Source organism: Saccharopolyspora dendranthemae, from assembly GCF_007829955.1.
Taxonomy (GTDB): Bacteria; Actinomycetota; Actinomycetes; order Mycobacteriales; family Pseudonocardiaceae; genus Saccharopolyspora; species Saccharopolyspora dendranthemae.
In genome coordinates, this window is the sequence record NZ_VIWX01000002.1 from 1137601 (window position 1) to 1194484 (window position 56884).

53 protein-coding genes and 1 pseudogene (2 of these 54 running past the window's edge) are annotated in these 56884 nt (G+C 69.9%); 21 read left to right on the plus strand and 33 right to left on the minus strand.

The genetic code is table 11. From position 1 onward, the window contains the following. From FHU35_RS14040 to FHU35_RS14050, 4 genes are all read right to left on the minus strand, one after another. A protein-coding gene (locus tag FHU35_RS14040) for an AEC family transporter (protein WP_145739384.1) crosses the window boundary here: on the minus strand, nucleotides 1–228 show its start. 693 nt of this gene lie to the left of the window's left edge; only the first 228 of its 921 coding nucleotides appear in the window; it begins with the start codon at nucleotides 226–228; its stop codon lies off the left edge, out of view. Nucleotides 229–412: 184 nt separating this feature from the next. Then, complete coding sequence (locus FHU35_RS14045) at nucleotides 413–3568, minus strand: arabinosyltransferase domain-containing protein (protein ID WP_145739386.1); 3156 nt, start codon at nucleotides 3566–3568, stop codon at nucleotides 413–415. Nucleotides 3569–3795: 227 nt separating this feature from the next. Further along, entirely contained in the window at nucleotides 3796–3921 is a 126-nt protein-coding gene (locus FHU35_RS30190; RefSeq protein WP_281290238.1) for a hypothetical protein, read from the minus strand. Between the two features lie 397 nt (nucleotides 3922–4318). Further along, the gene (locus FHU35_RS14050; protein ID WP_145739388.1) at nucleotides 4319–4849 is read right to left on the minus strand and encodes a hypothetical protein; all 531 of its coding nucleotides are present in this window, start codon (nucleotides 4847–4849) and stop codon (nucleotides 4319–4321) included. A 126-nt stretch (nucleotides 4850–4975) separates the two neighbouring features. Between FHU35_RS14050 and FHU35_RS14055 the strand changes: the two genes are divergently transcribed. Further along, a complete protein-coding gene (locus FHU35_RS14055; protein WP_145739390.1) occupies nucleotides 4976–5527 on the plus strand; it encodes a heme-binding beta-barrel domain-containing protein in 552 nt (183 codons plus the stop codon). 129 nt (nucleotides 5528–5656) lie between these two features. On the opposite strand, the gene FHU35_RS14060 is transcribed toward FHU35_RS14055, so the two are convergent. Next, nucleotides 5657–5860, minus strand: a complete 204-nt coding sequence (locus tag FHU35_RS14060; protein ID WP_125088080.1) for a cold-shock protein — start codon at nucleotides 5858–5860, stop codon at nucleotides 5657–5659. Between the two features lie 350 nt (nucleotides 5861–6210). On the opposite strand from FHU35_RS14060, the gene FHU35_RS14065 reads away from it, so the two are divergent. Then, nucleotides 6211–7323 carry an LLM class flavin-dependent oxidoreductase gene (locus tag FHU35_RS14065; RefSeq protein ID WP_145739392.1) on the plus strand — a complete coding sequence of 371 codons (1113 nt, stop codon included), beginning with the start codon at nucleotides 6211–6213 and terminating at the stop codon, nucleotides 7321–7323. Here FHU35_RS14065 and FHU35_RS14070 read toward each other — a convergent pair whose 3' ends face one another. Continuing rightward, nucleotides 7324–7944 (minus strand): L-threonylcarbamoyladenylate synthase, encoded by a 621-nt coding sequence (locus FHU35_RS14070; protein WP_145739394.1) that lies wholly within the window; start codon nucleotides 7942–7944, stop codon nucleotides 7324–7326. Between the two features lie 153 nt (nucleotides 7945–8097). Between FHU35_RS14070 and FHU35_RS14075 the strand changes: the two genes are divergently transcribed. Together FHU35_RS14075 and FHU35_RS14080 are read left to right on the plus strand one after the other, a co-directional pair. Further along, on the plus strand, nucleotides 8098–10158 hold the full coding sequence (locus FHU35_RS14075; RefSeq protein ID WP_145739396.1) for a TRAP transporter permease: 2061 nt from the start codon (nucleotides 8098–8100) through the stop codon (nucleotides 10156–10158). Then, entirely contained in the window at nucleotides 10148–11128 is a 981-nt protein-coding gene (locus tag FHU35_RS14080) for a TAXI family TRAP transporter solute-binding subunit (RefSeq protein WP_145739398.1), read from the plus strand. The genes FHU35_RS14075 and FHU35_RS14080 overlap by 11 nt, the downstream gene beginning before the upstream one ends. A gap of 122 nt (nucleotides 11129–11250) precedes the next feature. On the opposite strand, the gene FHU35_RS14085 is transcribed toward FHU35_RS14080, so the two are convergent. Together FHU35_RS14085 and FHU35_RS14090 are read right to left on the minus strand one after the other, a co-directional pair. Continuing rightward, a complete protein-coding gene (locus tag FHU35_RS14085; protein ID WP_145740048.1) occupies nucleotides 11251–11874 on the minus strand; it encodes an HNH endonuclease family protein in 624 nt (207 codons plus the stop codon). Nucleotides 11875–11990: 116 nt separating this feature from the next. Continuing rightward, nucleotides 11991–13202, minus strand: a complete 1212-nt coding sequence (locus FHU35_RS14090; RefSeq protein ID WP_222429366.1) for an MFS transporter — start codon at nucleotides 13200–13202, stop codon at nucleotides 11991–11993. A gap of 245 nt (nucleotides 13203–13447) precedes the next feature. On the opposite strand from FHU35_RS14090, the gene FHU35_RS14095 reads away from it, so the two are divergent. The 5 genes from FHU35_RS14095 (at nucleotide 13448) to FHU35_RS14115 (ending at nucleotide 17920) form a co-directional block, all read left to right on the plus strand. Then, nucleotides 13448–14980 (plus strand): long-chain-fatty-acid--CoA ligase, encoded by a 1533-nt coding sequence (locus FHU35_RS14095; RefSeq protein WP_145739400.1) that lies wholly within the window; start codon nucleotides 13448–13450, stop codon nucleotides 14978–14980. A gap of 24 nt (nucleotides 14981–15004) precedes the next feature. Next, nucleotides 15005–15781: an SDR family NAD(P)-dependent oxidoreductase gene (locus FHU35_RS14100; protein ID WP_145739403.1), complete on the plus strand. Its 777-nt coding sequence runs from the start codon at nucleotides 15005–15007 to the stop codon at nucleotides 15779–15781. 198 nt (nucleotides 15782–15979) lie between these two features. Further along, complete coding sequence (locus FHU35_RS14105) at nucleotides 15980–16954, plus strand: NAD(P)H-dependent flavin oxidoreductase (protein ID WP_145740052.1); 975 nt, start codon at nucleotides 15980–15982, stop codon at nucleotides 16952–16954. A gap of 13 nt (nucleotides 16955–16967) precedes the next feature. Next, complete coding sequence (locus tag FHU35_RS14110) at nucleotides 16968–17507, plus strand: PadR family transcriptional regulator (RefSeq protein WP_145739405.1); 540 nt, start codon at nucleotides 16968–16970, stop codon at nucleotides 17505–17507. Beyond that, the gene (locus FHU35_RS14115; protein ID WP_145739407.1) at nucleotides 17504–17920 is read left to right on the plus strand and encodes a nuclear transport factor 2 family protein; all 417 of its coding nucleotides are present in this window, start codon (nucleotides 17504–17506) and stop codon (nucleotides 17918–17920) included. The genes FHU35_RS14110 and FHU35_RS14115 overlap by 4 nt, the downstream gene beginning before the upstream one ends. 196 nt (nucleotides 17921–18116) lie before the next feature. Here FHU35_RS14115 and FHU35_RS14120 read toward each other — a convergent pair whose 3' ends face one another. The 12 genes and pseudogenes from FHU35_RS14120 to FHU35_RS14175 all read right to left on the minus strand — a co-directional run bounded on the left by FHU35_RS14120 (nucleotide 18117) and on the right by FHU35_RS14175 (nucleotide 31264). Then, nucleotides 18117–18905 (minus strand): endonuclease I family protein, encoded by a 789-nt coding sequence (locus FHU35_RS14120; RefSeq protein ID WP_145739409.1) that lies wholly within the window; start codon nucleotides 18903–18905, stop codon nucleotides 18117–18119. A 134-nt stretch (nucleotides 18906–19039) separates the two neighbouring features. Continuing rightward, on the minus strand, nucleotides 19040–20164 hold the full coding sequence (locus tag FHU35_RS14125; RefSeq protein WP_145739412.1) for an MFS transporter: 1125 nt from the start codon (nucleotides 20162–20164) through the stop codon (nucleotides 19040–19042). A 224-nt stretch (nucleotides 20165–20388) separates the two neighbouring features. Continuing rightward, nucleotides 20389–21171, minus strand: coding sequence for a DeoR/GlpR family DNA-binding transcription regulator (locus FHU35_RS14130; RefSeq protein WP_145739415.1), 783 nt, complete (start codon nucleotides 21169–21171; stop codon nucleotides 20389–20391). A 23-nt stretch (nucleotides 21172–21194) separates the two neighbouring features. Then, nucleotides 21195–22187, minus strand: coding sequence for a 4-hydroxythreonine-4-phosphate dehydrogenase PdxA (gene pdxA, locus FHU35_RS14135; RefSeq protein WP_246110290.1), 993 nt, complete (start codon nucleotides 22185–22187; stop codon nucleotides 21195–21197). After that, nucleotides 22184–23380 (minus strand): four-carbon acid sugar kinase family protein, encoded by a 1197-nt coding sequence (locus FHU35_RS14140; protein WP_145739418.1) that lies wholly within the window; start codon nucleotides 23378–23380, stop codon nucleotides 22184–22186. The genes pdxA and FHU35_RS14140 overlap by 4 nt, the downstream gene beginning before the upstream one ends. Nucleotides 23381–23531: 151 nt before the next feature. Next, nucleotides 23532–26579, minus strand: a pseudogene (locus FHU35_RS14145) (HAMP domain-containing protein); the annotation flags it as partial. A 108-nt stretch (nucleotides 26580–26687) separates the two neighbouring features. Beyond that, nucleotides 26688–27344 (minus strand): response regulator, encoded by a 657-nt coding sequence (locus tag FHU35_RS14150; protein ID WP_145739422.1) that lies wholly within the window; start codon nucleotides 27342–27344, stop codon nucleotides 26688–26690. A 1-nt stretch (nucleotide 27345) separates the two neighbouring features. After that, the gene (locus tag FHU35_RS14155) at nucleotides 27346–27765 is read right to left on the minus strand and encodes a CBS domain-containing protein (RefSeq protein ID WP_145739425.1); all 420 of its coding nucleotides are present in this window, start codon (nucleotides 27763–27765) and stop codon (nucleotides 27346–27348) included. Between the two features lie 111 nt (nucleotides 27766–27876). Further along, nucleotides 27877–28113, minus strand: coding sequence for a hypothetical protein (locus tag FHU35_RS14160; protein ID WP_246110291.1), 237 nt, complete (start codon nucleotides 28111–28113; stop codon nucleotides 27877–27879). Nucleotides 28114–28203: 90 nt separating this feature from the next. Then, the gene (locus tag FHU35_RS14165) at nucleotides 28204–30432 is read right to left on the minus strand and encodes a heavy metal translocating P-type ATPase (protein ID WP_145739429.1); all 2229 of its coding nucleotides are present in this window, start codon (nucleotides 30430–30432) and stop codon (nucleotides 28204–28206) included. 29 nt (nucleotides 30433–30461) lie between these two features. Beyond that, nucleotides 30462–30662: a heavy-metal-associated domain-containing protein gene (locus FHU35_RS14170; protein ID WP_145739431.1), complete on the minus strand. Its 201-nt coding sequence runs from the start codon at nucleotides 30660–30662 to the stop codon at nucleotides 30462–30464. Between the two features lie 173 nt (nucleotides 30663–30835). Continuing rightward, nucleotides 30836–31264, minus strand: coding sequence for a Rieske (2Fe-2S) protein (locus tag FHU35_RS14175; protein ID WP_145739433.1), 429 nt, complete (start codon nucleotides 31262–31264; stop codon nucleotides 30836–30838). Nucleotides 31265–31384: 120 nt separating this feature from the next. Between FHU35_RS14175 and FHU35_RS14180 the strand changes: the two genes are divergently transcribed. From FHU35_RS14180 to FHU35_RS14190, 3 genes are read left to right on the plus strand one after another with little or no spacing between them, the layout of a single operon-like run. After that, nucleotides 31385–31759, plus strand: a complete 375-nt coding sequence (locus tag FHU35_RS14180; protein ID WP_145739435.1) for a hypothetical protein — start codon at nucleotides 31385–31387, stop codon at nucleotides 31757–31759. Between the two features lie 23 nt (nucleotides 31760–31782). Continuing rightward, on the plus strand, nucleotides 31783–32268 hold the full coding sequence (locus FHU35_RS14185; RefSeq protein WP_246110323.1) for a sigma-70 family RNA polymerase sigma factor: 486 nt from the start codon (nucleotides 31783–31785) through the stop codon (nucleotides 32266–32268). Further along, nucleotides 32265–32915 carry an anti-sigma factor family protein gene (locus tag FHU35_RS14190; protein WP_145739439.1) on the plus strand — a complete coding sequence of 217 codons (651 nt, stop codon included), beginning with the start codon at nucleotides 32265–32267 and terminating at the stop codon, nucleotides 32913–32915. The genes FHU35_RS14185 and FHU35_RS14190 overlap by 4 nt, the downstream gene beginning before the upstream one ends. On the opposite strand, the gene FHU35_RS14195 is transcribed toward FHU35_RS14190, so the two are convergent. Next, nucleotides 32905–33657, minus strand: a complete 753-nt coding sequence (locus FHU35_RS14195) for a lipoate--protein ligase family protein (protein WP_145739441.1) — start codon at nucleotides 33655–33657, stop codon at nucleotides 32905–32907. The two genes, FHU35_RS14190 and FHU35_RS14195, sit on opposite strands and share 11 nt — an antisense overlap. A 106-nt stretch (nucleotides 33658–33763) precedes the next feature. Beyond that, nucleotides 33764–34282, minus strand: a complete 519-nt coding sequence (locus tag FHU35_RS14200) for a VOC family protein (RefSeq protein ID WP_145739443.1) — start codon at nucleotides 34280–34282, stop codon at nucleotides 33764–33766. Between the two features lie 190 nt (nucleotides 34283–34472). Here FHU35_RS14200 and ligD point away from each other — a divergent pair, with 190 nt between their 5' ends. Next, nucleotides 34473–36035 carry a non-homologous end-joining DNA ligase gene (ligD, locus tag FHU35_RS14205; RefSeq protein WP_145739445.1) on the plus strand — a complete coding sequence of 521 codons (1563 nt, stop codon included), beginning with the start codon at nucleotides 34473–34475 and terminating at the stop codon, nucleotides 36033–36035. 182 nt (nucleotides 36036–36217) lie between these two features. On the opposite strand, the gene FHU35_RS14210 is transcribed toward ligD, so the two are convergent. The 6 genes from FHU35_RS14210 to FHU35_RS14235 all read right to left on the minus strand — a co-directional run bounded on the left by FHU35_RS14210 (nucleotide 36218) and on the right by FHU35_RS14235 (nucleotide 41335). Next, the gene (locus FHU35_RS14210; RefSeq protein ID WP_246110309.1) at nucleotides 36218–37429 is read right to left on the minus strand and encodes an IS256 family transposase; all 1212 of its coding nucleotides are present in this window, start codon (nucleotides 37427–37429) and stop codon (nucleotides 36218–36220) included. A gap of 311 nt (nucleotides 37430–37740) precedes the next feature. After that, nucleotides 37741–38418 (minus strand): iron-sulfur cluster assembly protein, encoded by a 678-nt coding sequence (locus tag FHU35_RS14215; RefSeq protein ID WP_145739448.1) that lies wholly within the window; start codon nucleotides 38416–38418, stop codon nucleotides 37741–37743. Continuing rightward, nucleotides 38415–39419 (minus strand): amidohydrolase family protein, encoded by a 1005-nt coding sequence (locus FHU35_RS14220; RefSeq protein ID WP_145739450.1) that lies wholly within the window; start codon nucleotides 39417–39419, stop codon nucleotides 38415–38417. The genes FHU35_RS14215 and FHU35_RS14220 overlap by 4 nt, the downstream gene beginning before the upstream one ends. 14 nt (nucleotides 39420–39433) lie before the next feature. Next, complete coding sequence (locus FHU35_RS14225; RefSeq protein ID WP_145739452.1) at nucleotides 39434–40462, minus strand: NAD(P)-dependent alcohol dehydrogenase; 1029 nt, start codon at nucleotides 40460–40462, stop codon at nucleotides 39434–39436. Between the two features lie 181 nt (nucleotides 40463–40643). Then, nucleotides 40644–41033 (minus strand): cold-shock protein, encoded by a 390-nt coding sequence (locus FHU35_RS14230; RefSeq protein ID WP_145739455.1) that lies wholly within the window; start codon nucleotides 41031–41033, stop codon nucleotides 40644–40646. A 101-nt stretch (nucleotides 41034–41134) separates the two neighbouring features. Continuing rightward, entirely contained in the window at nucleotides 41135–41335 is a 201-nt protein-coding gene (locus tag FHU35_RS14235; protein ID WP_145739457.1) for a hypothetical protein, read from the minus strand. 214 nt (nucleotides 41336–41549) lie between these two features. On the opposite strand from FHU35_RS14235, the gene FHU35_RS14240 reads away from it, so the two are divergent. Beyond that, nucleotides 41550–42305, plus strand: coding sequence for an enoyl-CoA hydratase/isomerase family protein (locus tag FHU35_RS14240; RefSeq protein WP_145739459.1), 756 nt, complete (start codon nucleotides 41550–41552; stop codon nucleotides 42303–42305). Between the two features lie 187 nt (nucleotides 42306–42492). After that, the gene (locus tag FHU35_RS14245) at nucleotides 42493–43635 is read left to right on the plus strand and encodes an alkaline phosphatase PhoX (protein ID WP_145739462.1); all 1143 of its coding nucleotides are present in this window, start codon (nucleotides 42493–42495) and stop codon (nucleotides 43633–43635) included. Here the strand turns inward: FHU35_RS14245 and FHU35_RS14250 are convergent, their stop codons facing one another. Further along, a complete protein-coding gene (locus FHU35_RS14250; RefSeq protein ID WP_145739464.1) occupies nucleotides 43636–44097 on the minus strand; it encodes a MarR family winged helix-turn-helix transcriptional regulator in 462 nt (153 codons plus the stop codon). It abuts the gene before it with no gap. Between the two features lie 58 nt (nucleotides 44098–44155). Here FHU35_RS14250 and FHU35_RS14255 point away from each other — a divergent pair, with 58 nt between their 5' ends. From FHU35_RS14255 to FHU35_RS14265, 3 genes are all read left to right on the plus strand, one after another. After that, complete coding sequence (locus tag FHU35_RS14255; protein ID WP_246110292.1) at nucleotides 44156–44560, plus strand: DUF5313 family protein; 405 nt, start codon at nucleotides 44156–44158, stop codon at nucleotides 44558–44560. A gap of 42 nt (nucleotides 44561–44602) precedes the next feature. Beyond that, complete coding sequence (locus tag FHU35_RS14260) at nucleotides 44603–45205, plus strand: helix-turn-helix domain-containing protein (protein WP_145739471.1); 603 nt, start codon at nucleotides 44603–44605, stop codon at nucleotides 45203–45205. A gap of 82 nt (nucleotides 45206–45287) precedes the next feature. Then, a complete protein-coding gene (locus FHU35_RS14265; RefSeq protein WP_145739473.1) occupies nucleotides 45288–46028 on the plus strand; it encodes an SDR family NAD(P)-dependent oxidoreductase in 741 nt (246 codons plus the stop codon). Nucleotides 46029–46059: 31 nt separating this feature from the next. Here FHU35_RS14265 and FHU35_RS14270 read toward each other — a convergent pair whose 3' ends face one another. Continuing rightward, entirely contained in the window at nucleotides 46060–47013 is a 954-nt protein-coding gene (locus FHU35_RS14270; protein WP_145739475.1) for a threonine/serine dehydratase family protein, read from the minus strand. A gap of 266 nt (nucleotides 47014–47279) precedes the next feature. On the opposite strand from FHU35_RS14270, the gene FHU35_RS14275 reads away from it, so the two are divergent. From FHU35_RS14275 to fxsT, 3 genes are read left to right on the plus strand one after another with little or no spacing between them, the layout of a single operon-like run. After that, nucleotides 47280–48701, plus strand: a complete 1422-nt coding sequence (locus FHU35_RS14275; protein WP_246110325.1) for a VMAP-C domain-containing protein — start codon at nucleotides 47280–47282, stop codon at nucleotides 48699–48701. 10 nt (nucleotides 48702–48711) lie between these two features. Further along, the gene (locus FHU35_RS14280) at nucleotides 48712–49752 is read left to right on the plus strand and encodes an AAA family ATPase (protein ID WP_425474140.1); all 1041 of its coding nucleotides are present in this window, start codon (nucleotides 48712–48714) and stop codon (nucleotides 49750–49752) included. Beyond that, on the plus strand, nucleotides 49749–54047 hold the full coding sequence (gene fxsT / locus FHU35_RS14285) for an FxSxx-COOH system tetratricopeptide repeat protein (protein ID WP_145739481.1): 4299 nt from the start codon (nucleotides 49749–49751) through the stop codon (nucleotides 54045–54047). The genes FHU35_RS14280 and fxsT overlap by 4 nt, the downstream gene beginning before the upstream one ends. Here fxsT and FHU35_RS14290 read toward each other — a convergent pair. The 3 genes from FHU35_RS14290 to FHU35_RS14295 all read right to left on the minus strand — a co-directional run. Next, on the minus strand, nucleotides 54044–55852 hold the full coding sequence (locus tag FHU35_RS14290; RefSeq protein ID WP_145739483.1) for an HEXXH motif domain-containing protein: 1809 nt from the start codon (nucleotides 55850–55852) through the stop codon (nucleotides 54044–54046). The two genes, fxsT and FHU35_RS14290, sit on opposite strands and share 4 nt — an antisense overlap. Next, on the minus strand, nucleotides 55827–55991 hold the full coding sequence (locus FHU35_RS29295) for a hypothetical protein (RefSeq protein ID WP_186459415.1): 165 nt from the start codon (nucleotides 55989–55991) through the stop codon (nucleotides 55827–55829). The genes FHU35_RS14290 and FHU35_RS29295 overlap by 26 nt, the downstream gene beginning before the upstream one ends. A gap of 159 nt (nucleotides 55992–56150) precedes the next feature. Beyond that, nucleotides 56151–56884, minus strand: partial view of an effector-associated domain 2-containing protein gene (locus FHU35_RS14295; RefSeq protein ID WP_145739485.1) — the 3' portion only. Its footprint extends 103 nt past the window's final position; only the last 734 of its 837 coding nucleotides appear in the window; the start codon falls outside the window, past its right edge; it ends in the stop codon at nucleotides 56151–56153.

Genomic DNA, 56884 nt, shown 5'->3' on the forward strand with positions numbered 1-56884 from the left:
GGCCGCCGCGACCGTGCTCAGCGCGGTGACCAGCAGCGGAGTGGAGAACAGCACGCGCACGTCGGATTCCGAGAGCATCTGCAGCAGCAGCGCCGGGGTGCCGACGTAGAAGGAGATCTTCGTCAGGACGTCGCGCCCGCTCTCACCGAGCACCTCGGTGCGCCCGAGCACGTAGCCGATCAGAACGATGGCGCCGATGACGCCGAAGCCCTGGATCACACCCGACACGACGCCTCCCCACGGGCACGCGGTCCACTGTGGAATCGCGCGCGAAGCCTCTGCGGTTCCTCAACGCGGCTTTCGACGCTCACCGCAGCCCCATCGCGCGGGCGCCGACACGTTAGCGACCCTAATCGATCACCCTCGCGAGCACGGTGCCCGAATGGCCACTCTCACACCGTGCGCAGCACCGTCAGCTCTCGTTGCCGACGATCGCCGGCTCCACCGTTCGCACGTCGGTCCTGCCGTCGGAGGTGGGGACCCCGCCCGGCAGCTTCACCGCATCGGTGAGCGGACCCGGGCTCCAGTCACCCCAGTGGGTCTCGCGCCGCACCTGCACCGCGGCCTCGGCGCCGACGGCGTCGGGGTTGTACGGGTCGACGACGTAGATCGCGCCCCAGTCCCGGTTCGGCGAACCGTGCAGGTAGGCGGGCATCTGGCGCACGCTGGCACCCACGTTGAGCCAGCCGAACGGCCCGCCGCCCGCGGGTGCCGACCAGCTCTGCCCCATGTCGCGCATGATCCCGCCGCCGGCGACCCGGAAGCGCGGCATCTCGAAGACGCCGTTCTCGATCTTCGCCGGCTGCAGGCACGGATGCACCAGCGCGGCCGGCCACTCGACGAAAGCGGGCTGGCTGCCGATCAGGTTCGTCATCGTGGTCAGCACCGGCGCGCGGGGCGCGCTGAAGGCGAGCCAGCCGCCCTCGTCGGTGCTCTGGTCCGCCGCCACGACCCGGACCTTCTGCGCCCCGCGCACGTCGACCCTCGCGTCCTGCCAGGAACCGCTGTCGAGCTTCAGGTCGCGGTGGCCGCTGATCTGGAATCCCCCGGGCAGGTCGCGACCCCACTCCACCCGCACGGCGTTCGCGCCGGTGGACGAGCCGGCGAACGCCATCACCACGGGAGTGGTGCCGTCGGCGGCCTGCGGAGGAACGTCGTACCAGGGGGTCCGGATCTCGCCCGTACCTGTCGCGTCCGCGTCGAAGCTCCCCCAGATCGGCGCGTCGTCACCGCCGTAACCGAACGGCGGGGCGAACTCCGCCCTGTCGGGATAGCCGAAGCGGTGGAATCCCTGCTGCTCGTCGTGCAGGTAGTCGGGCGGCTGGGCGGCATCGCTGGACACGCGCGGCTGCGCGGCGGAGGGGGTGAGGATTCCCTTGCGCGGGTCGGCTTCGACGTCGATGTAGTCCGACAGCCCGCAGCTGCGGCCCGCGATCTGCTTGATGTTGTCCAGGCCGAGGCTGTAGCTGTCGCGCTGCTTCTCGATGCCGACGGTGAACAGCCCGACCTCGACGATCAGGCACAACGCGCAGGTGATGGTCAGCGGCGCCGCACCCAAGCTCAGCACCCGCTTGCGGGCGGTCGGCGTGAGCACCGGTGGCTCGTCGTGGCGCACGTGCTCGATGAAGGCCACGACCAGCCCGAGGAAGCCGATCGCCAGGAACGCGGTGCTGGCGCTGCGCCCGTCGAGGCTCGGCGCCTTGTCGAACCACGGCACGCCCCAACCGGAGACGTACCACCAGGAGTTGGTCCCGGTGACCGACAGCGCGCACACGACCATCAGCCCGGCGAAGAACCCGGCCCGGTTGCGCCGCGAGCGCAGCACGGCGGCGCTGGTGGCCAGCGCGGTGAGCGCCGCCAGCACCGCGCCGATGGCGGCGAACACGCCGAAGTGGTGGGTGTGCTTGGTCGGAGTGGCCGCCAGAACGGCGAAGCTCAGCACCGCGATGGCCAGCATGCGGCGGCTCGGCCCGAGCGCAGCGCCGCGGATCTTGCCGCGCCGCAGGAAGACCACACCGCTGGCGGCGATGCACAGCATCAACAGCAGCACCGGGAAACGCCTGGTCAACGATCCGTCGGGCCACTTGTCGAACAACTTCTCGTAGCGCCCGAGCTCTTCGTACCAGGAGTCGTTCGGGCCGAACTCGGTCTTGAGCTCGACGGAGTCCAGCACGGACTGCAGGGTCTGGTCGAAGAACACCCCGACCAGGATCACCAGACCGGCCGCGGCGATCGGGGCGAGCACCGGCAGCGCGCCGACCTCTCGGATGCGCCGCGACAGCAGGCGCAGCAGCGGCTTGGAGGCTGCGAGGAACGGCAGCGCCGCGACCATGCCGTGGGGGTTGGCGCCCAGCCCCAGCGCCGCGGCCAGCAGGCCGAGGGCTGCCGGGGTCAACCGGCCGGTGGCCACCGCGCGCTCCACCGCGCACACCGACAGCAGGAAGAACACCACCACGACCGGTTCCGGGCGGAGTCCGTTGTTGTAGGGGAGCCAGAAGGCGAGGAAGACGGCGGCGGCGGCCCAGCCCGCGGACTCGCTGCGCCGGACCTGCTGGCCCAGGCGGGGAAGCACGCCGCGGCTGAGCAGCAGCCAGCTGACGACGCCGAGGAACAGCGCGGGCAACCGCACCCACGGGGTGGCTGCGGAGATCTGCACCCACACCGCGTAGATCTCGTAGAACCAGCCGAACGGCGATTCCGGGTTGCCGAACCAGCGGAAGTAGTTGGTGACGTACCCGGCGTCCGGCGCTGCCCGCAGCATGGTCAGGATGTAGCCGTCATCGGCGGTCATGGCGCCGATCAACCACCACACGGCCAGGGCCGCGAACACCACGAGGTCGCGCACGCCCAGGCGCCACCACCCGACCGGCAGGCGACGCACGGGGTTGCGGACCTCGAGCTTGCGCAGCGCGAGCACCGCGCCGAGGAAGCTCAGCACGGCCAGCACCATCGCGGTGGTCTTCAGCAGCGTGGGAGTGGTGGAGAAGCGGGTGTCGACCCCGGCCTGGAAGTCCAGTCCGCGCACGTCGTCGCGCTGCTCGTCCAGCTGCGAGTAGATGCCGGTGAGCTGCGGGCGCTGGTCACCCCCGACCGAACCGATCGGAACGCCGGCGACGTCGGCCTTGGTCTGCCCCGCATCGGAGCTGATGGTGATCGCGCAATCGCCTGCAGGCAGGGCGGTCGAGCCGACCTGGTGACCGCGGGAGAAGAAGTTGACCTGGCCGTTGTCGACCTGGAGCGTCAGGCCGGTGGTGCCGCCGTAGGTGCCCGAGGGCGCGTTGGTGGCCAGCAGCTCGCCGGCCCCGTTGATCCGGGCGTCGAGGTCGCGGGCGGACGCGCAGGGCACGGTGGCGTTGAGCCAGAGCGGCGCGTGGCTGACCAGCGGCGCGGACACCGAGCGGGTGCCCTCGGCGGTCGGCCAGCGCAGGGTCGTGGTGTCGTGGTTGACGGGCAGCAGCGGCACGGCCACCGCCAGCAGCGCCGACAGCAACCCGAGGACCGCGGCCGCGACACGCGCACGTCGCCGCGCCGGGTCACGACGCGTGAACCGCGTCGAACGCTGCCTCACGCGCTCGCCACCTAACCTCGCAGGACTTGCTCCTCGCAGAGCTTAAACGGTGACGTCGGACCGTCTGTCCCTGGCGGGGCGACAACGATGGAGCGAGGCCTCGTCAGGTGGGCACCGGGACAGCGTTGCGCACCCCGGCCGGTTGATCGGCACCCGCTGCGGTGTGTCGAACCGGAGTCCGGGATCCCGCCACTCGCACCGCTGCGCGGTCAGACCGCGGACGAGGATCAGGCCGCCAACGCCGGCTCCAGGTCTCCGGTCATCGGGTTTCGGCGGGCGTCGAACAAGTACCCGACCCAGAAACCGATGACTCCCGCACCAACGACAGCCAACGTTCCGACAGCACGCACCATGGGAGCTTTCCTCTTCTCAGCGGCGCCCGATCCACTGGACCCGACCTTTCGCTTTCAAGGGGAATGCTCAACCCGCCGGGTAGCAGCGCCGTATCACGAACGATAACCGGCCGTAAATTGACCGACCACGCCACCCCTCGGAAATATCCCATCACGGACCGTCATTCCGGTCACCCGCTAATGGAGTAGTCCGAGCTCGTTGGTGTCCGCCACCAGGGCCTTCGTGAGCTGCCCGCATCCGATGCGTCGGAGCGCGCGCCCGAATCGCCACCCGCTCGTAGTCGTCGCGATGACGCGGATCACTTTCTTCCGGTTGTCCTATGTCACTCTCCCGGGCGCGCATTGCGAAACCGGCCCGGAATTGCCGGTCGCCCCGAGCCCCGGAAAGGCGTCGAGATCAAATGTTGATCTGCGCCAGACCGCGTTCGTCACGGGCCACCTCGGGCCACGGCTCGCGGGCCGCGGCGAGGATCTTCGCCGCGGCTTCGGCGATCTCCTCGGCAGCCGCGGCCATCGCGGCCACGTCGCCGGCGTGCTCCTCGGGTTCCAGCCCCGCCCGGCGCAGCAGCGGGGTGAGATCCCCGAGCGCACGGGTCATCCAGCCGATCGGGTCGGCGGACAGTTCGGCGTCGAAGACGCGGTCGCCGGGCTCGCCGTCGGACATCTCCGGGTGCCAGTGAATCCGGTCGGCCGCGCGCGGGGCGGATTCCAGCAGGTCGAAGCGGCAGATCCCGCGGCTGAGCCACGCCGCCCTGGAGGAGTAGATCGAGCCGGCCTCGGCCGATTCCGACAGGCCGCGCAGCTCGAGGCGGACCCCGCGCTCGCGAACGCCCGGTTCACCGGCGCGCGCGGGGTCGGCGAAGTCGACGCCCTCCACGGTCACCGCGAGCTTCTGGAAGCAGTAGATCCGATACACACCGGAAGACAAGCACAGCACCGCACGCGGCGACAAGGATGATCACCGGTCGCACCCTGGGTCCACAGTGGATTTCCCAGATGCCGGTACGGGCGTGCCGATGCGATCGGTGCCCGCTGCGGCTTCTAGGCTGCCGGGGTGAGCACCCCCGAGGAATTCGCGCGCCAGCCGATCCCCGCCGACACCGCCGACCTGCGCGACGGGCCGCCGCTGAACGACGCGTGCGCGCCGCTGCGGGATCTGATCGGGGTGTGGCAGGGCGAGGGCGAGGTGAACTACCCGACCATCGACGGCCCGTTCCGCTTCGGCCAGCAGGTGACGATCTCGCACGACGGCCGCCCCTTCCTCCGCCACCAGGCCCGCGCCTGGCTGCTCGACGCCGACGGGAACGTGCTGCGCCCGGCGGCCTGGGAGACGGGCTGGTGGCGCCCCGGCGCCGAGGGGCGTCTGGAGCTGCTGCTGACCCACGCCACCGGACTGCTCGAGATCTTCTACGGCAGCGCGGAGACCGGGCGCTGGGACCTGGAGACCGAGACGGTCCTCGGGACGGCGACCGCCAAGGACGTCCGGGCTGCGCAGCGCTCGTACGTGCTGCGCGGCGACGTCCTCGACTACGCCGAGAGCCGGGAGATGGTCGGCGAACCGATGACCCCGCACGTCTCCGCCGCGCTCCACCGCGCGACCCGCTGAACCGCAAGAAGCCCCGCACTCGAGAAGGAGTGCGGGGCTTCTTGTCTGCGGGCCGTGTGACCGGCTCTGTGAAGTGGAAGGGCCTACCTCACGAGGCGGGCCTTTCCGGTATTACGTGAGACGCCGTGCTCAGATGACGCGGACGTCGGCCGCCTGCGGGCCCTTCGGACCCTGGCTGACCTCGTAGCTCACCTTCTGGTCCTCATCGAGGCTGCGGAAGCCGCGGGCGTCGATGGCCGAGTAGTGGACGAACACGTCCGGGCCACCGTCGTCCGGGGCGATGAAGCCGAAGCCCTTTTCCGAGTTGAACCACTTCACGGTTCCCTGTGCCATGCTTGCTCTCTCCTTCTGGGAGCCGGTACTACAACAGCCCGTCACACTGCGTGACGACCTGGGTCGCTGATCGAACGGCGACTTGTCCAGCTACAACCAGAAAGCAGCACGCTCGCATCACCATCCTGCGAGTGTGCGCGAACACGACCCCAGAAAAATACGACCGCCACGGAGACTACACGGTCCCTCGTGGACACGTCTGCCTCTATCGCCCGGGCGTGTTGTGACCGGCCCCACATTTCGACCGGCCGTCGCGAGTGCGTTCCCAGTCCGATTCCGTGAAGAAGAGGATCTTGCCCGGTCCCTTTGATTCGAGGTGAAATCGATTCACAATCGAATGAGGAGGGCGGATGTCCGGCACGTTGCTCACCAGCCGGGAGTTCAAGCTCGGCTTGTTCTCCCCGAACTGCTCCGGCGGTCTCGCGATCACCACCATCGCCGACAGGTGGGGCGCCGGCTGGGCCGACAACCTCGCGCTCGCCCGGCTCGCCGACGACGCCGGGATCGACTTCATCCTGCCCATCGCCCGCTTCATCGGCTATCCCGGGAGCTCCGGGTTCCACGAGAGCGTCCTCGAACCCGTCCCGTGGGCCGCGGGACTGCTCGCCGCGACCCGGCGGATCACGATCTTCGCGACCGTGCACACCGCCTTCAACCACCCCGTGGTCAGCGCGAAGCAGCTGGCGACGCTCGACCACGTCGGCGAGGGCAGGGCCGGGCTCAACGTGGTGGCGGGCTGGAACGAACCCGAGTACCGGGCGATGGGCCTGGAACTCCCGGAGTCCCACGACGACCGGTACGCCCTGGCGCAGGAGTGGTGGGACCACGTTCGCGCGCTGTGGATCCGCGAGGGCACGTTCGACCTCTCCGGCAGGTTCTTCGATCTCGAGGGTGTCAGGGCCGCCCCCAAACCGGTCAACGGGACGCTGCCGATGATCAACGCCGGCTCCAGCCCGCAGGGGCGTGCGTTCGCCGCGCGCAACGCCGACTTCGTGTTCACCGCGATCGACGGCCCGGACCACGCCGCCGAGGTCGTCGTCGAGCTGCGGCAGGACGCGCGCACCCGGCACGGTCGCGACGTCGGCGTGATGGCACCGGCGTTCGTGGTGTGCCGCAAGACCCGGGCCGAAGCTGAGGAGTTCCTGCGGCACTACGCGGAGGAGAGCGCGGACTGGGAGGCCGTCGACGAGCTGATGCGGCTGCAGGGGATGTACGCGCAGTCCTTCGCCACCGACATCATGGACACCCTGCGCACCCGCTTCGCCGCCGGGCACGGGACGTGCCCGCTGATCGGCACCCCGCAGGAGGTCGCCGACGAGATCGCCCGCTACGCCGAAGCGGGACTCTCGGGAATGGCGCTGGCGTTCCTGGACTACATCGACGAGCTCGAGTACTTCGTCTCCGAGGTGCTGCCGCGCCTGGAGGCCAGGGGAATCAGGATTCCGGCGACCGAGCGCGCCTGATCACTCGAACCGCGACGGGTCGCCCGCACCGACCCGCACCACCTCGGGCTCGTCGGTGGAGAAGTCGACGACCGTGGTGGGTTCGACGCCGCAGTCACCGGAGTCGATGACGGCGTCGAGCACGTGGTCCAGCTCGTCCTTGATCTGCCAGCCCTGCGTCAGCGGCTCCTCCTCGCCCGGCAGCAGCAAGGTGCTCGAGAGCATCGGCTCCCCCAGCTCCGCCAGCAGCGCCTGAGCGGCGACGTGGTTCGGGATGCGCACGCCGACGGTCTTCTTCTTCGGGTGCAGCAGCCGGCGCGGGACTTCCTTGGTGGCGGGCAGGATGAAGGTGTAGCTGCCCGGCGTGGACGCCTTGATCGCGCGGAAGACCGCGTTGTTGATGATCACGAACTGGCCGAGCTGCGCGAAGTTCTGGCACACCAGCGTGAAGTGGTGCCGGTCGTCGAGGTTGCGGATGGAGCGGATCCGGTCCATGCCCTCCTTGTTCCCGAGCTGGGCGCCGAGTGCGAAGCAGGAGTCCGTGGGGTAGGCGATCAGTCCGTCGCCCCGCAGGATGTCCACCACCTGGCCGATCGAGCGAGGCTGCGGGTTGTCCGGGTGCACGTCGAAGTACTTCGCCATGCGGACAAGCATAGGAGCCGTGTCACGGTTGCGTACCGCAGCCGCACCCGGCGAGTCGATCTCTGGACATCCCCCGTTCGCCCACGCATCCTGTTGCCCCGGGAAGTGACCTCGGTTACATCCCGGCCGGAAAACGGGCCGAAGGGGCGAAGCATGAGCCGGGCGACGCGGCCTGAGCGCGAACGACTTCCCGAGGACTCCACCGACACCGGCGGGATCGCCGCGAGCCACGATGAGGAGAAACCGGCCCGCCGGCTCTCCCGCCGGCCGGAACTGCTGGTGTACCTGACGGCCCTGGCGGTCGCGCTGCTGGTGCTGCGGCAGGTTTTCTTCCCGCTGACCAAGGGCAACCAGTTCTACCTGGTCATCTTCCTGGGATGCACGCTGCCGCTGGTGTTCCTGTCCTACCGCCCCGGCGGCAGGCGGGGATCCGCCGATCGCGACGACCCGAGCTGGTACGACTGGGCGCTGTCCGCGCTCGCGCTGCTCGTGGGCTTCTACCCGGTGCTGCCGTTCGCTTCCGGGGGCTTCGACGAGTTCCTCGACCGGCAGGGCAGCTTGTCCACCTTGGACGTGCTGGCCGGTTCCCTGTTGCTGCTGCTGGTCCTGGAGGCGACCCGGCGCACCACGGGCTGGATCCTCCCGGTGATCTGCACCGCCTTCGTCGGTTTCGCCTACTACGGCGGATTCCTCCCGCAGAACTGGGGAATCGCGCACGCGGGAGTCGACTTCGGGCAGATCATCAACGCGCTCTACAACGACGCGAGCGGGTTCTACGGCACTCCCCTGGACGTCGCGGCCAGCTACATCGTGCTGTTCACGCTCTACGGCGCGGTGTTGTCGGCGTCCGGGGCCGGGCAATTCTTCGTCGACTTCTCCTTCGCCGCGTTCAAGCGCTCGCGCACCGCTCCCGGCCGGACCGCTGTGCTGTCGGGCTTCCTGCTGGGCACCGTGTCCGGATCCGGAACCGCCACGGCGGTCAGCCTGGGATCGATCACCTGGCCGATCCTGCGCCGAGCCGGGTACCCGCAGGAGAACGCCGGTGGACTGCTGGCGGCGTCGGGCATCGGGGCGATCCTCTCGCCTCCCACTCTCGGGGCGGCCGCGTTCATCATCGCCGAGTACCTGCAGACCTCGTACCTGACCGTGCTGATCTGGGCGTGCGTCCCGACGCTGCTGTACTACCTGGGCATCGTGTTCTCGGTGGAGGCCGACGCACGCCGGTTCGGAGCCAAGAGCGTGGACACCGAGCACGGCAGCCCGTGGAAGCTGCTGCTGCGCGGCGGTTACCACTTCCTGTCGCTGGCGATCATCGTGGTGTTCCTGGCGATGAACATCCCGCCGTTCGCCGCCGTCGTCTACGCCACCGGTGTCGCCGCGCTGTTCGCGCTGGCCTCCCACCTGGTGCGCGGCACCGACGGTCCGGGACGGGCGGTGCTGAGCTGGGCCCGGAGCATCGTCGACGCGCTGTCGATCGGCGTGCGCGGTGCGCTTCCGGTGGTGGCGGTGTGCGCGGCGGCCGGGGTCATCACCTCCACGATCACCAAGACGGGCCTCGGTCAGGAGCTCGCCGACGCGCTGGTGCAGGCCGCGCACGCGCTCTCGGCGGATCCGACGGTGATCCTGGTGCTGACCGTGGTGTTCTCGGCGCTGGCGGTCGGGGTGCTGGGCCTGGCGGTGCCCGTGACGGCGTCGTTCATCATCGCCTGGGTGGTCATCGGTCCCGCGCTGGGCGAACTGGGCGTGGCCGACGCCGAGCGGGCGATGTTCATCTTCTACTACGCGGTCCTGTCAGAGGTCACGCCGCCGACCGCGCTGGCTGCGGTGGCCGCTGCGGCGATCACCGGTGGTCGCGTGATCCCCACGATGATGCAGGCCTGGAAGTACACGCTTCCCGCGTTCCTGGTGCCGATCGCGTTCGTGCTCACCGACAACGGCTCGGCGCTGCTGCTGCAGACCGACCCGGTGACGGTGCTGTGGGTGCTGGCCGCCTCGGTGGTGGCGGTGGGCGCGTTGAGCGTGGTCACCGGCGGCTGGTTGTTCGGCCCGGTGTCGCCGCTGGTGCGCGTGCTGTTCGCGCCGGGCGCGCTGTGCCTGCTCTACCTCGAACCCCCGGTGGTGGCCGCGGGTCTCGGTTTCTGCGTGCTGGGCGCGCTCGCTCAGCTGGTGTTGCGCCGCAAGGCGACGTCCGAGGAGGAACTCGATGCGGATTAGGGCATTGCTGGCGACGACTGCCGCGGCGGCGCTGGTGCTCACCGGCTGCGGCGGCAAGCAGGTGCAGGAGGCGCCCGTCGGTCAGGCGGCGTCCTGCGAGGCCGGGGACGGGCGGTTGACCCTCGCCACCGGCAACACCGGCGGCGTGTACTACGTGCTCGGCGGCGGGCTCGCGCAGGTGATCAACCAGAACACGGCGCTGCGCACCACCGCGGCCGAAACCGGCGCGTCGGTGCAGAACATCCAGCAGCTGACCGCGGGCGATTACGACATCGCCTTCACCCTGGCCGACACCGCTGCCGACGCGGTCGCGGGCAAGGACGCCTTCGACGGGAAGCCGCAGGCGATCCAGGCGCTGAGCAGGATCTACCCGAACTCCACGCACGTGGTGGTCAAGGCGGACTCCGGCATCAACAGCATCGCGGACATGCGCGGCAAGCGGATCTCGACCGGGTCGCCGAAGTCGGGCACCGAGGTCATCGCCAACCGGCTGCTGCAGTCGGCGGGCCTGAACCCGAGCGCCGACGTCCAGGCCCAGCGGCTGGCGCTGGGCAAGTCGGTGGACGGCATGAAGTCGGGCACGATCGACGGGCTGTTCTGGTCGGGCGGGCTGCCGACCCCGGAGATCACCGACCTGACCACGACGCTGGGCGGTGCGGTGAAGTTCGTCGACATCACTCCGCAGCTGCCCGCGCTGAACCAGATCAGCCCGGTCTACGAGCAGGGCACGATCCCGGCCGCGACCTACGGCTTGCCCGCCGACGTGCCGACGGTGGAGGTGCCGAACCTGCTGGTGGTCCGGGACGACTTCCCCGCCGGCAACGCCTGTGCGCTGACGAGGCTGCTGTTCGACAAGAAGGCCGAGCTGGAGGCCGTGCACCCGGCGGCGAAGCAGATCAACCGCGACGAAGCGACCAAGACGGACCCGGTCCCCCTCCACCCGGGCGCGAAGCAGGCTTTGGGCGGCTGAGCGCGGAGCAGCCCAGTTTTAGTCCAAACTGAGCCGACATTTCGGACATGATCATGGCTCGGTTTGGACTAAAACTGGGAGCTGCCGACCACGGGCGACGGCGCACGCCTCGCCCGAGGTGCTCACTTGCAGGTCGCGAGCATGTCCGTCAGGGACTTCTTCTCGGCGTCGGTGACCGTCAGCTCGTAGGTCTTCTTCACCGTGATCCAGTCCGTGGCGTAGACGCACCACTGGCCCTGGGCGGTCGGCTTCCAGGTCGACGGGTCCTGGTCGCCCTTGCTGCGGTTGGAGCTCGAGTCGACCGCGACCAGCTGCGGGATACTCATGTCGTTGGCGAACTTCTGGCGCTTGGCGTCGTCCCACTTGTTCGCGCCGCTGCGCCACGCGTTGGCCAGCGGAACCATGTGGTCGATGTCGATGCCCTTGGCACCGCTGACCTTGTCGCCGGTGTAGAGGCTGGTCCACGACCCGGAGGTGACCTCGCAGGCGCTGTTGGACTTGATGCTCTCACCGTCGCGGGCCAGGACCGCTTCGCGCGTGTTGCAGTTCTTCCCGGCGTCCGGTTGCGGGATCCAGTGCTTGAACTTCTCCCGCGAGTACCCCGTCATCGAGCCCGCCGCGGCGACGTCGAGCTCGGCGAGCTGCTCGCTCGCGGGGCCGGTGGCCGCGCTGACCTTCGAGTCCAGCAGGCCGGATTCGAAGACGAGCCACATCGCTCCGAGCAGCACCGCCGCCACGACCGACATCCAGACCGGTTTCTTGCTAGCCGACACCTGACTCCCCCTTCTCGGAAAGGTGTTCGACCAATCTGATCATCCGGGGCGCCCAGCGATCACTCCACCACGTGGGTTGTGTGTCTCAGCTAACGCTCAGCCGTGAGAGCGGGCCGCTTCGGCACGTACCGCGGCGTGTAGCGCAGCAGCAGGCCCGCTCCGAGGAACCCGAGGACGCCCATTCCGACGCCTGCGACGGCGACACCGGCGACGGCGGTGAGCCCGGAGATGATCAGCGGCCCCGCGGCCTGGCCGAAGTCGCCGGTGAAGCGCCAGGCGCCGAGGAACTGGGCGGGTCCGGGATGCGGCGCGAGGTCGGCGCCGAGGGTCATGATGATGCCGCTGCTGGTGCCGTTGGCCAGTCCCAGCAGGATCGCGATCGCCGCGAAGGTGGGCACGTCGGAGACGACGAACAGCAGCACGTGGCCGATGGCCAGACCGGTCATCGATGGCGCGGCCGCCCACAACCGGCCCCAGCGGTCCATGATCTGCCCGGAGGAGTAGGACAGCGCGAAGTCGACGCCCCCGGCGATGCCGATGATCAGCGCCGTGGCCGACGGCGGCAGTCCCGCGGCGACCGCGACCACCGGCAGCACCACGTTGCGGGAGGCGCGCAGTCCGCCGAGCAGCGCGGCGCAGGTGCCCATCCGCAGGAGCACGCCCCGGTGGCGCGTCATGGTGGAGAGCAGTCCGTCGTGGGTCTGGCGGTCTCCGGCGTCATCGGCGCCGGAGAGGTCGCCGGTGCACAGCAGGAGCAGCAGCGTCGCCACCGCGAACCCGATGTGCACCAGGAACACCACGCGCTTGTCCGGGCTGATCGCCAGCACCAGCGAGGACACGAACGGGCCGATGAAGTAGCCGGCGCGGAACAGGCCGCCGAGCACGCTGAGCGCTCGGGCACGGAAGCGGAGCGGGACGCTGGTGGTGATGAACGCGTGCCTGGCCAGCGCGAACACCGCGGTGGCCAGTCCGACGAGGAAGACGCTGGCGCCGAGCGCCCACGGGTTGGTGGAGAAGTAGCAGCCGAGCAGTCCGGCGATGGACACCAGCGAGGCGAGGATCATCGCGGTCCGCTCGCCGAGCCGGTGCACCAGCGCTCCGCTGGGAAGATCGCCCACGAGCTCGCCCACCATGATCATGGCGGCGATCAGGCCGAGAGCGCCGAGACCGGCGCCCTGGTCGGCGGCCACCAGCGGGATCATCGGCAGGATCGCGCCCTCGCCGGTCGCGAACAGCAGCGTCGGCCCGAAGGCCGCGAGCGCAACGGTTTTCAGCTCGAACGGTTGCTTCCCCTCGGTCACGCTGCGTTGACACCCCACCACGAGATTGGCTCGACCACCGGCTCTCCGATCACCCTTGCACGCCAGGACCAGGGCCGGAACACGCGCGCCCCGCGAAACCCCTTCGCACGAGGTGAAGTTCGTTACCCCGGAGCGGACCCGGCGGGCGGTCGCCGCCTTGACCGCCCCCATTCCGCACCGCACGATGAGTGCACCCATCACCCCTCAACGGCGAGGTGACGATGCCCGGACAGCCCGGTCAAGGAATGACGACCAGCGACCAGCTCGCACGCCACGCGCGCAAGATCCCCGACGAGGTCGCGCTGCGGCACGGCGCGGTCTCGCGCAGCTACGCCGAGTTCGACGAGCGGGTCACGCGCCTGGCCAACGCGCTGCGCGACCGCGGCCTGGGTGCGGGCGACCGGTTCGCGGTGGCGACCGCGAACCACCTGGAGACCATCGAGGCCTTCATCGCCGCGTCGCGGATCGGGGCGATCTGCGTGCCGGTCAACTTCCGGCTGGTGGCCGACGAGATCGCCTACGCGCTCACCGACAGCGGTGCGCGCGCCGTGGTCACCGACTCGTCGCTCGCCGAGACCGTGGCCAAGGCCCGCCGTCAGGCGCCGGAGACCCGCTTCGCGCTGGTCATCGGCGGTGGCGACGCGGGCGCGGAGTCGGTCGAGTTCGAGCAGGCGCTCGCGGAGGCCTCGCCGGAGCACGACGAGGTGGACGTGGACCTGCACTCCCCCGCGTTCATCATGTACACCTCGGGCACCACCGGACGCCCCAAGGGCGCGGTGCTGTCCCACTACAACCTCCTGATGCACACCTGCGCCCTGCTGATCCACAACGGGACCTCGGACGACGACCGCGTGTACCTGGTCGGCGTGCCGTTGTTCCACATCGCCGGGGTTTCCGGACTGATGGGCCCGCTGCTGCGCGGTGGCCGCATCGTGCTGTCGTCGTCCCGGCAGTTCGACCCGCAGGAGACGGTCGCGATGCTCGAGCGGGAGCGGATCTCGGGCTGCTTCTTCGTGCCGGCCCAGTGGCAGGCGATCTGCTCGCTCCCGGACATCGGCGAGCACGACCTCTCGGCGCTGCGGCGGATCAGCTGGGGCGCCGCCCCGGCGTCGACGACGTTGCTGCGCCAGATCATGGAGACGTTCCCGCAGGCGGAGTTGAGCACCGTGTTCGGGCAGACCGAGTGCAGTCCGGTGACCACGGCACTGCGGGCCGAGGACGCGCTGCGCAAGATCGGCTCGGTGGGGACGCCGCTGCTCAACGTCGAGGTGCGCATCGTCGACGACGAGATGAACGACGTCCCCCGTGGCGAGGTCGGCGAGATCATCTACCGGGGTCCGACGGTGATGCGCGAGTACTGGAACAAGCCGGAGGAGACCGCGGAGGCCTTCCGAGGCGGCTGGTTCCACTCCGGAGACCTGGTGCGCCAGGACGCCGACGGCTACCTCTACGTGGTCGACCGGAAGAAGGACATGATCATCTCCGGCGGCGAGAACATCTACTGCGCCGAGGTCGAGGAGGCGCTGTCCGGGCACCCCAAGGTCGCCGAGGTGGCGCTCATCGGGGTTCCGGACGAGCGCTGGGGTGAGACTCCGCTGGCGGTCATCGCCCCGCGCGATCCGGCCGATCCGCCTACCGACGAGGACATCGAGACCTGGTGCCGTGCCCGCCTGGCCGGCTACAAGCGGCCCCGCCAGGTCCGCCTGGTCGAGCAGCTCCCGCGCAACCCCAGCGGCAAGGTCCTGAAGACGGCGCTGCGAACCAAGTACCGCGAATAGCAGGAAGAGGGAGGCTGGGCTCACGTGAGCGACAAGACCCATCCGTTCGACCTGACCGGGCACGTCTCGCTGGTCACCGGCGGCAATTCCGGCATCGGCCTGGCGATGGCCGACGCGCTCGCGGCCGCGGGTGCCTCGGTGTGCGTCTGGGGCACCAACGCCGAGCGCAACGAGACCGCGGTCCACCAGCTGGAAGCCCACGGTGCCAACGCCCTGGCAGTGCGCTGCGACGTCGGCGACGAGGACCAGGTCGAGCGGGCGATGGCCGAGACCGTCGAGCACTTCGGGCGGCTGGACTCCTGCTTCGCCAACGCCGGGATCGGCGGCGCGGGAAGTCGATTCGTCGACACGGAGCTCAGCGAGTTCCGCCGGGTCACGCGAGTGGACCTGGACGGGGCATTCCTGACCCTGCGCGCGGCGGCGCGGCAGATGCTGGCCCAGGGAGAGGGCGGCAGCCTGGTGGGCACTTCCAGCCTGGCGGCCCGGCAGGGCCAGCCGCGCGGCCAGGCCTACGCGGCGAGCAAGGGCGCGCTGGTGTCGATGATCAAGTCGATCGCGATCGAGCTGGGGCGCCACGGCATCCGCGCGAACGCGGTGCTGCCGGGATGGGTGAGCACACCCCTGGCCGATCCGATGCTCGACTCGGAGGCGTTCCACCGCAAGGTCCTGCCGAGGGTGCCCGCAGGCCGATGGGGCACACCGGACGACTTCGGTTCGCTGGCGGTCTACCTGGCCAGCCCTGCCAGCGCGTACCACACGGCGGACGCCCTCACCGTCGACGGCGGGTACGTCAACTTCTAGCTGCCCGCACTCATCACCGCAGTTCGCCGCGATCCGGGGCTTCTCGCGTCGCCCTATGCAACTCGTTGCATTGCAACTTGATGCATAGTAACGTCCGCGCTCACCGGAGCGGTTCGACCTCGTCGCCGACGTGCGCGCTCGACGCGTCGAATCCTGCGGTTCCAGCAGGCAGAAGACTTCAGAAGGGCAGTGAGCAGCGTGCTGCGGACCAAGTTCACCGAGGAGTTCGGCGTCGAGCACCCGATCGTGCAAGGCGGCATGCAGTGGGTCGGCAGGGCCGAGCTGGTGGCCGCCGTCGCCAACTCGGGCGCGCTCGGCATGATCACCGCGCTGACCCAGCCGACGCCCGAGGACCTGGTCAAGGAGATCGCGCGCTGCCGCGAGCTCACCGACAAGCCCTTCGGCGTCAACCTCACGATCCTGCCCTCGATCACGCCGCCGCCCTACGCCGAGTACCGGCAGGCGATCATCGAGTCGGGCATCACGATCGTCGAGACCGCCGGTTCCAACCCCGCCGATCAGGTCGCCGCGTTCCAGCCCTCCGGGGTGAAGGTCCTGCACAAGTGCACCAGCGTGCGGCACGCGCTCAAGGCCCAGCAGCTGGGCGTGGACGGCGTGAGCATCGACGGGTTCGAGTGCGCCGGGCACCCCGGCGAGGACGACATCCCGGGCCTGGTCCTCATCCCGCGGGCCGCCGACGAGCTGACCATCCCGATCATCGCCTCGGGCGGCATCGCCGACGCCCGCGGTCTGGTCGCCGCGCTGGCGCTCGGCGCCGACGGGGTGAACATGGGCACCCGTTTCATGTGCACCCAGGAATCCCCGATCCACGACGAGGTCAAGAAGCGGATCACCGAGGCCGGCGAGCGCGACACCGAGCTGATCTTCCGGCCGCTGCGCAACACCGCGCGGGTGGCCAGCAACTCGGTCAGCCGCGAGGTCGTCGCCAAGCTCGACGACGGCGCGGAGTTCGAGGACATCCGCGAGCTGGTCGCGGGCGCCCGGGGCCGCAAGGTCTACGAGGACGGCGACACCGAGCTCGGCGTCTGGAGCGTCGGTATGGTCCAGGGGTTGATCAACGACGTGCCCACCGTCGGCGACCTGGTCGACCGCATCGTGGCCGAGGCCGGCGACCTCGTCCGCAAGCGGCTCGGGAACCTCGTCGCGGGCTGAGAGGAGACCCGGGGTGTCCCTGGAGTACGCGATCCTGGTGTCGCTGCGGGAGCGCGCGGGTTCGGGTTACGAGCTGGCGCGACGATTCGACAAGTCGATCGGGTACTTCTGGGCGGCCAGCCACCAGCAGATCTACCGCAGCCTCAAGCGCATGGTCGAACTCGGCTGGGTCGACTGCGACGAGGTCGCGCAGCAGAAGCGGCCGAACAAGAAGGTGTACCGGGTCAGCGAGCCCGGCGCGCAGGAGCTCGCGCGCTGGATCGCCGAGCCCGCAGCCACCCGAAACGACCTGACGGTGAAGCTGCGCGGGGCGTCGTTCGGCGACGCCTCGCAGGTGCGGGACGAGTTCACCCGGCAGCGCGATCTGCACGTCCAACGGCTCTCGCTCTACCGCGAGATCGAGCGGCGCGACTTCCCCGACACCGCGCAGCTGCAAGGTCAGGCCTTGCACCAGCACCTGGTGCTGCGCGGCGGGATCCGCACCGAACAAGCACTTCTGGAGTGGTGCGAGGAAGCCATCCGAGCACTCGACGACGAGGAACGAGGACGATGAACGCCGCAGAACGCTTCCGCCGGGCCATCGAGGCGGGCGACTTCGACGCGGCGGTGGACGAGTTCACCGCCGACATCCGCTTCTACAGCCCGGTGAAGTTCACGCCGTTCGAGGGCATCGACACCGTGCGCGCCCTGTTCCGCGTGCTGCAGCGGACTTTCGAGGACTTCCGCTACGTCGGTGACTTCCCCGGCCGCGGCCAGACTCCGGAAGGCGAGGACGCCGATGCCCACGTCCTGCACTTCCGCACGGTCGTGGACGGCAAGCAGGTCGAGGGCATCGACCTCATCCACCTCGACGACGAAGACCGGATCAGCACCTTCACGGTGATGATCCGGCCCATGTCCTCGCTCCAGGTCGTCAGCGAAGCCATCTACAAGGGTCTGGTCGCGGACGGAGTCGTTCCGGGCTGACCAGCCAGTTCTCGAGGTCACACCCCGTGCGGCGGAGCTGGTTTCCCGCCACGCGGGCCGAAACCACCGGCACCGCCACGGGATCTGAGGCGGTTCCCCTGCGCGAGCGTCCCGAGACCGCGCATCGGCCGGGGCGCCCGGCAGCAGGAGGACCGCCTCAGGTTCGGCTATCCGCGTCCGCGGGCAGAACGACCCGTCACCAGATCTCCTCGACCCACTCCGGGTGGTCGATGAACGGGTTCCTGTTGTGCTGGATGTCGGTGAAGATGACCTCGTTGCGGTGCTGCTCGAAGGCGTCCGGCGGGTCCTGCTCGTTCCACTGCTTGAGGACCGAGAGCTTCCCGATGTTGGGGTTGCTGCCGTTGCCGACCTGGTCGTTGACCTCGAGATCGGCGAATCCGTCGTTGCCCTCGTAGCGCACCGACATGTAGAAGATCATGCGGGCGACGTCGCCCTTGACGGCGTCGCGGGGCTCCCACGAGTCGTCGTCGGTGAAGTTGCCCGGGGCTTCCTCGCTCTCGGTGCCGCCCATGTCGAAGTCCTTGTTCCCGCGGTCGGAGTTGACCGACACGTCGGTGGGCCGCAGGTGGTGCACGTCGGTGCCGGGACCGGGAACGGTGTCGAAGTCGCCGTGGGACTTGGCCCAGGTGTGCTCGCGGTTCCACTGGTCGGCGTCGCCGCCGTTGGTGTCCTTGCCCTGCGAGCGGCCGCTGTAGAGCAGGACCACGTTGGCGGTGTTGTTCGGGTCCTCGTCGGTGGCCTTGAGGGCTTCCCAGACGTCGTCGTAGTTCAGGGTCGTGACGCCGTTGCTGATGATGCCGTTCAGAGCGGCTTCCAGCTCGGGACCGGTCTTGCCGATGGCGTCCTGGTAGTAGTCGTCGGCGGTGGGCTGCGCGGGCGAGGCCACCGCGACGGCAGCGGTCGGCGCGGCGACGAGCACCGCCCCGCACAGCAGCGATAAGGGCTTCCAGCGGTTGATCTTCATGACTCCCTCTCCCGGTGGTCGAGACGGGGGCAGCGTGACACACGAACGATCACCATTGGGTGACACAAATCTGGTGAAGAGATGGCGAGAAGTAGTCGCCCCCGTGCCGGAAATCCACGACGAGCTGCGCGAACTCACCCTGCCGCGCGAGGCCGCCGGGGCCACCAAATGGCAACAACGGGAATCAAAAGTGCCAGCAGGAGACCCGCGAGCCCGAATCCCAACGCCGAATCCCAGTAGTAGAGACCGGTGAACACCGCAGGGGCGGCGGACATCCCGAGGAACCGCCAGGCGGTGACGACCGAGATGGCGCCACCTCCGCCGACGCCGCCGAGAACGGTCGAGTGCACGGCCACCAGGATCAGCTGCCCGCACACCCCCGCCGCGGCCCACGCCAGCACGACCACCGGCAGCGAGTCGATCGAACCGATCAGGGCGACGGAGACGGCTGCGGCCGCGACCCCGGTGAACAGCATCGCGCGCACGCCGAACCGGTCGACCGCGCTGCCGGTCAGGCGGGCGCCGAGCACGCCCGCGATCCCGTAGGCGGTCAACGCCAGGCCCCGCGCGGTGGGTCCGAGCGCGAACGCGTCATCGAGGCGGAAGGAGACCAGGAACGGCAGGCCCGCCGAGCACATCCAGGCGATGCCGGCGATCCCGCCGCACAGCAGCACCACCGGTGTCCAGGCCTCCCGCAGCGGCCGCGAGCCGCGACCGTCGGCGGGCCCGGAGTCGGGCGGCAGCGGGCTGACCGCGAGCAGTGCGGCGACGGCGGCGACACCGACGAAGGCGAACTGCCACGCGCTCTCGGCCGCCAGTCCACCGACCAGCGGCGCGGTGGTCTGCCCGATCGCCTGCATCGCGCCGTAGGCCCCCATCGCCCGGCCGAGCCGTTCGCGGGGCGTGCCCGCGGCGATCTTGGCCAGCAGCAGCGGCGTGGTGAAGGCGTTCGCCACGCCTTGCAGCGCGCGGGTGAGCTGGAACAGCCAGAACCACGGAGCGATGGCGCCCAGGACGGCCACGACGGCGTAGAGGACGTAGGCGGCTCGGATGGTGCGGCTGCTCCCCCAGCGCTCGCCGAGGCTCCCGGACACGAGCATCACCAGCGCGAACGGCAGCAGGTAGGTGGTGGTCGTGGTCGCGGCCAGGCTCGGCGAGACCGCGAAGTCCGCGCTGAGCTCGGGCAGCATCGCGGCGACGATCCCTCCGCCGAAGGGCCCCAGCAGGCCGCCGACGTAGAGCGCGATCCGGGAACTCACCGCGCCACCTCCGCACACAGCACTCGTTAGCCGCGCGAACGTTAACACCGCGAACGCGACTGCGAGGTCCACAGTGGCCGGGATCGCACCGGGACGCAGAACAGGCGAAATCCCAGTTTTAGTCCAAACCGAGGACCCTCCGCGCCCGAAATGTCGGCTCAGTTAGGACTAAAACTGGGACCGGCCGAGCACTTCCCTCCCCCGACGACCTCCGGAGGGTGGGGTTAGACCGTGATGATGTCCACGCCTGGGAGGCAGCGGAAGGGGGCGAGTTCCGTTTCGCCCGCGTTGGTGTCGGTGACCAGGGTCCAGGTGGCAGGCAGCGGGGCCCAGGCGTTGAAGGGCTTCGCGCCGAGCTTGCTGCTGTCGGCGAGGATGAAGACCTCGCGCGACTGGGCGATCATCTGCTCCTTCAGCCGCGTCTGCAGGAGGCTGGCCTCGCAGATGCCGTGCCGGGAGTCCAGGCCGTCGGCGCCGAGGAACGCCTTGTCCGCGGTGATCCGCGACAGCGTCAGCTCCGCCAGCGGGCCGACGAACCCCTGGCTGATGTGCCGCAGCTCGCCGGCCAGCGACACCACCTGCACCGGATCCGCGTCGACCAGCTCCGTCAACGCCATGACGCTGTTGGTGATCACCGTCAGCCCGGTTCGATCCCGCAGGCGCTGGGCCAGCTTCCCGGTGGTGGTGCCCGCGTCGAGGATGACGGTGTCCCCGATGGAGACCTGCTCGGCGGCCCACTGCGCGATGCGGTCCTTCTCCGCCGAGGCCAGCGCCGTGCGCTGGCCGAGCGAGGGTTCGGCGCTGGTGGCGGGCATGGCACCGCCGTAGGTGCGGGCGAGCTTGCCCTGGTCGGTGAGCAGCTGCAGGTCGCGCCGGATCGTCGAGGGCGTCACCGCCAGCGAGGCCGCCAGCTCCTCCACCTGGACCGCGCCCTGCTCGGTCACCAACCGCTCTATCAACGCCCGGCGCTGCCCCGCCGAGAGGCGTCCTTCGACATCCGCGCTCACGTCGCGATCCTCCCAGAAGCGGATCAAGGCCGTCCGGCCAGTGCCGCCGCCTGGCGCAGGGCCTCCAGCATGCTGCCCGCCTCCGCTTCGCCGGTGCCCGCGATGTCGAATGCGGTGCCGTGGTCCACCGAGGTGCGGATGACCGGGAGCCCGACCGTGATGTTCACCCCGGCCTCCAGACCCAGGATCTTGACCGGCCCGTGGCCCTGGTCGTGGTACATCGCCACCACCAGGTCGAAATCGCCTCGCCCGGCCCGGAAGAACACCGTGTCGGCGGGAAGCGGACCCCGCGCGTCGATGCCGTCCGCGCGGCACGCTGCCAGCCCCGGCTCGATCTTGGCCTCCTCCTCGCCGCGACCGAACAGGCCGTTCTCACCCGCGTGCGGGTTGATCCCGCACACCGCGATGCGCGGTTCCGCGACGCCGGAGTCGACCAGGGTCCGGTGCCCGCGCCGCACGGTGCGCTCGACGAGCCCGGGATCGATCCGCTCGATGGCGTCGACGAGCCCGATGTGCGTGGTCACGTGGATGACCCGGACCTGGCCCGTGGACAGCATCATCGACACTTCCGGGACCCCGCACAGGTCCGCCAGCAGCTCGGTGTGTCCGGGGTAGCGGTGCCCGGCCGCGTGCAGCGCGGCCTTGTTCAGCGGCGCGGTGCAGATCGCCTGGACCTCACCCGCCATCGCCAGTTCGGCTGCCTTGGCCACGTACCGGTAGGCGCCTTCGCCCGCCACCGAGGACAGCTCGCCGAAGCGCAGTTCCGCCGGGATGCCGCCGAGGTCGAGCACCTCGATCGCACCGGGATCGTCGGTGGCCTCGGCCTGTCCGGAGACGGGCTTGATGCGCACGTCGATCCCGCAGATCTCGGCGGCTCGGACCAGCCGGGCGGCGTCACCGATCACCACCGGGCGGGCCAGGTCGCGCATCTCGGGTTCCGCGAGTGCCCGCACGATCACCTCGGGCCCGACTCCGGCGGCGTCGCCCATGGTGACGGCGATGGCAGGCAAGGTCACGCGACGGCCCTTCCGCAGCGCACCGCGGACACCGCGCGGTGCAGGGTGTCCGGTGCGCCGAAGGCACCGGCCTTGGTGATAACGTATCCGGGCTGCTTCTCGATGGTCCGGCCCAGCACCACGCCGGGTTCGAGTTCGTTGAGCAGTCGCAACCCGCTGACCCCGCGCTTGCCGAGGACGGCCCTGGCGGTCTCGCCACCGGTGAGCACCAGCAGCCCTGCTCTCTCCGTCGCCGGGGCGCACACCTCGGCGAGCGCGGCGGTGAGCTCGCGTTCGAGCCCGGCCTTCACCGGCCCTTCGACGGTGACCAGCACGTCCCCGGTGCACAGCGCGTCGCTGAGCTGTTCGGCGATGCGCGCGAGCGCGGCGGGTTCGGCGCCGACGAGGGTGCGGGCGGGGAGCCGCCTGGTGTGCCCGAAGCGTTCGGCGAGGTAGTCGGCCTGCTGGCGGGAGACCCGGCTCGCGCTGCCGACCACGGCGAGCACCGGTCCGTCGACCGGCGGCGGGGGTTCGATGTCGTAGCCGGGGCGGATCAGCTCGGCCAGCGCGTCGGCCAGTCCCGCGGCTCCCACCCACTTCGGTTGTTCGGACGCGGCGGAGCCCGCGGTGACCACGGCGCGCAGGTCGCTCTCCGACACCGCGTCGCAGACCACCACTTCGGCTTCGGCGAGCAGCTGGGTGACGCGTTCCCGCAGTTGCGCGGGCTTTCCGCGCACCGAGGCCAGCGCGACGTGGCGGACCGTCAGCCCGTCCAGCGCGGAAGCGAGGTCCACCGGCGGCTCACCCGGCTCGGTGTCCCAGAAATCGGTGTGGTGCAGCGGAATTCCGTTGATGTGCACGACTCCGCCGAGAACGGTGCGGCCGGTGGCCGGCGAGGCGGGACACACCAGCACCCCGGCTCCGTCCGCGTGCTCGACGATCGCACCGACTTCGGCCGCGATGTTGCCGCGCAGCGTGGAGTCGATCTTCTTGAAGACGACGCGGCCGTGCGCGTGCCCGTCCAGGGCTTCGTGGACGCGCTTCGCCGCGAGATCGGGTTCGATGTGCCTGCTGTCGGTGTCGGCCACGAACACCTCGGCGTCGCCGGTGTCGTCCAACGCCAGCAGGGTGCGCATTTCGCGCAGCGCGAAGGGAACTCCGGAATCACCTGCACCGCTGAGGTCATCGGCTACGACCAGGACTCGCGATCCCATGATCACCTGCTCTTCTGCTCGCCGAAACACCCAACGAGCACCCCCCGCCGGGCTTGGTTAAACCATAGAGATCGCTGCGCGAATCACGCAATAGTCCAGTCCGGGGAGTGCACAGTGCGCAACAATGTGCGCGAAGTCAGGCGGTGCGCCGTCATTCGGCCTCGGCGGCCATCCCCGCTGGCAGGTGTTCTGAGAGCAGGTCGAGCAGGCGGTCGGCGTCCACCGGTTTGGTCAGGTACTCGGTGGCGCCCGCGGCGATGCTCTGCTCCCGGTCGCCCTTCATCGCCTTGGCCGTCACCGCGATGATCGTCAGATCCCGGTAGCGGGGCATCTCGCGGATCATGCGGATCGCCTCGTTGCCGTCCAGCTGCGGCATCATCACGTCCATCAGGACGATGACGAGGTCGTTGTGCCTGCGCAGTTCGCTCAGCGCGCCCAGCGCGTTGTCGGCGTTGACGACTTGCAGCCCGTGCTGCTCCAGCAGCACCCGCATGGCGTGCACGCTGCGCTCGTCGTCGTCGACGACCAGCACCTTCTCCGAATTGAACTGCAGCGCACCGCGCTGGGCGGGTTCCGCGGCGCGGTGCACGTGCGGCTGGGTGTCCTGGTTGATCAGCTCGGTGGAGCGCAGCGGCGGCTCGATGCCCTCGGCGGAGACATCCCAGCTGTTCTCGGCCTCGGACGGCGTGCGCGGCAGCGGCGGTGTGTCGACCGCGGTCGTCTCCTCGGTGTCCTCGGTCGGCGCTTCCGGCGCGTCCGAAGCTTCCGGGACTTCCGGCAGCTCTGGCCGAGCCGGTGGTTCCATCGCCGGTTCCGCGGAGAGGTAGAGGCTGAAGGTGGTGCCCTGCCCCGGTTCGCTGCGGACCTGGAGCTCCCCGCCCAGCAGCGTGGTCAGCTCCCGGCTGATCGACAGCCCCAGTCCGGTACCGCCGTACTTGCGCACCGTGGTCCCGTCGACCTGCTGGAACGCTTCGAACACGAGCGAGAGCTTGTCGGTGGGGATGCCGATGCCGGTGTCGCGCACGGAGAACACGATGCGCTGCCGCGCCCGTCGGAGGGTCCCGAGGTTGACCTCGGTGGGCTGAGCGGGGCGGATCCGCAGTTCGACGCTGCCGCGGTCGGTGAACTTCACCGCGTTGGACAGCAGGTTCCGCACGATCTGCTCCAGCCGGCTGCGGTCGGTGTGCAGGCTCGGCGGCAGCGACGGCGCGACGACGACGTTGAAGTCCAGGCCCTTGTCGGCGGCCACCGGCTGATACATCGACTCCACGCTGCGCGCCAGCTCCCCGATCTCGACGTCCTCGGGCAGCAGGTGCATCTGGCCCGCCTCGACCTTGGACAGGTCGAGCACGTCGTTGATCAGCTGCAGCAGGTCCGATCCGGCCTGGTGCACGGTCCTGGCCAGGTCCACCTGCTGCGGCGTGAGGTTGCCGTCCATGTTGTCGGCCAGCAGCTTGGCCAGGATCAGCACGCTGTTGAGCGGTGTGCGCAGCTCGTGGGACATGTTGGCCAGGAACTCCGACTTGTAGGCCGACGCCTGGGACAGCTGCCGCGCCCGTTCCTCCAGCTCCTGCCTGGCCTGCTCGATCTCGATGTTCTTGAGCTCGATGTCCTTGTTCCGGCTGGCCAGCAGCGCCGCCTTGTCCTCCAGCTCGATGTTGGAGCGCTGCAGCTCGTCCTGCTGGTGCTGGAGCTGTTCGGAGCGTGCCTGCAGCTCGCTGGCCAGGTGCTGGGATTCGCCGAGCAGCGCCTCGGTGCGCGTGTTGACCACGATGGTGTTGACCTCGACGCCGATCGACTCCTTGAGCCGTTCCAGCAGGTCCAGGTGCACGGAGCTGAAGCCGTGGATCCCGGCGAGCTCGATGACGCCGAGGACCGCGCCTTCGAACAGCACCGGCACGATCGCCACGCTGGTCGGCGAGGACTGCCCGAGCCCGGAGGTGACCCGGATGTAGTCCGGTGGCGCGTTCTCCACCAGGATCGACTTGCGGTCGACGGCCGCCTGCCCGACCAGGGATTCGCCGAAGTCGAACCGCAGCGGCGGACCGTGGCGCGCGGGCGGGCGTCCGTAGCCCGCGGCGTGCTCCAGGTAGCGGTGACCGTCCTCGGTGGTGCGGGTCAGGAAGAACGCGCCCTGCAGGGCCGACACCAGCGGCGCGAGCTCCGACATGATCAGCTGCGCGAGCGCGTCCAGGTCGTGCTGACCCTGCATCAGCGCCGAGATCCGGGCCAGGTTCGTCTTGAGCCAGTCCTGCTCCTGGTTGGCGCGGGTCGTCTCCTTGAGGTTGCTGATCATCGCGTTGATGTTGTCCTTGAGCTCGGCCACCTCGCCCGAGGCGTCCACGGTGATCTGCCTGGTCAGATCCCCTTCGGTGACCGCCGTGGCGACCTGGGCGATGGCGCGGACCTGGGCGGTCAGGTTCCCCGCGAGCCGGTTGACGCTCTCGGTCAGCCGCCGCCAGGTCCCGGAGACGTCGGCGACCTCCGCCTGACCGCCGAGCTGGCCCTCGGTGCCGACCTCCCGCGCCACCCGCGTGACCTCCGCCGCGAACGCCGAGAGCTGATCGACCATCGTGTTGATGGTCGTCTTGAGCTCCAGGATCTCCCCGCGGGCGTTGACGTCGATCTTCTTCGACAGGTCGCCCTGCGCCACCGAGGTGGTGACCTGGGCGATGCTGCGGACCTGGTTGGTCAGGTTGTCGGCCATGATGTTGACGTTGTCGGTGAGGTCCTTCCAGATCCCCGCCACCCCGTAGACCCGCGCCTGACCGCCGAGCTTGCCCTCGGTGCCGACCTCCCGCGCCACCCGCGTGACCTCCGCCGCGAACGCCGAGAGCTGATCGACCATCGTGTTGATCGTGTTCTTCAGCTGCAGGATCTCGCCCTGGGCGTCCACGTCGATCTTCTGCGTCAGATCGCCCGCGGCCACCGCGGTGGCGACCTGCGCGATGTCGCGGACCTGACTGGTGAGGTTGTCGGCCATGAAGTTCACCGAGTCCGCCGCCAGCGCCCACCCGCCCTCGACGTCCCCGTCCAGCGACACCGGGGCGACCGGCAGCTGACCGCGCGCCACCGACTCCCCCACCCGCTGCAACTCGCCTGCCAGCCGCTGGTTGCGCTCGGCGACCTCGTTGTAGATCGCCGCGGCCTCCGCGGCGGGACCGTCACCGCTGACCACCAGGCGGCGCCGGAAGTTGCCGTCGCGCAGCTCGCGAAGCGCGGGCAGCAACCTCGCGAGCACCTGCTCGGCGTCGTCGCGGTCCGGCGGTTGTGACATCTCACGGCCTCCCCCGAGGAGCTCCCACGCTCAGTGCTTGTTGCGGGAATCGCGGTCCAGCCGCAGCTCCGTCGCCAGGACCGCAGCCTCGCTGCGGTGCCGCATCGCGAGCTTGGCCAGCATCTGCGACACGTAGTTCTTGATGGTCTTCTCCGCCAGGACCATCCGCTCTGCGATCTCGCGGTTGGTCATCCCCTCACCGATGAGCTCCAGCACCTGGCGCTCCCGCGCGGTCAGCTCGCGCAGCGGATCGGCCTTCTCCTGCTCCTTGCGCAGCCAGTTGAGCATCGCCTCGGTCCGCTGCGGGCTCAGCAGCGACTTGCCCGCGCCGACCGTGCGCAGCGCGCTGACCAGCTCCTGGCTGACCACGCCCTTGAGCACGAAACCGCTGGCCCCGGCCATGATCGCGTCCATCAGGGCTTCGTGGTCGTCGAACGAGGTCAGCATCAGGCAACGCAGCGCGGGCAGCTGCGACCGGAGTTCGCGGCAGAGCTCGACGCCGTTGCCGTCGGGCAACCGGACGTCGAGCACCGCCACCTGCGGGTTCTTCTTCGGCACCCAGGCCAGCGCCTCGGCGACGCTGGCCGCCTCGCCGACCAGTTCCAGGTCTTCCTCGGCACCGACCAGCGCGGCGATGCCACGCCTGATCACGTCGTGGTCGTCGACCACGAACACCCGTGTCGTCATCTCACTTCCCGGCGCAGATGGTCTCCACGAAGTGCGCGAGCTGGTCGTCGCCGAGGTGCTGGGCCAGGTCCGCCTCGCTGATCATGCCCACCAAGCGGTGGTCGGCGATGACCGGCATCCGGCGGATCCTGTGCTCCTCCATCATCGTCAGCACCCGGTCGACGTCGGACCGCGCGTCGACCCAGTGTGGCGCGCCTTGGGCCATCTCGCCCGCTCTGACCTGCGCCGGGTCGCGTCCCTGCGCACAGCAGCGCAGCACGATGTCGCGGTCGGTGAGGATGCCGTGCAGGCGGTCGTCCTGACCGCAGATCGGCAGCGAACCGACGTCGAGATCGCGCATCATCTGCGCGGCCTGGAACAGGCTCTCGTCCTCGCCGATGCACTGCGCACCGGGGTGCATGATGTCGCTGGCAGTGGGCATGATCCGGTCCTCCTCGCGTGTGTCGGGACTGTCCCGCCTTACCCGAGGCTCGTGAGCCCGAAACCGCAGCGTCCGGGCACCGGCACCGCGACCACCAGGAGCGCGCCGCGCTCAGTACTCGTGCATCAACCTGTCGAACGCGGCGTTGGCCGCAGACCACTCCAGGGTCAGCACCTCCGCCGGAACCTCCGAGCGCGGTTCGGCGTCGACGATCACCACGAAGCCGCGGTCGGCGACCCTGCGGCGCAGCTGCACCAACCGCCCACCGGCCGACCGGCCGATGCGCTCGCCCTGGTCGTTGGACTCGATCTGCCCCGGTTTCAAGGTCGTTGAGCTGAATTCCGCCATGCCCTCATTGCACCTCACCGGGTCAAGCCCGGCAGCGCGCGAACGCCCGCCCGGCCTGGGACCGGGCGGGCGTTCGGGGGGATCCTCCGGCTACCGCGCCGAGGTGCGGAACCGGCGCAGGCGGAGGCTGTTGCCGACCACGAACAACGAGCTGAAGGCCATGGCGGCACCGGCGATCATCGGGTTGAGCAGTCCGGCCGCCGCCAGCGGCAGCGCCGCGACGTTGTAGGCCAGCGCCCAGAACATGTTGCCCCTGATGGTCTTCAGCGTCCGGCGCGACAGCCGGATCGCGTCGACCGCGGCGCGCAGGTCACCGCGCACCAGGGTCAGATCGCCCGCCTCGATGGCGATGTCGGTTCCGGTTCCCATCGACAGGCCGAGGTCGGCCTGCGCCAGGGCCGCGGCGTCGTTGACACCGTCGCCGACCATCGCCACCGCCTTGCCCTCGGCCTGCAGCCGCTGGACGACCTCGACCTTGTCGGCGGGCATGACCTCGGCGACGACCTCGGAGATGCCGACCTGCGCAGCCACCGCACCGGCTGCGGCGGAGTTGTCACCGGTGAGCAGAACCGGGGTCAGGCCGAGCTCGCGCAGCTGCGAGATCGCTTGCTGGGAGGTCGGTTTCACCGTGTCCGCCACGACCAGCACCGCGCGCACCCCGCCGTCCCAGGCGAGCACGACCGCGGTCTTGCCGTCGGCCTCCGCAGCCGCCTTGACCTCGGCGAGCGGACCGTCGAGGCGCAGGCCCCACTGCTCCAGCAGCGCCGCGCGCCCGGCCAGCACGGCACGTCCCTCGACGACGCCCCGAACACCGAGCCCTTCGAGGTTCGCGAACTCCACGACCTCGGGGAGCTCGCCGACCTCCTGGCGCGCGCCGGTGGTGATGGCGCGGGCGATCGGGTGCTCGGAGGCGTTCTCCACGGCGCCCGCGACGCGCAGCGCCTCGTCCCGGGCGGTGTCTCCGTCGGTGTGCGCGTCCACCAGCTGCATCCGGCCGGTGGTCACCGTTCCGGTCTTGTCCAGCACGACCGTGTCGATGCGCCTGGTGGATTCCAGGACCTCGGGGCCCTTGATGAGCACGCCCAGCTGAGCCCCTCGGCCGGTTCCCACCAGGAGGGCGGTCGGCGTGGCCAAGCCCATCGCACATGGGCAGGCGATGATCAGCACCGCCACGGCCGCGGTGAACGCGGCGGTCGCCGGCTGTCCGGCCACCAGCCAGCCCACCAGCGTCAGCAGGGCCAGGCCGATGACGATCGGCACGAACACCGCCGAAACCCGGTCGGCGAGGCGCTGGATCTGCGCTTTGCCGGTCTGGGCCTCCTCGACCATCCGCGCCATCTGCGCGAGCTGCGTGCCGGAGCCGATCTGGGTGGCGCGCACGACCAACCGGCCGCCCGCGTTGACGGTGGCGCCCACGACCGCGTCACCCGGACCGACCTCCACCGGCACGGACTCTCCGGTGAGCATCGAGGCGTCGACGGCCGAGCCGCCCTCCTCGACCACGCCGTCGGTGGCGATCTTCTCGCCGGGACGGACCACGAAGCGGTCCCCGACGAGCAGCTGGTCGGTGGGCACGCGGACCTCATCCCCGCCTCGCACCACCGCCACGTCCTTGGCCCCGAGCTCCAGCAGGGCGCGCAGGGCCGCACCGGCGCGGCGCTTGGCCCGGGCCTCGAAGTAGCGCCCGGCCAGCACGAACGTGGTGACCGCGGCGGCGACCTCCAGGTAGATCGAACTCGTGGCGTCGCCGCGTTCGATGGTGAGCGCGAACGGGTGCGTCATGCCCGGCATGCCCGCGTTGCCCAGCAGCAGCGCGTAGAGCGACCAGGCGAACGCCGCGAGCGTGCCCATCGACACCAGGGTGTCCATGGTCGCGGCGCCGTGGCGCAGGTTCACCAGCGCGGCCCGGTGCAGCGGCCAGCCACCCCAGACGACCACCGGCGCGGCCAGCACGAGCGAGATCCACTGCCAGTAGGTGAACTGCCACGCCGAGACCATCGCCAGCAGCACGACCGGGACCGACAGGGCCAGCGAGCCGAGCAGCCGCTGCCGCAGCGCGTCCGCCGGTTCTTCCTCCTGCGGTTCGGCGGTGGGCAGCGCAGCGCCGTAACCGGCGGCTTCGACCACCTCGACCAGTCGCTGCGGGTCGACCTCCTCGGAGGCCGTGACCTGCGCCTTCTCGGTGGCGTAGTTGACGCTGGCGGCGACGCCGTCGAGCTTGTTGAGCTTGCGCTCGATCCGGTTCGCGCACGAAGCGCAGGTCATCCCCGAGATCGACAGCTCGACGGTCCGACCCGCGGAGTGCTCCACGGCGGTCATGCCTGCCCCCGTCCCACCGTCCGCCGGAGTCATGAGGCCAGCTCGTAACCGGCCTCTTCGACGGCCTCGCGCACGGCGGACTCCTCCGCGCTCCCGACGACCTTGACCGCGCCGCTGGCCAGGTCGACCGCCACGTCGGTCACACCGTCCAGAGCCCCGACCTCCTCGGTCACCGACGCCACGCAGTGCTGGCAGGTCATTCCGGTCACGCGGTAGGTCGTCTCACTCATCGGGTCATCCCTCTCGGTTCGCGGGTGTGCACGCCGACGCCTGGCGCCGACACCACGAATCTATACCCCCTAGGGGTACCGCTTCAAGGGAGGCTCACCCGCAATTCTCATACCCCCGAGGGGTAGACCCACCTGCGGCGAGGCCGGGGAACGGCCCCGGCCTCGCCCTGAGCTCAGGCGGTGACGACCTGGTCGCCCTCGATCCGGACCGGGATCGCGGCCAGGGGGCGGTCCGCCGGCCCCTTCTTCACCGCGCCCGACGCGGCGTCGAAGACCGAGCCGTGGCACGGGCAGGTCAGCTCGGCACCCTCGGGCTTGACCGGGCAGCCCTTGTGCGTGCACGCCGCGTCGAAGGCCGCCACGGCGGAGTCTTCCGGCCTCGCCACTATGGCCTGCCTGCCGTCGGCGAACTGCACCGGGATCGCTCCCCCGACCGGAATCGAGGCCAGCGGAGTCAACGACTGCCCGGACGGTGCGGGCGGTGGGTTCTGGGCCGGCTGCTGCGGGGCGTCCGCACCGCCGCAGGCCGACAGCGCAGCGGCGCCGGCGACGGCACCGCCGACGGCGAGGACGGAGCGGCGGGAGCGTGTGTCATCAGTCATGCGCTCGAACACGAGGTCGCGGACGAATCGGTTCAATTCCGTTCGAAATTGAACCGAACCCGCCGGTTCCGCGTGTTGACTCCCGTACGGGAACTTCCGGCGGACGGCAGGAGCGTGGCGATGGTCGGGTGGATGCTGCGAGCACTGGTGGCGCTGGGCCTGCTGGGCTCAGCGTGGGTGCACTGGGTGGTCTGGCTGGACTGGGCGGGCGACATGCCGGTCGTCGGCCCGTCCTTCCTGATCAACGTCGTGGCCGGGGTCGTGATCGCGATCGCCGTGCTCGCCTGGCGCTCACCGCTGCCGGTCCTGGCGGCCATCGCCTTCGGCCTGGCCACCCTCGCCGCCTACGCGCTGTCGCTGACCGTCGGCTTCTTCGGCGTTCAGGAGCAGTTCGCCACCTCCGAGGAGGTCTGGGGCCTGATCACCGAACTCGGCTGCGTCGTGTTCGGCACCGCGCTGCTGCTCACCCGCGACCGAACCCGGGCCGCGGTGTGACCGACGGCCCCGAAGCGCAGCTGATGCGCGTGCTGCACGACCAGCACGCACCTGCGCTGCGGTCGTACGCGCTGCAGCTGACCAGCGGCGACCAGGCCCGCGCCGAGGACGTCGTGCAGGAGACCCTGTTACGCGCTTGGCGGCACCCGAAGGTCCTCGACCAGTCCGAGCGCTCCGCGCGCTCCTGGCTGCTGACCGTGGCCCGGCGGATCGCCATAGACGAGTGGCGCACCGGCACCTCGCGCGTGGAGGTCATGACCGATGCCCCGCCGGAGCCGGTCGGCGACGACGACGCCGAACGCGCCGTGCAGGGCTGGCTGGTCGCCGACGCCCTCGCCGAGCTCAGCGCCAGGCATCGCGAAGTGCTCGCGCTGTGCTTCTACCAGGGCATGTCGGTCGCCGACGCCGCCGGCCGGCTCGGCATCCCGGAAGGGACGGTCAAGTCCCGGACGCACTACGCGTTGCGCGCACTGCGCTTGGCGCTGGAGGAGAGGGGCGTGACGCGGTGAACCAGCGACGAGACCCGCACTCGGATCCCTTCACCCACTTCGACGCCGCCTACGTGCTCGGGGCTCTCTCGCCCGAGGACCGGGCCGCGTTCGAGCAGCACCTCGCCGGCTGCGCGAACTGCGCCGCCGCCGTCGGACAGGTGGCCGGGCTGCCGGGCCTGCTCGCCCAGGTGGACCCCGCCCAGCGCGACCGCGCCGCCGAACCCACCGACCGGCTGCCCGAGCTGCTCGCCGAAGTGCGCAGCAGCAGGACGCGGCGCGTGGCGGCGACCGCGTCCGCAGGCGTGGTGGCCCTGGCCGCGTGCGCGGCGATGGCGTTGTCGACCCAGCTCACCGATACCGGCCCGGGAACCGAGATGACCGCGCTGGGCACCTACCCGGTCGCGGCCAGCGTCAACCTCAGCGACCTGCCCTCGGGAACCCGCGTGGACGTGGACTGCGAGTACGAGGGCGGGCGCGGCGGCGACTACGTCCTGGTCGTGGTGCGCCGCGACGGCACCACCGAGGCGTTGGCGAGGTGGTTCGCCATGCCCGACAACAACGCGGTGCTGAAGGTGACGACTCCGTTGCGCCGCAACGAGATCCGATCGCTGGAGCTGCGCACGCCCAACGGTCCCGCGCTGCTGACGCTGCCCGTCACCCGGTGACGCGGTGGTCGTCGGCCAGCGACTTGGCCCGCGTCAGCAGCTCCTCCGGCAACGCCGCCGGGGAGAGCCCGAACTCGCGGTCGTACGCGGCGATGAGCGAATCCTCGAAGCCCACCAGCGAGCCGCCGGGTGCCTCGTCGGCGATCGAGCCGACGGAGTCGTCGTCGAAGGGCAGGTCCAGGGCGCGGTAGATCTCGGTGAGCAGCGGACGCAGCACGTCGGCGTCGTCGAGGATCGCCACCGCGCTGAACAACCACGCACCGCGCACCATCCGCTGCGCGGTGCCGACGAGCTTCACCCGGCCCCGGGCGTTCACGCTGTGCGCGCCCGGGCAGTACTCCCCGGGGACAGCCCCGACCTGGGCGTCGACCCCGTGTGCGGCCAGCACGCGGGACCACAGCTCGGCGTAGCCGACGAACCGCTCGTCCATCCCCGCGAGCCTGCCCGGATCAGGACCGGCGTGGTCGACGACCAGCGAGTTCTCGGTGTAGGCGACGGCCCGCCCGCCCGGCGCGCGCAGCACAGGCGTGAACCCCGCCTCGCGCGCGACGGCGACGGCCTCCGGGAACCCGGGCAGGAGGCTGTCCCTGCGCCCGAAGGCGACCACCCGGGCATCGGGCCGGTAGACCCGCAGCACTGCTGACGTCTCACCGGCGCTGATCCGCCGCAGCATGGCGTGCGCGGTCGCGACCTCCCACGCCTGATCCCCACCCACGCCCAACGGGCCCCGCAACAACTCCACGGACGCAGTCTACGCAGCGCACACACCCACCCCTCGCAGCCGCGACCGGGATCTCCGCTGCGTTCCGGGTCGTGAGCTCAGCGGAAATCCGGGCGAGGTGGGTTCGTCAGTCGAGCAGCGGGGTTCCGTTGAACACCGCGAGCTCCTCGCGGTAGAACTCCAGCCCGATCCCGTTCGGGTCGCGGATGTAGAGGCTGTCGTCGATCCCGCGGTCCGGGCCCACGTAGGCGACCCCGGCGTCGTCGAGGCGCGTGCGAGCGGCGGCGAAGTTCTCCGCATCGGTCGACAGCGCGATGTGCTGAACCGCGCCGATGGTCTCCTCGAACGGCGGGTGGTCGTGACCCGGGAAGTCGAAGAACCCGAGCAGATTGCGGTTGCCGACGTCGAAGAAGAAGTGGCTGGAGCCCGCGTAGTCGCGGTTCTCCACCAGCTCGACCAGCGGGAAGCCCAGCAGCTCCTGGTAGAAGCGGATCGTCTCCTCGACGTCCTTGCAGATCAGCGCGACGTGGTGGAAGCCCCGGACGGTGGGCGCCGGGCGTTCCGCACCGGCGATCAGGTACTGATCGCGGAGCTCGTCGCGACGAGCCCGGATGGCCTCCAGCTCGGACCCTTGCGGCTGCGGCATGGTCAAACTCCTTTCGATTTCAACCAATCTTAAGGGGTCCTTGCCGCTGAGTCCCGCACCTGGAACTACCGGTTCCGCCGCATTCTGAAACGACCCCTGGGCCACTCCCCCGTCACGCCGGCCGATCGACGGCGCCGAGTCCCGCGTCGTGAGCGATGTGGTCCGCGTCCCCCCGTGTCACGCTGAGCTCGTGAACGAGAGCCGGTTGGCGACGTACCGGCGGATGCGCGACTTCGAGCGCACCGCCGAGCCCCGGGGCGGCGGAGCCACCGGAACCGGCGACCGGTTCGTCGTGCAGCGCCACCGCGCCCGGCGCAGGCATTACGACCTGCGGCTGGAGTTCGACGGCGCGCTGTGGAGCTGGGCGGTGCCCAAGGGTCCGACGCTGGACGCCTCGGTGCGCAGGATGGCGGTGCAGGTCGAGGACCACCCGCTGGAGTACGCGGACTTCGAAGGCATCATCCCGGCCGGCGAGTACGGCGGCGGCGACGTGATCGTGTGGGACCGGGGCACCTGGACGCCGGGCGAGGAGGATCCGGCCGCCGCGCTCGAAGCGGGCACCTTGCACTTCGACCTCGACGGCGAGAAGCTGCGCGGCCGGTTCGTCCTCGTCCGCCGGGGCGAGAAGCAGTGGCTGCTGCTGCACAAGCACGACGAGCACGCCCAGGACGGCTGGGATCCCGAAGAGCATGCGACATCGGTCAAGAGCGGGCGCACCAACGAGCAGGTCGCCGCCGCACCGGACGCCGTGTGGCACAGCGAACTGCCCGCCGACCAGGCCGAGGTCCGGCTCCGCCCGAACTGGGACCCGCCCACCGATGCCGAGCTCGATGAGCTGGCATCCCTGAAGTCCAAGGGGACCTGGACCCTGCAGGGCCACCGGATCTCGCTGACCAACCTGGACAAGATCCTGTTCCCGGGCCGCGACGGCGAGGAGCCGATCACCAAGCGCGAGCTGATCGCCTACTACGCGCGCATCGCCCCGGTGATGCTGGCGTACCTGGCCGATCGGGCGCTCAACAGCCATCGGTTCCCCAACGGGGTGGAATCCGCGGGCTTCTGGCACAAGGAGTCGCCGAGCCACGCGCCGGACTGGCTGACCACCTGGGAGTACCCGGGCGCCGACCCCGACGACGTGCAGCGCTACATCGTGCCCGACAGCCCGGCCGCACTGGCGTGGCTGGCCAACTACGCCGCGCTGGAGCTGCACCCGTGGACCTCGCCGACCAGCGACGTCGAGCATCCGAGCTGGGCCCTGTTCGACATCGATCCCGGCGAGCGGACGAGCTTCGACGAAGTCCTGACGCTGGCCCGGCTGCACCGCGCGGCGATGGACCACCTCGGCGTCGTCGCGAAGCCGAAGGTGACCGGGCAGCGCGGCATCCAGATCTGGGTGCCGATCGAGCCGCGCTACACCTACGCCGAGACCCGCGAGTGGGTGGAGAAGGTGTCGCGCGCCGTCGGCAACACCGTCCCCGAGCTGATCAGCTGGGCGTGGACGAAGTCCGAACGGCACGGCCTCGCGCGGCTCGACTACACCCAGAACGTCCTCAACAAGACACTCGTCGCCCCCTACAGCGCCCGGCCACGACCCGGCGCCCCGGTCTCGGTCCCGCTCGAGTGGGACGAGCTCGACGATCCCGACCTCACCCCGGACCGCTGGACCATCCGCACCGTCCTCGACCGCGTCGACACCACAGGCGACCCCTTCGCCGACCTCCTCGCCCACCGCCAACGCCTACCCCCGGTCTGACACCTCCCACCCCTACCGGAGCCACCGATCCCCCACATTCAATTTCACTCCCCACTGAACCCATCACCACTACAAAATTTTCCCACCACATACCCCATACCCAGCGCGTTTCCTCTGCAATTCCCGGACGGCCGGGTCTCCGCGTGGGGTCTTTCGCAGGAACGGTGTTTCCAGCGTGTTGATCAGTAGGTTTCGGCGTCCGGCCAGCGGTCACCGAAGGTGATGGCGAAGGCGTCGAGGACTGGCTTCCAACGTGTCGTCCATCGGGTGCGGCCGGCTCCGGTGGGATCCAGGCTGCGGGTTACAAGATACAGGCATTTCAGCGCTGCCTGTTCGTTGGGGAAATGTCCTCGTGCGCGGACCGCTCGACGGTAGCGGGCGTTGAGGGATTCGATTGCATTGGTGGAGCACAGCACTTTCCGGATCTCGACGTCGTAGGAGAGGAACGGCGTGAATTCTTCCCAGGCGTTGCGCCACAATCGGATCATGGCCCGGTACTGCTTGCCCCATTTCTCATCGAGATCGTCAAGAGCGGCCAGTGCCGCGTCCGGGTTCGGTGCGGTGTAAATCGGTTTGATGTCCTTTTTGACCTCATCCCATTTCTGCCGGGGAACGAGCCGGAAAGTGTTGCGAATCAGATGGACGATGCAGGTCTGGACGATGGTGTGCGGCCACACCGAGGCGACGGAATCCGGGAGTCCTTTCAAGCCATCACAGACGCAGAAGAAGACATCGGTGATGCCGCGATTTTTCAGATCCATCAGGACCGACAGCCAGAACTTCGCGCCCTCGCCGCCGGTGCCCATCCACAGCCCCAGCACGTCCTTGCGGCCGTCCACAGTGACCCCGATCGCCGCGTAGACGGGCTGGTTGGCCACCTGACCGTCCCGGACCTTGACCACGACAGCGTCAATGAAGATCGCGGCGTAGACCGAATCCAGCGGACGGTTGCGCCAATCCTCCATCTCCCGTACGACCGTGTCGGTGATACGGGAGATCGTGTCCTTGGACACCGACGCCCCGTAGATTTCCGCGAAATGCGCGGAAATTTCCCCGGTGGTCAATCCCTTCGCATACAGTGACAACACCACCTCGTCCACACTGCCGAGACGGCGCTGCCGCTTTCGTACGATCCGCGGCTCGAATGTTCCTTCACGATCCCGCGGAACCGTGATCTCGATCGCGCCGGCCGCATCGGAGATCACGGTCTTCGGACGGGAACCGTTGCGCACATTCGCTGAATCCCGGCCCGAGTCGGCACGGTTTTTCTCATGCCCGAGGTGCTCGGTCAGTTCCTCGTTCAACGCCGTTTCCAACACATTCTTGGTGAACAGCTTCAAAAGCCCATCCGGACCGGTCAAATCCAGGCCCTTGTCCTTGGCCATCGCCACCATCTCGGCCACAGCGGCCTGCTCAGGAGACAACGTCCGATCCGACTTGCCGATCTTCTTCCGGTCTGCGCTCACAGCGTCAGAGCTCATCACTCACAGTGCCCATCCCGCCGGACCCACGCCCGGCGCGTCAGGCTGGAAACACCGTTACCCCGACAGTCCCTCCGCGTGGTCGCCAAGTCCCAGTTTTAGTCCAAACTGAGCGGACATTCCGGACATGATCATGGCTCGGTTAGGACTAAAACTGGGACTTGGTGCGCTCCTCGCAACCGGGAACGCCGTCGGCGGAGGCGCCCGGCGAGGAGTGGCTTGGGTTAGGGGTGGGGGTATCTGGTGTCTAGGAGGCCTTCGCACCAGGTCTTGTTGGCTTCGATGCTGATCCTGGTGGTGCGGGCGATCCTCAGGCGGGTCGGGAGGTCGTCCTCGTGGAGGTGCTGTCCGGCGTCGTCGAGGAGCAGCGGTGCCTCGTCGTCGTGACGGAGGTGGAGCCGTCGTCGGTGCCGGCGCAGCGCTGACGCCTCCGGGACGTCGGCGAGGGTGAGCGAGGTGAGATCATCGTGCGTGCGACCGGATTTCAGCAGTTCGCTCGCGAGCCGCTCCTGCTCGGCGGCGTGCGCCTTGCGGAAGAACACCGCGCGCAGCTCGTCGAGCTCACCGGAGGCGAGGCCGGGGAACGCCGCGTCGAAGCCCTCCCCCGCCGCGACTCCGGCGTTGATCTCGTCCGCGGCGAAGTGGTCGACGAGGCGAACCGACACGGTGCCGACGCCGGGCAGCGCGGCGAGCGCGTCGCGGGCGTCGGAGACCATCAGGTACGCGAAGTTGGGGGCGCAGAAGTAGGTGGGCAGCCGCAGGTCGACCTCCACGCTCCCCCGGTTCACCTCGCACCGGGCGACGAAGCCGAGCTCGGTGATCGCCCGGTCCAGCTCCGGGTCGACCACCTCGCCCAGCGCCCGGACCACGGCCTCCCGATCCACAGTGGACGTCGTGGTCATCGTGCCACCGCCTCCCGCGCGGACGGGATCTGCACCGGGACCTCGATGTCGTAGAGCTTGGCCATGTTCAGGCCCAGCACCTTGCGCTTGATGTCCGGCGTGAGCACCCCGTACTCGGACTGCATGTCCTCCGGGATCTGGAAGTCGACGAACTTCTCGATCAGCCACTTCGGCGTCCAGATCGCGTAGTCGCTGGCGAAGGTCAACCGGTTCTCGTCCAGCCAGTACAGCAGTTCACCGATGATCTGGGCGAAGTAGCGAGGCCGGGAGTGGATGAACGGCATCGCCACCGCCAGACCGCCGTAGACGTTCGGCTCCTGGGTGGCGATCCAGCAGAAGTCCTCCAGCCTGGGCAGTCCGCAGTGCTCGACGATGAAGTTCAGCTCCGGGAACTCGGTGGCCGCGTCATCGACGTCGGCGACGTCGAACGCGTCCCGGTTGAGCGGGTAGATCGTCGGGCCCTTGTGCACGTGGATGTTGCGGATGCCCAGTTCCCGGCACTTGTCCAGGTAGCGGTAGGACCACGGGTCGGAGAGCTTCCAGCCCTTGGAGGCGCCCTTCCACTCGGCGGTGTAGAGCTTCACCCCGCGCAGGTTCCAGCGTTCGGTCAGCCGTTCCAGGGCGACGAGGCCCTCGTCCTCGTCGCGCGGGTCCCAGCTGCCGTTGACGATGAAGCGATCCGGGTACTTCTCGGCGAGCGTGCCATCGCGCTCGGTGGTGTTGAAACCGTTGACGAAGAAGTCGGTCAGGTAGGTCGGCTGGAAGATGGCCTTGTCGACGTAGCCGACCTCGAACAGGTCGTGCATCAGCTCCTGCTCGCTCTGCCGCTGGAAGTGCTCCAGCGACCACTTGTCCTCCTCCGGGCTGAGGTTGGAGTGGTAGTCGTAGAAGCAGTTGAGGAACCCGGTTCCGTAGCGGTTGGCCTGGTTGGCCGGCGTGCCGTCCCAGAAGTGGATGTGGCCGTCCACGATGAAGTACTGCTCGTCGTCCTTGACGTACATGTCCGCTTCCTTTCCTAGGGCACGAGAATCGCCCGGCCGCCCGGAATGCGGCCCGCGTCGAGGTCGGCGAGCGCGTCGAGCGCCTCGTCCAGCGAGTACGTGCGGGTGCGCAGCGAGACCTCGCCGCGCGCGGTCAGCGCCATCAGCTCGTCGAGGTCGTTGTAGGAGCCGACGAGGTTGCCGATCACGTTGATCTCGCGGGAGATCACGTCGATCGTCGGGATCTCGACCCGTCCGCCGTAGCCGATGACGAAGTAGCTGCCCGCTTGCCTGGTCAGGGCCAGGCCTTCGGCCTCGGTACCGCCTTCGCCGACGAAGTCGAGCACCACGTGCGCGCCCCGGCCACCGGTGATCTCCAGCGCCGTGGCCACCTGGGAGCCGTCGGCGCGCAGCACGTGGTGAGCGCCGAGCCGCGACGCGAGGTCCAGCGCCTCCTGCGAGCGGTCGATGACGGTGATCTCCGCAGGCGTCATGGCCAGCAGGGATTGGAGCCCGATGTGGCCGAGCCCGCCCGCACCGATGAGCACCACGTGGCTGCCCGCGTGCAACAGCGGCACCGCCTTGCGCACCGCGTGGTAGGCGGTCAGCCCCGCGTCGGCGAGCGCGGCGACGTCGGCGGGTTCCAGTCCCCCGTCGAGCCGCACGACCGCGCGGGCGTTGGTCAGCATCAGCTCCGCCATCCCGCCGTCGGCGTTGATGCCGGGGAACGTGGAGCTCTCGCAGTGCACGTCGTCGCCGGATCGGCAGGCGCGGCACAGCCCGCAGGTCACCAGCGGGTGCAGGATGACGCGGTCACCGGGTGCGGTGTTGCTGACGGCCGAGCCGACCTCGCGCACCGTTCCGGCGTTCTCGTGCCCGATGACGTAGGGCAGCTCGACGCCGCTCTTGTCCTTCCACTGGCCTTCGACGATGTGCAGATCGGTCCGGCAGACGCCGGCGGCGTTGATCTCGACCAGCACGTCCCACGGGCCGCTGACCACGGGGTCCGGTACCGATTCGACGACAGGCCGCTGCCCGTACTCGTGCACTCGCACCGCTCGCACCGCGGACCACCTCCGGCTCCACCAGGACGGGTCCGTCCCAGGTTGCGCCGAAGTGGCCATGAGCGCCTGTTGGAAATGCCTGCTGACTCGTTCAAGTCAGCGTCCGGCCGGGCGTCGATTCCCCCTCGCCGGAGGCTGGTTCTCGCCCGTCAGCTGCGGACGCGCTTGCCGCGCAAGGGGTTCAGGCGTCGACCCAACCGTGGCGGACGGCGATCTGGGTGAGCTTCTGGCGGACCTGCAGGATCTGCTCCGCCGTCATCGTCGGAGCCGAGGTCAGCAGCGCCTCGGTGACGGTCTCGTGGAACTCCTTGGCCGACAGCACGTCGAAGAGCTCCTCCTCCGCCGGCTGCTCGCCGGTCGGAGCCGACTGCCGCAGGATCTGGACGTGGGAGGCCTTGGGGCCGCGGTCGCTGTCCTCCAGGTCGAACTCGACCACCACACCGGGCGCGACCAACCGCTTGTCGAAGGTCAGGTCGTTCACGTGGATGAAGACGTCCTCCCCGCCGACGTCGGGGGCTACGAAGCCGTACCCGCGCACCTCGTCGAACCGGAGGACCTTGCCCGTGACCATCTGCCGCTCCCCGCCTTCACCCCGAACCCGCACCGCAGGCCCGGGACTCTACCTCCGGGCTGTTCGCCGCGGCCATCCGTGTCCGATGAGGACGTCGCGGTTCACCGGCGCGGCATCGGGATGTCGGTGTCGGGCCGGCTGCGCTCCTGGGGGCCGTGCTCGATGAAGTCCGCGGCGAACTTGATCCCCGCCTGGTACGCCTCGACCCGGGCCCGGCCGATCTCGGCTTCGATCGTCTCCGGGTACAGCTCCTCGGCCAGCGAGCGGATCTCCGCCAATCGGCTGCGGGTCTCCTCATCCATCCTGTCCGCCATCCTTCCGCGTGAACATCTCCGAGGGATCCTCACTGCTGTTCGCGTTCTTCGCACGGCCGACGGCAAGGCTAGCGGCGCACCCCCGCCGATCCCGATCAGGTGAACAGGGCACTCCCGTTAGCCCGGACACCACCCCGGGTCACCGCTGTCGATCAGCGGTTACGATCCGCCGGGCAAGCTGCGGAGAGGGCGTGGAGGTGGCATGAGCGACGGGCGGCTGCGGCTGGAAGTCGATCAGAACGTGGCCCGGATCACCATCGAGAATTCCGGTAAGCGGAATGCGATGAACGCCGCGATGTGGCGGCGGCTGCCGGACCTGCTCACCGAGATCACCGCCGATCCCGAGGTGCGCGTCGTGGTGCTCACCGGCGCCGGGGACGCGTTCTGCGCGGGAGCCGACATCTCGGAGCTGCACGAGATCGAGGGCCCCGAGGGCAGCGCCACCGAGCCCGCCGAGCGCGCGTTGCTGGCCTGCCCGCTGCCGACGATCGCGCTGATCAACGGGCTGTGCATCGGCGGCGGTTGCCAGCTCGCGGCCGCCTGCGATCTGCGGATCACCGCCGACTCAGCGGTTTTCGGCATCACCCCGGCCAAGCTCGGTGTGGTGTACCCGCCGTCGAGCATCGCGAGGCTGACGGAGCTGGTCGGACCGTCGGCGGCGAAGCTGCTCCTGTTCTCGGCGGACCTCTTCGACGCCGAACGTGCGCTGGGGATGGGGCTGGTCGACGAGGTCGTCGCCGACCCGGCCGCGCGGACCGACGAACTGGCCAGGACCATCGCGAGCCGGTCGCAGCTGAGCGTGCGGGCGTCCAAGGAGCTGGTGGACCTGGCCTCGCGCGGAGACTCGCTGTCCGAGAGCGCCGCGCGCTGGCACGACGTCGCGACGCGCAGCGGCGAGACCGCCGAGGGAGTCGGCGCCTTCCTGGAACGCCGACCGGCGGTATTTCCCTACGCGTAGCGGAAACGACACGGGTTCGGGCACGTCACCGCGCAGGTCGATCCACTGTGGACCTGCTGCGGAACCGGCGGTTACCGCGCCCTACACGCACTGTTCATCCTTTTCGCGGTGATCGGACCCCCGGTGCCGCTCTAACGTCGCGGTGCCCGAACACCATGCACTCCCACCGCGCACCGGAGGAAAAGCAGTGGAACGTCGCACCTTCCTGCGCGCCGCCGTCACCGGCGGTGCCGCTGTCGCCTTCGGCTTCAGCGTGACCCGCGAAGCCATCGCCTACCCCGCCCAGACCGGGCCCAGCCCGTACGGTCCCCTGCAGGCGGCCGACGCCAACGGCCTCGAGCTGCCTGCCGACTTCACCAGCCGCGTCCTGGCGCACACCGGCGACGCCGTGACCGGGACCGACCACACCTGGCACGGCGCGCCCGACGGCGGTGCCTGCTTCGCCGACGGCGACGGGTGGATCTACGTCTCCAACTCCGAACTCCCGCTCGGCACCGGCGGAGTCAGCGCCCTGCGCTTCGACGCGGCGGCCGGCATCACCGGGGCCTACCCGATCCTGTCCGGCACCACGCAGAACTGCTCCGGCGGCGCGACCCCGTGGAACACCTGGCTGTCCTGCGAGGAGACCGACCGCGGCTACGTCTTCGAAGCCGACCCGTGGGGCGGCGAGGCGACCCGCAGGGACGCGATGGGCCGGTTCAAGCACGAGGCCGCGGCCGCCGACCCGGACCGCGAGGTCGTCTACCTGACCGAGGACGAATCAGACGGCAACTTCTACCGCTTCGTCCCGACCATCTGGGGCGACATGTCGGCCGGCACCCTGCAGGTGCTCGCCGAGGCCGACGGCGCGCTGACCTGGATCGACGTTCCGGACCCGACCGGGGCCACGATCCGCACCCGCCACCAGGTCGACACCGCGCGGATCTTCGACGGGGGCGAAGGCGCCCACTACCGCAACGGCACCTGCTTCTTCACCACCAAGGGCGACAACCGCGTCTGGGCCTACGACGCGGCGGCCAACGTCCTCCACATCGCCTACGACGACGACCTCACCCCGAACGGCCCGCTCAGCGGTGTCGACAACATCACCAGCGGTCAGGCCGGGGACCTCTACGTCGCCGAGGACGGCGGCAACATGGAGATCTGCATCATCACGCCCGACGACGTGGTGGCCCCGTTCCTGCGGCTGACGGGTCAGGACGAGTCCGAGCTGTGCGGCGTGGCCTTCAACCCGGCGGGTGACCGCTTGTACTTCTCCTCGCAGCGAGGCCCGGCCGGCGACAGCGGTGACGGCTACACCTACGAGATCACCGGCCCGTTCCGGAAGTGATCATCCGCGGTCGAGCGCGCGGCGACTGGCGCCGATGACCTTGCTCAGGACGGCGTGGAGCTCTTCGAGGTCGGAGAGCTCCACGCCCAGGGCCTCGACGATCCGGTACGGGATCTTCTCGGCCTCCGCGCGCAGCTGCGCGCCCTGCTCGGTCAGCGCGACCTCCAGCTTGCGCTCGTCGCTGCGGCTGCGGGAGCGCACCACGTAGCCCACCGCTTCCAGCCGCTTGAGCAGCGGTGAGAGCGTGGCCGCATCGGCGTGCAGCGCCTCGCAGAGGTCGGTGACCGAGCGCGGCGAGCGCTCCCACAGCGCGAGCATCACCAGGTACTGCGGGTGCGTGAGGTTCATCGGCGCCAGCAGCGGCCGGTACAACGAGATGACGTTGCGGGAGGCGACCGAGAGCGCGAAGCACACCTGGCGGTCGAGGGCGAGCGGGTCCTCGCCCAGGTCGGGAGTCTGCACGGGGTCAGCTTACCCACATTCCACGACACGCTAATAGTTAGTGTGCTAAATGTTGGGTGTGAGCCGAAGCCCTGACTCCCACCTCGTGCGCCCGAACCCGCTGCTGTGGATCTGGTACGCCTTCGGGGGCCGACTGCCCGCTCGCCACCGGGAATGGGTCCTGCACGACGTCACCAGCCGGACCTGGGTGCTGCGGCACGTGTCCCGCAGCCTCGTGCAGATCTCCCCCGGCCTGCTGTTCCTGCTGATGCCGGGCCCGCTGTGGATCCGGGCGATGTCGGTGCTCGGCGGCGTCATCCTCGCGCTCTGGTACTCCCTGTCGTACATGGAGCACACCTGCGAGTACCGGCTGCACAAGCACGGCTACCCGATCGGCACCGGCCGCGCGACCCGCGAGGCCGCGCACGCCGAGACCCGCGCCCGGAAGGCCTCCCGCTACGACGAGATCTACCGCAACGGCTGACCGGGGTGGCAATCCCGGTTGCCGCAGTGGCAAGGTGGTGGGGTGGACGAGGAATTCGGGCAGGCGCTGGAAGCCGTCGGACCGCGGTTGCGGGCGCTGCGGCGGCAGCGGGAAACAACCCTGGCCGACCTCTCCCACGCCACCGGCATCTCGGTGAGCACCCTGTCGAGACTGGAATCCGGCTCCCGGAAGCCGACTCTCGAACTGCTGCTGCCGCTGGCCAAGGCGCACGGGGTCACGCTCGACGAGCTCGTCGACGCGCCGCCCACGGGTGACCCCAGGGTGCACCTGCGGCCCGTCAAGCGAGGCGGCATGACCATGCTGCCGCTGACCCGCCGGGCGGGCGGGATCCAGGCCTACAAGCTGATCATTCCCGCCGGCAGCGACCGCACCGAACCCGATCCGCAGACGCACGAGGGCTACGAGTGGCTCTACGTCCTCAATGGACGGTTGCGGATGGTGCTCGGCGAGCACGACCTGATCCTCGCCCCGGGTGAGGCCGCGGAGTTCGACACCCGGGTGCCGCACTGGTTCGGCGCCGCCGACGGCAGGTCCGTGGAGTTCCTGAGCCTGTTCGGCAAGCAGGGCGAACGAGCCCACCTGAGGGCTCGCCCCAAGGACCATCCCGAACGCCGGACACCTTGATCGCACCACCCGGTCGCTCCCGACCGGCGCAGCCACCTCGCGTTAGGTTGGGGCGACGCGTGGAGCACGAGGAGGAGTGCCGATGAGCAAGCCAACGCCGGTGGCCGTGGTCACCGGAGCCAGCAGCGGGATCGGCGCGGCCAGCGCCAGGGCCCTGGCCGACGCGGGCTTCGAGGTCGTGCTCGGCGCTCGCAGGCTGGACCGGCTGCAGGAGATCACCGACGAGATCGGCGGCCGGTCGCTGGAACTCGACGTCACCGACCAGGCGTCGGTCGACGCGTTCACGGCCGCCGTCGAGCGCTGCGACCTGCTGGTCAACAACGCCGGCGGCGCGGTCGGCGCGGAGACCCTCCTGGAGGCCAAGGACGAGGACTGGCAGTGGATGTACGAGACCAACGTGATGGGCACCCTGCGGGTGACCCGCGCGCTGCTGCCGAAGCTGCTGGAGTCCGGTGACGGGCAGGTCATCAACATCGGGTCGGTCGCGGGCCGCGAGCCCTACGCCACCGGAGGTGGCTACAACGCCGCGAAGCACGCGGTCGCGGCGCTGACCCGCGTGCTGCGGCTGGAGATGTTCGGCGAGCCGATCCGGGTGTGCGAGATCGACCCGGGTCTGGTGCAGACGGACTTCAGCCTGGTCCGCTTCCGCGGCGACCAGGACAAGGCCGACGCCGTCTACGAGGGGACCAACCCGCTGACCGCGCAGGACGTCGCCGAGACCGTCTCCTGGGTCGCGACTCGGCCGTCGCACGTCAACGTCGACCAGATCCTGCTGCTCGCGCGCGACCAGACCTCCGCGCGCGTGATCAACCGGTCCGAATGACCCGCGCCGGGGCTGGGTTTCCCGCCAACGCTCAGCCCCGGAACCGGTCGGCCCAGGCCATCACGTCGTCCGGGGCCGCGTTGCCGCCGCAGACGACGAGGCCGAGCCGGACGCCGGCGCGCTCGGCGAGGATCCGGCGGGCGGCGGGCAGCAGGCACCCCGCCGCCGGTTCCGCCCACAGCTTCGCGTGCTGCGCGAGGTCCAGCACGCCCCGCACCGCATCGGAATCCGGCACCACGAGAACGTCGTCGACCAGCTCGCGCACGTGCTCGTAGGTCAGCTCCGACACCGCCGGTGCGCTCAGGGTCGACACGATCGACGACAGCTCCACCGGTAGCGGCCCGCCGTTGGCCAACGCCGCCGACATGGCTTCGGCGCCCGCGGTTTCCACTCCCCAGATGCGGACGCCGGGCCGCTTCGCGCGCAGCGCCGTCGCCACGCCCGAGATCAGGCCGCCGCCACCGATGCTGACCAGCACGTCGGTGAGCTCGCCGGCGTCCTCGGCGAACTCCAGCCCGACCGTGCCCTGCGCGGCGATCACCACCGGGTCGTCGAACGGGTGCACCAGCGTGCTGCCGCCGACGCGCAACTGCTCGGTGAGGGCGAACGCCGCCGCCATGTCCTCGGCGACGCGCACCGTCGCCCCTGCGGACTCGGCCACCTCGACCGCGCGCGCGGGTGCGGATCGGGGCATCACCACGGTGGCGTCGACTCCCAGAGCACCGGCCATCACCGCCAGCCCGATCCCGTGGTTGCCGCCGCTGACCGCGACGACACCGGCAGCGCGCTCGGCATCGGTCAGCGACAGGAGCTTCGCCACCGCGCCACGCGCCTTGAACGAACCGGTCCGCTGCAGCAGCTCCAGCTTCGCGGTGACCGGCACCCCGAGCAGCTCCGACAGGCCCGGACTGGCCACCGTCGGCGTCCGCACCACGTGCCCTTCGATCGCGCGCGCAGCGGCCTCGACGTCCTCGATACCGATCATCACTCGTCCTCCCGGAAATCCCTCCCCGCACCGTAGTCACCCGCACGGCCGAACGCGGCGCCGGATCGACCACGGCAGGTGAGTCCACTGTGGATCCTCATTGGCGTTCGAGTGAACAACATCTCTTCCGGAGAAGTGAAAACTCCTCCCATCCGGAGGGTGTCGGGCGGCCGACGTCCTCACTAGTATTCAACCCGATGCCATCGGTGCCTGGGGTGAACATGGCCGGAGGAGCGGAGTTAGGCAGAAGCAGCTCGTTGACCCTGGTGAGCGCGCTGTTGCGGGTGCCCTTCCTGAACGAGGTGTCCAGCCGCACCACCGTCGTGCAGCTCGTCGGCGAGGTGCTCGGCGAACCCTTCTCCGTCGCCGAGCACGCCCACCCGTTCCAGCACATCTGGAACATCGTCGAGGCCTGCCGCCGCCATCCCGAGGGGTTCGATGCGCTGTCGCACGTGCTGGGTCAGGTCGAGGGCAACTCCCTGCCGATGCACGAGGTCGACCGCATCATCGGCGACATGCGCACCACCGGTCTCTGGCCCGACACCGAGTACCAGCGCCTGCTCGCGCTGCTCTCCGGCGTCTCCGTCCCGGACCTGCCCGACATCTACCAGCACGTCACCGGAGCCGCCGGGCACCGGTTGCCGCCAGGCTCGACGGTCGCGGAACATCTCAACGCGGCCAACGTCCTCAACGCCGACAGCAACGGCCTGCCCAAGCTGCTGTCGCTGATCGAACACCTCGCACCCACGGTGCGCGCGGACCTGTCGGCCGAACTGCACGCCTGGGCCGACGCGCAGGCCGGACGCCTGGGTCTGGTCGCCGAGCTGCAGTCGATGCGCGCGAGGTGCGCTCGGCGCCCCGAAGTCCGGGCGGAATCCCGCTCGACCGCTTACCTGGTCGTGCTCATCCACCCGGATAACCCCTCCGGTCAGCGCTGCCGCCTGGCCCACTGGCGGCAGCTGGATCTCAGCGAGGGTTGGAAACCCATGCGCGGCAGCGACGTCGTGGGCGACCTCGACGAGATCAAGCACGCGGTCGCGGGGCTCATCGAGCAGGTCGAGACCGAGTGGTCGCACCTCGACCCCGACGTGCGCATCGAGTTCGTGCTGCCGAACGAGCTGATCAACCTCGACGTGGACCAGTGGCCGTGGGAGACCACCTCGAGCATCCCGCAGCCGATCGGCACCCGGTTCCCCGTCTCGGTGCGCGCGCTGGAGCGGATGCGCGAGGACAAGTACCACCGGCACTGGCGATTGCGCTGGAAGCGCCTCAACAGCTGGCTCCAGGACGCCGGAACCCTCCCGGAGGAGGCCAATCACTGGGCCGGTGGGCAGAACCCGGACGCGCTCGGCGGCGTGCTGATGCGCGACATGAGCCTGCTGTCGATGGTGCTCGGGGAACCTCCGGAGCCCGGCAGCAGCGGACTCGACGACGTCGTGGTCGGCGTGCGCGACGGCATCCCGCTGATGCTGTGGCACCGGAAGGATTGCGCGAGCGAGGAATTCCGGGACCTGGTGAAAGGAGTCCTCCACGGCGAGGGCGAGCCGGTGCTCGAACGCGTCCGGCTGGCCCGCGCCGACGCTCGCGCGGAGCGAAAACCGGGACATGCCGGGAACGCGCTCACGGTCCTCTGGGACGATCCGGACCGCGTGGTCACTCCCACGCTCGTCCGCCCGCCGAAAGGGTGAGTTTGTGGCCATCGACGACGATCCGTTGGACAGCAACGACGGGGACTGGCGGATCTACCGCGGCACCGGGCGGGCGGGCGAAACGCCGCTCCGGTCGTTGCCGGAACCGCCGCCGTGGCGCCGGTTCCGCGGCACCGGCTCGGTGGCGGTCCCCGCCGAGGACGACGGGGAGACCGCGCGGCGCATCGGCGGCGCGGATCAGCGGCCTCGCACCCCGCACCGGCACGAGGTCGAGATGGTCAACGCCGCGATCCACCTCCGCCGCCCGCTGCTGGTGACAGGCCGCCCCGGCACCGGGAAATCGAGCCTGGCCTACCTCATCGCACGGGAGCTCGGGCTGGGGCCGGTCCTGCGCTGGCCGGTGACCAGCCGAACCGAGCTCACCGGCGGGCTCTACCACTACGACGCGATCGCGCGGGTGCAGGAAGCCGGGACCCGCCGGGATGGCGAAGACCCGCCCGACATCGGTGATTTCATCCGGCTGGGCCCGCTCGGCACGGCGCTGCTGCCCTACGAGCTCCCCAGGGTCCTGCTCATCGACGAGCTGGACAAGAGCGACATCGACCTGCCCAACGACCTGCTCAACGTCGTCGAGGAAGGCGAGTACGAGATCCCCGAGCTGGTCCGCGTCGCCAAGCGGCAGCCGAACGTCACGGTGCTCACCCATGACGAGGCAGGAGGCGCCGAGGTGCGTCGTGGCGTGGTTCGCTGCCGGGCGTTCCCGATCGTCATCATCACCACCAACGGCGAGCGCGAGTTCCCCCCGGCGTTCCTGCGCCGGTGCCTCAAGCTGGACCTCGAACCACCGACCTCGGATCAGCTGGCATCCATGGTCGCGGCCCAGTTCGGCGACACCGACCGCGTCGACATCGCCCACCTGGTGCGGGAATTCCTGCAGCGCAGCGACGAGGTCGGCGGTCTGGCCGCGGATCAGCTGCTCAACTCCGTGCACCTGGCCGTGCAGATGGCCACGTCCGGCACGGCCGACGAGGACGAGTGGCAGGGACTCCTGCAGGCGGTGTGGCACTCGCTGTCAGCGGAGTCGGAATGACCGATCCGCCGACCACCCCTCCCCCGGCCGAGCTCACCTATCGCGACGTCCGCGACGCGCTCTGGCTGGCCCGGCGGATCGTCGGCGACGACGCTGTCAGCACCACCGAGCAGAACACCGCAGATCCCCTGCCGCCGCCCGAAGAGGACCTGCCGGAGCCGAGCCCGCCGGAGGAACCCACCGGGTCGCGGGACCGGCAGGACCTCGGCCCGCAGTCGCGACGACTGCTGCCGCCGGGCCTGCTCGGCACCCCCGGCCAGACGACCACCGCTCCGGTGGTCTCCTCCGCAGCGCCGAAGCTGCGCCGGGCCGGCGAACTGGCGCGGGCGTTGCGGCCGTTCGCGCGGGCGGTGCCGTCGCGGTGGAAGACCGAGCTCGACGAGGAGGCCACAGCGGTGCGCGCCGCCGAGTCCGGCCAGTGGATCCCGGTGTGGCGCCCGGCCGAGGCGCGTCGCTTCGACGTCGCGCTGGTCGTGGACACCGCCGCGTCGATGGAGCTGTGGCGGCCCGCGGTGGGCGAGTTCCGGCGCATGCTGGAACGTCTCGGGGCCTTCCGCGACGTCCGCGTCTTCCACGTCGACTGCTCGGCTCAGACCGCCGGCGAGCTCGTGATCACCGCCGAGGGATCGGACCAGGCGCGCGGCTGGCGCGAACTCCTCGACCCGGCGGGCGAACGCCTGGTCCTGGTGGCCAGCGACACGATCGGAGCGGGATGGCGCAGCGGCGCCGTCGCCCGACTGCTCGCCCGTTGGGGCGCTCGCACACCCACGGCGGTGCTGCACACGATGCCGCGCCGGCTCTGGCACTGGGGCGGGATCGCGCCACGACCGGTGCGCCTCTCGACGCCCGCCGCGGGCTCTCCCCATCAGCGCCTGCGTGCGCACTTCCGCGTCGAACCGGCCGAGTTCCACACCCCGGGAGCGGTACCGATCCCGGTGCTGGAGCAGTCGGCCGAATGGCTCGAGGGCTGGTCGCAGCTGGTAGCTCGGCCCGGTTCGGGCTGGATCGAGACCACCGCGGTGCTCGCCGACCCGCTGACCCCCGAGGAGGAGGTCACCGACGAAGCGCCCGAGGTCGACGACGAGACCGCCGAGGATCAGCTGCTGCGGTTCCGCACCTTCGCGTCCCCGCAGGCCTTCGAACTGGCCGGCCTGCTGGCGGCAGTGCCGCTCAGCACTCCGATCATGCGCCAGGTCCAGCGGGTGATGCTGCCCGACTCCGACCTCTCGGTGCTGGCAGAGGTGGTGCTCGGCGGCCTCCTCGAACGCATCCGCCCCAGCACGTCGGCGCGGGATCCCGCCACGCCCACGCACGACTTCAAGGACGGGCTGCGCGCCGAACTGCTCTCCACCGGGCACCGCGCCGATTCCGTGCGCGTCGCCAGGGTGATCGCCGACTGGGGCGATCACAATCCGGCTCTGCGAAACTTCAAAGAAGCCGTCGATCACCCGGAATCCGCGAATTATCCAGATTTCAACGACGAGAACGCGCCCTATCTCGAAGTCCAGCGAACACTGCTGCGCGCGCTCAGCGGAGCGCATCTGGGGCGCGCCAATCACATCGGGCGAGAGATGTTGAGAAGGATTGCGGACGAGCCGAGCGTCGCGGTGAAATCAGCTGAGATTCCGATTTCACCTTGGCGGCCGGATCGCGAAAGCGAGCCGATGGAAGACGAGCAAGCGAAGGAAGACCAATTGACGCCGACCCAGTCTCTGCCCGGCCGAGCAGAGGCAGCACCATCCCTCCCAGAAGGAGGTGACGTGACCGCACCCGGTTACGCCCAGCCAGCAGAAGGTGGTCCACCCGCCGATCAGCCCACCGTCTGGGGCGGCGAGATCCCGCTCCGCAACCCGGGATTCGTGGGCCGAAGCGAACTCCTCGAGCAGTTGCACTCCCAGCTCGCCGAGCCCGGCACGACCGCCGTTCTCCCGGAAGCGCTGCACGGGCTCGGCGGCGTGGGCAAGACGCAGACCGTCGTCGAGTACATCTACCGCCACGCGGCCGACTACGACCTCATCTGGTGGGTCAGCGCCGAACGCCTCACCCAGATCAGGGCCGGTTTCGTCGAGCTCGCCAGGCAGATCGGCCTGCCCGCCGCCAGCACCGCCGAAGCGGCCGTGGCCTCCGTGGTCGATGCGCTGCGCAGGCGAACCCCGTTCGCGCGGTGGCTCCTGGTCTTCGACAACGCCGACCGGCCGGACGACCTGCGCCCGTTCATCCCGGCCGTCGGCGGGCACGTCATCGTGACCTCCCGCAACCCCGACTGGTCCGGGATCGCGCGCACCGTCGAGGTCGACCTGTTCACCCGCCGGGAGAGCGAGGAGCTGCTGCGCAGGCGGGACGACACGATCGGCCAGGACGAGGCGGACCTGCTGGCCGACGCGCTCGGCGACCTGCCCCTGGCGATCGAGCAGGCCTCGGCCTGGCGCTCGCAGACCGGGATGCCGGTGCGGGAGTACATCGAACTGCTCAACGCGGGGCGCAGCGAGTTGCTCGAATCGACCAACCGCAGCGACACCGACCTCCCGGTCGCGGCGGTGTGGAACGTGACGTTGTCGCGGTTGCGCACCGAGCATCCCGCGGCGCTCCAACTCCTGCAGATATGTGCGTTTTTCGGCCCGGAACCGATCAGCCGGGATTATTTCTCGCACGCCCGCGGAATTCCGGTTCCCGATGAGTTGCGCGAAGCGATCATGGATCCGATCAAGCTCAACAGAGCCATTCGTGAATTCAGCCGGTACAGCCTCGCGAAAATTGATCACCGCAGAAACACCCTGCAACTCCACAGACTGGTGCAAACCGTCCTGCGGAATCAGGTCGCGGCCGAAGAACATGAAGACATGCGCCACATCGTGCACCTGCTGCTCGCTTCCGGTGCACCGTCGGATCCGACCGAGTCGGAGAACTGGCCGCGCTACGAGAACATGCTCCCCCACTTCGCCCTCTCCGGAGCCGCGCGCTGCGACGACGAGTGGGTCCGCAGGGTCTCGGTGCACCTGATCCAGTTCCTGCTCAACATCGGGGACTACGAAGGCGCCCGGGACCTCTCCGGCGAGGCGTGGCAGGAACTCACCGCCAAGCTCGGCGAAACCCATCTCGACACCCTCCAGATGGCCCGGCAGCACGGCATCGCGCTGCGGCGCTTCGGGCAGCTGCGCAAGGGGCGCGATCTCAACCAGCGGACCTACCGGCTGTTGCAGGACCAGGTCGAGCCCGACAGCGAGCACCTCATGACCATGGCCGACGTCCTGGCCACCGATCAGCGCGTCCACGGCGAGTTCGCCCAGGAGCTGGAGACCCGCAAGGACGTCCACGACAGGGCACGCAGGCTGCTGGGCGAGGACGATCCCGAAACACTGCGCTACGCCTACAACTACTGCGGCGCGCTCCGCCTGGCGGGCCAGTTCTCCCGCGCCCGCGAGCTCGACGAGCAGACCTGGCGCAAGCGGGTCGAGCTGCTGGGTTCCGACAACGTCGGCACACTGTCCTCGCTCAACGCGCTGGCGATCGACCAGCGCGAGTGCGGGCAGTACTGGGACGCCGAGCGCACGCAGGCCGACGCGCTGGCGAAGGAACGCAGGCTCTTCGGCGACGATCACGCGACCACCCGCGCCGCGGCGCGGAGCCTGGCCGTGGCGAAGCTGCGCACCGGTGACTACGAGGCCGCGCACGAGCTGGCCGTGGAGTGCCACGAGCGCGCGGTCCGGCGACTCGGCCCGGTCCACGAGGACTCCGCGACGACGCTGATGAACGTCTCGGCGAGCCATCGCAAGCTCCGCGAGCTGGAGAAGGCGCTCGAGCTGGGCGAGCAGAGCGCGGAGACGCTGGCCAGGGCCAACGGATCCGAGCACCCGTTCACCCTGGTGACCTTGACCAACCTCGCGGTGATCAACCGGCTGCTGGGCAAGCCGGATCAGGCGCTCAAGCTCAACCAGCGGCTGGTGAGCGCCTTCCGCTCGGCGTTCACCGCCGACCACCCGTTCGCCCTGGTCGCGGCGACGAACATGGCCAGCGACCTGGCGGCGGGCGGCGATGCCGAGGCCGCGCACGAGCTGGACGAGGACACCGCGGCGCGGTTCGAGCGGGTGCTCGGCGCCGAGCACCCGGCGACGCTGGCGGCGACGTTCAACCGGTCGCTCGACCTTGCCCTGCTCGGCAGGCACGACGAGTCGGCGATCCTGCAGAGCAAGGCGGTGCAGGCGCTGCGCGGCGCGCTCGGATCCGAGCATCCCGACGTCCTGGCGGCGGCCGCGGGCGTCCGCCTCGACACCGAGACGGACACGATGCAGCTCTAGCCCGCGGCGAACCACTCCGCGAACTCGACAGCAGGAGGAGGCGCACCGCCGAGAGCCACGACTCGGCGGTGGACCTCGACCACGAGCTCCGGGTGGGACACCAGGGTCCCTCCGGTGCGCGCTCCGGAAGCGCGCATCGCCAGCCCGAGCCCCACCCAGGCTCCGTGGTCGCCCCCGTCGATCGCCAGTGCTTCGACGTACCCCCGCAGCGCTCGTTCCGGGCTGCCGGCCACGAGCGCCACATCGGGGTCCTGGGCGAGGCGGTCGAATGCAGGCGGGTCGAGGGCTCGCAGCCGCAGCAACCGGGGCCGGGCGGAGGTCCCGACGCGCCGCCGGTCGGCGACGACCGCTCCTTCGCCCACGTCCGGCGGGGTTCCGCGGCACGACCACGCGTCGACGGCAGCGCGCACCACGCTCTCGTCCGGCGCGAGGTTGCGGATCCTCCAAGCCAGCCGGTGTTCCTCGCACAGCGCCGCCGCGATCTCCGCGGTCTCGGGAGAGACTTCCACCTCCTCGCTCGCCGCGAGCCGCCGGGCTACGGCCCCGACCAGCCCGCGGCCCAGCGCGGTCAGCCCGGCGGCGGAGTCGATCGAGGCCATCGCGCGGCGAAGTTGTTCGCGGTGGTGGGCCAAGTGGAAATCCGCCTGCCGCCGGGCGGATTCCTCGCCGGTGTTCCTGCGCAGCTCCCAGAACTCGACCACGGCGGCGAAGGAGTACACGCCGTGCAGCAGCCCCGGGAGCGGCCGCGGGTCGGCGCGCCACGGGGCGAGGTACCGCGTTCCGTCGTCGACCGCGATCTCGACGAGGTTCATCAGCGCGTTGAGCTTGTTGTGCTGGAGCTCGTGGACCAGCACCTCCGCCATCATCTCGGGCGAGGCCACTGGTGACATCGCGATGGCGCCGAACGCGCCGCGCGAGGAGGCGCCAATCGTTCCCGACTCCGGTTCCAGCGGACTGATCGTGCCGATGCATGCCGCGAGTTCCCGGGCCCGCTCGGGCTGGAGCTCACTGAGCTCCGCCCACGCCGCGTCGATCAGCTTGGTCCACTCCCCGCGTTCGTCCTCGTCCAACGGGCGCGGCGGGCGCGGATCGCCGAACTCCCGGTAGGGATCGTGGTCGTCGATCGCCACCGTCAGCTCACCGGCCGCCGAGCGCGGCGTGGTGTGCGACCAAGAACGGGTGAAGTGCGGCGAATCGGCGTCCAGCCGGAGGTCCAGGCTCCGCCGCAGGGCGGTGAGCTCCGCTCCCCCGGGAACGCTGCGCAGCTCGGCCCGGGCGACGGGGAAGCTCATCCGGACGCGGACCCACCCCAGCGACGGCAGCACGACGCAGCCGTGGGAAACGGGAACCGTTAGTGCGAAGGGGATCCCGGTGCGCAGTGCGGCCGCTGCCGCCACCAGGTTCAGGTGTTCCAGGTCCAGGTCGCCGCTCTGCTGCGCCTGGTGCAGGACGTGCCGGAGCCACACCCCCACGCCCGGGCTCATCAGGACCGCCCGGACCTCTTCGGCCGAGCGGGTCTCGGCGCGTTCGAGCAGTCGCCAGGCCGCGTCGACGGCCGCGGAAGACCGCTGGTCGACAGCCGTTTCCAGGACGGCACGCAGCTGCAGGCGGCGTCGGCTCCACTCGCTGGTGGCCAGCGCCCGCATCGTTGCGGTGCCGGCCGTTCCGCTGCACAGCTGCCCGAACAACTCCGGGCTGAGCCGGTGCATCCGAAGCGCGTCCCGCTCGCTCGCCGGAACGGTCAGCGGCTCCCGGCCGTCGGCCCGCGCGAAGCGTTCGCTAATCGCTCTGGCCCTGGATCTCATCGGCAGGTGCGGTGCCGCTGCCGGTCAGCTCGCGTTCGAGAGCTGCCACCAGTTCCGGTGAGCGGGTGGTGCGGAGCTCTGCCAGCGACATCGTTGTCAGGTCCGGCAGCTCTGACATCAGGTCCCCGATCGAGGTCATGCTCAGCCTCCCCAGTGATTGGACAACCCCGTGGTTGCGCATGCCTCCAATGTCATTCTCCCCCAGGGCGTCAGCGCGGAACATGGTCCGATCGGGGGCGGCAGGCCGGTCCGTGCGAACCACCGCAACCGCCGTGCGCGGCAACTCCGATTAGCCCGCTCACCCGTCCGCACCAACGTCGGTCACGATCTCGCGGACCCGCCGGACGGGCAGCGAGTCACCCTCCACCTCCCGCAGCGCGCGGACCAGTTCCTGCACACCTCCGTCGTAGTTCCGGCAGGTCGTCACGATGTTCATCACGTGCAGGCGGGCGCGCGGATTCCCCGCCACCGAGTTGCGGATCTCCGGGCGGAGTTGGCCGAGCAGCAGCTTGCGGCTCTCGTCGTCGGCGACGGTCGGCACCTCCAGCAGGGCGTCCACCAACGCGAAGATCTCCGCTGCCGCGGTGGCTGAGGCGCGGGCGGCGGTGTGCGGTCCGGGATCCGACCCGCCCAGCGGCGGGCTCGGATGTTCCGGATCCCCGCCGAGCGTCCGCAGCAGCTGCTCGGCGCCCGCCTCGCTGAACTCCCGCACGAAGTAGTGGGACGCGCTGTAGGGCTGCAGGAACAGCGGGATGCCGCCGAGGTCTCCGCCGGGAAGGACCACGGGGAGGACCTTGCGGAACCACACCTCGCGATCGGAGTGCAGGAGTTCGCGCAGCAGCGCGGTTTCCGTCTGGATCCCGCGATGGACTTTCGAGGGTGCAGAGCCGTCCCCCATGCGGGCCAACATCGGTGAGGCGATCACCAGCACGAAGTCCGCGGCGCGCATCTCGGAGATGGCCCAGGCCAGCCAGTCCCGCCGGTCCTGGTTGTCCCACCGGTCGAGCTCGGCGTCGACTCCCTGGGCTCGCA

Coding starts and splice junctions, on each gene's coding strand:
- FHU35_RS14095 (WP_145739400.1), top strand. CDS start 13,448: ATGACGACCAGCGACCAGCTCGCACGCCACGCGCGCAAGATCCCCGAC.
- FHU35_RS14210 (WP_246110309.1), bottom strand. CDS start 37,429: ATGGTGGCGATGGCCAAGGACAAGGGCCTGGATTTGACCGGTCCGGAT.
- FHU35_RS14060 (WP_125088080.1), bottom strand. CDS start 5,860: ATGGCACAGGGAACCGTGAAGTGGTTCAACTCGGAAAAGGGCTTCGGC.
- FHU35_RS14235 (WP_145739457.1), bottom strand. CDS start 41,335: ATGGATGAGGAGACCCGCAGCCGATTGGCGGAGATCCGCTCGCTGGCC.
- FHU35_RS14240 (WP_145739459.1), top strand. CDS start 41,550: ATGAGCGACGGGCGGCTGCGGCTGGAAGTCGATCAGAACGTGGCCCGG.
- FHU35_RS14120 (WP_145739409.1), bottom strand. CDS start 18,905: ATGAAGATCAACCGCTGGAAGCCCTTATCGCTGCTGTGCGGGGCGGTG.
- FHU35_RS14075 (WP_145739396.1), top strand. CDS start 8,098: ATGAGCCGGGCGACGCGGCCTGAGCGCGAACGACTTCCCGAGGACTCC.
- FHU35_RS14115 (WP_145739407.1), top strand. CDS start 17,504: ATGAACGCCGCAGAACGCTTCCGCCGGGCCATCGAGGCGGGCGACTTC.
- FHU35_RS14185 (WP_246110323.1), top strand. CDS start 31,783: ATGCGCGTGCTGCACGACCAGCACGCACCTGCGCTGCGGTCGTACGCG.
- FHU35_RS14155 (WP_145739425.1), bottom strand. CDS start 27,765: ATGCCCACTGCCAGCGACATCATGCACCCCGGTGCGCAGTGCATCGGC.
- fxsT (WP_145739481.1), top strand. CDS start 49,749: ATGACCGATCCGCCGACCACCCCTCCCCCGGCCGAGCTCACCTATCGC.
- FHU35_RS14175 (WP_145739433.1), bottom strand. CDS start 31,264: ATGACTGATGACACACGCTCCCGCCGCTCCGTCCTCGCCGTCGGCGGT.
- FHU35_RS30190 (WP_281290238.1), bottom strand. CDS start 3,921: ATGGTGCGTGCTGTCGGAACGTTGGCTGTCGTTGGTGCGGGAGTCATC.
- FHU35_RS14200 (WP_145739443.1), bottom strand. CDS start 34,282: ATGCCGCAGCCGCAAGGGTCCGAGCTGGAGGCCATCCGGGCTCGTCGC.
- FHU35_RS29295 (WP_186459415.1), bottom strand. CDS start 55,991: ATGACCTCGATCGGGGACCTGATGTCAGAGCTGCCGGACCTGACAACG.
- FHU35_RS14150 (WP_145739422.1), bottom strand. CDS start 27,344: ATGACGACACGGGTGTTCGTGGTCGACGACCACGACGTGATCAGGCGT.
- FHU35_RS14065 (WP_145739392.1), top strand. CDS start 6,211: ATGTCCGGCACGTTGCTCACCAGCCGGGAGTTCAAGCTCGGCTTGTTC.
- FHU35_RS14270 (WP_145739475.1), bottom strand. CDS start 47,013: ATGATCGGTATCGAGGACGTCGAGGCCGCTGCGCGCGCGATCGAAGGG.
- FHU35_RS14220 (WP_145739450.1), bottom strand. CDS start 39,419: ATGTACGTCAAGGACGACGAGCAGTACTTCATCGTGGACGGCCACATC.
- FHU35_RS14180 (WP_145739435.1), top strand. CDS start 31,385: ATGGTCGGGTGGATGCTGCGAGCACTGGTGGCGCTGGGCCTGCTGGGC.
- FHU35_RS14170 (WP_145739431.1), bottom strand. CDS start 30,662: ATGAGTGAGACGACCTACCGCGTGACCGGAATGACCTGCCAGCACTGC.
- FHU35_RS14085 (WP_145740048.1), bottom strand. CDS start 11,874: ATGTCGGTCGTGGCGGCGGTGCTGCTCGGAGCGATGTGGCTCGTCTTC.
- FHU35_RS14165 (WP_145739429.1), bottom strand. CDS start 30,432: ATGACCGCCGTGGAGCACTCCGCGGGTCGGACCGTCGAGCTGTCGATC.
- FHU35_RS14140 (WP_145739418.1), bottom strand. CDS start 23,380: ATGGGATCGCGAGTCCTGGTCGTAGCCGATGACCTCAGCGGTGCAGGT.
- FHU35_RS14215 (WP_145739448.1), bottom strand. CDS start 38,418: ATGACCACGACGTCCACTGTGGATCGGGAGGCCGTGGTCCGGGCGCTG.
- FHU35_RS14080 (WP_145739398.1), top strand. CDS start 10,148: ATGCGGATTAGGGCATTGCTGGCGACGACTGCCGCGGCGGCGCTGGTG.
- FHU35_RS14230 (WP_145739455.1), bottom strand. CDS start 41,033: ATGGTCACGGGCAAGGTCCTCCGGTTCGACGAGGTGCGCGGGTACGGC.
- FHU35_RS14070 (WP_145739394.1), bottom strand. CDS start 7,944: ATGGCGAAGTACTTCGACGTGCACCCGGACAACCCGCAGCCTCGCTCG.
- FHU35_RS14290 (WP_145739483.1), bottom strand. CDS start 55,852: ATGAGATCCAGGGCCAGAGCGATTAGCGAACGCTTCGCGCGGGCCGAC.
- FHU35_RS14265 (WP_145739473.1), top strand. CDS start 45,288: ATGAGCAAGCCAACGCCGGTGGCCGTGGTCACCGGAGCCAGCAGCGGG.
- FHU35_RS14160 (WP_246110291.1), bottom strand. CDS start 28,113: ATGGCGGAATTCAGCTCAACGACCTTGAAACCGGGGCAGATCGAGTCC.